We start from the raw sequence: 57671 nt of genomic DNA, 5'->3' as shown, positions 1-57671 counted from the left end.
CACGCCCCCATACTAATCACCCATTTCGGCTCAAGCATTTGCTCATACAGACGTTGTACTACAGGTGCCATTTTCATAAAACACGTCCCTGCCACAATCATCACATCTGCCTGACGAGGAGAAGCACGGATAACTTCCGCCCCAAAACGAGACAAATCATGTACACCAGTCAATGTCGTGGCATATTCCACATAACAGCAACTTGTGCCAAAGTTAAACGGCCACAGTGAATTTTTACGTCCCCAATTGGCAAGACTATGGGCTAAATCTTCAAGCCTTGTCATCACAATATTGCGATTGACTTCTTCTTCATCAAGAATTTCACGCGTTTGGGCAGGGAATTTATTGGCATCTGTGTTAGCACGGGTTAAAGTGTATTTCATGGGAATCTACCTTAGAATGCTTGCTTTAAAACTGGCAGTTTTTGAGTTTTGGGTGTAATATTTAAGGAATTAAATGTCTATTTTGAATGGAAAAATATTATTGAATTATTCTACAATAATGCCCAATTCATCGGCTAATTCTAAAATTTTTGCTTTATCAGTTTTTTGGACAATCGCAAAATTCACATCGTCATCTCCACTAATAAATTCAAGTAAAGTAAAATCGCTTTCTTGTTCTATTTTTTGGCGAATAACATCAGCGGGCATAGCTTCACCATCTGAATCATCAAAAGCCATCTTGCATTCTTCAAAAGTAATTTCAAATTCTTGGTCAAGCCATTCAGAAATATGTTCACTTAGACCTTCATAATCCATCTTCCAATCGTCATTGTAAACATATCCAAATTCACGAAGCAACAAACAAACACCAGCCGATAATTGTAAACGCCGTGAATATTCCCTATCTTCTTCATCTTCATAAGCCTCATCATCATCCTGCCATTCTTCTGCTTCTTCTTTTGTAAGACCGTAAGCTTCCATCAAAAACCGAGAAAAAGACACTCTATCGCCCACCAAACTGTCAAAAAGCTCAAGCAATTCAGAAGGATCATCATAATCAGCTAACAATTCTAAAAATTCGGCAAATTTTTCCTGCATTTTAACACCTTTTTTAAATAGCCCATTTATTCAAACTTAGTTAAGTTTTACTTATGACAATTCTGTAATTAATCAACTTTTGCATGGTAACTCGCCCTGTTTGGCTGATATGGTCAATGTTTACCACATCTTGTTTGTCTTTATTCAAGTACCCTTTACAAGTCTTTTATTTCTGAAAAAACCTTACCAGACGACTGAGCAGGCACTTTGCCTGTTGGGTCAGTTTCTAGCTCATCAATGCCATTAAATTTGGTAATATCCGCCAAATTAAAACCAACAGGTTTTGTACTTAAACGTGGGGTTTTTGGTTTTTTGTCAATTGGCGACCAATTTAATGCACCCAATTTTAACAAATAATACAAACCTACCAACAACTCAAGCACAAACACCACAATGGTCGCAAAACCAAGCCAACCGGCCTCTTTGACCGATACCGCATAGGTATAAAGGTACAAGGCTTCAAGGTCAAAAATCACAAAGAAAATCGCCACCACATAAAACTTGGCAGACAAACGAATACGAGCCGTACCCGCACCGACCACGCCCGACTCAAAATTTTCTTCTTTTTGAAAGCCTTTTGATGTACCACCCAATAAACGTGGCACCAACAGCATAAATAGGCACAGACCAAACCCTGCCAATAAAAAGACAATCGCAGACCAATCAAAACTTAACAGCATTAAGAACTCCTTGCCAAAAGGATTTTGAACTTATTAAAACCTGTATTCATAACCTTACACAACTTAATTTTTTTTGTAAAAGTAGTCCATAAAAGTTTGCTTTTGCATGAAAAGCAGGCGATTTATCGCATTTTTCATTGCAAAAACATTATGAATACAGGTTCTTATTTTTTCATTCAACCGATTGACGCATCTTGACGCTTGGCTACTAGCCATGCAAGAGAAAAATAGAAAGATAATACAAATGCTTTGATAAATCTCACGATAAATCAAATCCTAGACAAAACAACACATCACACATCTAATAACCCGATTTATCCATCATCGTTTTGTTTAATATTCATCTATCGGCTGGTTAATCGCTAAAATCTATCCCAAAAATTTGCATTCATAATCAAATTTGTGTCAAAAAAACCGCCATTCCTAGCGATTTTTGCCACAAACTTAAAAAAAATATTGCAAAACTTATCAATCGATAAAACAAAATGGGCAAAACTTGATTGTTAAACGCTATCAACTGGCGAAACGTGGCAATTATACTCCCTTTAAATAAAAAATGCTAGTAATTCACCCCAAGTTTTAATCCGCAACCACAACCCTAAAATCACAAAAAATTGTAACAAATTACAACAAAATCCAAAAACCCATGCTATTCACATGGGTTTATAAAATTTACAACGGTTGGTATCCGTATTGTCAATTATTGGTCAATCACATCCACCCCTTTTGGTGGTGTAAAGGTAAATTGACTTTTGGCAATGCCAGTATTGCGTTTGACATTGCTAAATTTGATGCTCGTTGTTTGCCCCAAGTTATCATTTAACACCATCATTACAGGGTTGCCGTTGTTAAAGGATAAACTTAGGCTTTTAAAGTTAGCATTACTTGATTTTGGTTGTAACACATAGTAATTTTTGCTCGCATCGGGTTGGGTCACTTTAAAACTGGCAGAAATTTTGGTAGGGTCGCCCGATAGCAATAACGCAGGCGTATCGCCAATTTGATTGCTCACACTTTGGCGAGTGGCTTGTTGTAAATCTTTATCATAAATCCAAAGGGTGCTACCGTTCGCTACCACTAACTGTTCAGCGTTGCCTGTGGTGTGCCAACGAAAGTTATTTGGGCGTTGTACCGCCATTGTTCCACTAAAACTGCGGTTGGCAGATTTTCCACCTTTGGTCATTTGGCTAAAATTGGCAGTCATGCTTTTAACGTTGGTTAATAAACCATTTAAGTTTTTTGATGCCGTTGCTTCGTTTGCAGGTTTAGCTTGGGCAGTGGCAAGCCCCATTGCTAACGGGGTTGACATAGCCAAAATGGCGGTTAATACAGGCGTGGTAAATTGTTTTAACATAATCGTTCCTCTTTCAAAATTTAAAATTTTTTAAAAATAAAATTTAGGGTAAAAATTGATGTGGGCTATTATCGCTAAATTTTTCTTGCAGTTCTAGCCTAGCCGTGCAATGTTTTTTGGATAACTTGTAACTTTTGTAACAAATTCTAAATGAATGGCGTTTTTTATCACCATGTTAAAAATTTTTGGCAGAAAAAAACCCTTTCGTTAAGAAAGGGTTTATCTTTATTTTTTGTATAAATGGTGGATCGTCCGCGACTCGAACGCGGGACCAACGGATTAAAAGTCCGCTGCTCTACCAACTGAGCTAACGATCCAATGAGTGCGTATTATACGGATATTTTTTAAAAAAGCAAGGTTTTTTTAGAAAATTTTGCAATTTTTTATCAAAATTTTTAGGCTTGTGCCATATTTGCAAACACTTCTTTTGCCGTTTCTAACGTCTTATCTAAATCTTCTTGGCTGTGTTCACTACTCATAAACCCGACCTCAAACGCAGACGGAGCAAGATATATGCCACGTTCTAGCATACCATGAAAAAAGGTAGCAAATTTTTTATCATCACATTGGCTGACTTCATCAAAGTTTTTTGGCAAGTCATTGTCGGTAAAATACAAACCAAACATACCGCCTAAATGGGTGGTTTTAAAAGCAATCCCTGCTTCTTTTGCCAATTTTTCCAAATTATCAGTCAAGTACACGACTTTTTCGCTCAATTTGTCGTAAAAACCGTCTTGGGTTAATAATTCAAACATAGCAATCCCTGCTCGCATTGCCAAAGGATTGCCTGATAATGTGCCTGCTTGATACACGCCCCCAAGCGGTGCGATGTGTTCCATGATTTCACGTTTACCACCAAATGCCCCAACTGGCAAGCCTGCACCGATGATTTTACCAAAAGTCGTTAAATCTGGGGTAATGCCAAAATGGGCTTGAGCACCGCCTAGTCCAACCCGAAAACCTGTCATTACTTCGTCAAAAATCAGCACCGCTTCATTGTCTGTACAAAGTTGGCGTAAGGTGTTGTGAAAATCTTGGCTTGGAATGACCATGTTCATGTTGCCTGCGACTGGTTCAACGATGACACAGGCAATTTCATTACCAAATTTTGCAAAACAGTCTATTAAAGCTTGTTTGTCATTATAGGGTAAGGTAAGGGTATGTTTGGCAAAGTCGGCTGGTACGCCCTTTGATGTCGGTTCTCCGATGTCAAGCATACCAGAGCCTGCTTTTACCAACAAGCTATCAGAATGTCCGTGGTAACAGCCTTCAAATTTGACAATTTTATCACGCCCAGTATAGCCACGAGCCAAACGAATGGCAGACATGGTGGCTTCTGTGCCTGAACTGGTCATGCGTATTAATTCAATACTTGGGATTAATTCACAAATTTTGTCGGCAATGGTAGTTTCAAATGGCGTGGGTGCACCAAAAGATAGACCATCATCACAGGCTTTTTTCACCGCTTCAATGATATGTGGGTGGCTATGACCCAAAATCATCGGTCCCCATGAGCCAACATAGTCAATATAGGCATTATTTTCGGTGTCGTATATTTTTGAGCCTTTGGCACGGCTGATAAATACAGGCGTTCCACCCACACCTGCAAAGGCACGCACAGGCGAATTAACACCCCCTGCGATGTGGATTTTGGCTTTGTTGAATAAAATTTGGTTGGCGTTGCTCATGGTTATTCCTATTTTTGATTTTAAAAAAATGTTAAAAAATTGCCAATCATTATAACAATTTTTCGCCTTTAAAAAAACCGCTAAAACAAAAACCAATTTATCCCACTATTATCATGAAATAAATTGGTTTGTTAAAAAAGTTAAAATAACGATTTATTTTTTTGTTTTTTTGGCAATTTTTTTGCTTTCAATGGTATGAGCCAGTACAATATTTGGTTCGTCCGCTACTTCTAAATCTTCTCGTTCGCCTTGTTCATACAAAGCACCTGCACGTCCGACAATAAGCGGGTCTGGTGCACGTACATTTTTCTTCTCTTTTTGGGCGTAGGGCAGTTTGTTTAGTACATAACGCATCGCCCCAAGTCTGGCACGTTTTTTATCGTCAGATTTGATAACAATCCAAGGGCTTTCGGCGGTATCGGTGTTGTAGAACATGGCTTCTTTTGCCAACGTGTAATCGTCCCATTTATTCAAAGATGCTTTGTCAATCGGTGATAATTTCCATTGTTTTAATGGGTGGGCTTCACGTTGGGCAAATCGGCGACGTTGTTCGTCACGGCTAACGGAAAACCAAAATTTAATCAAATGAATACCTGAACTAATTAAATGTTTTTCAAACTCAGGAACTTGACGCATAAAGTCTTCGTACTGCTCATCAGTACAAAAGCCCATCACACGCTCTACACCTGCACGGTTATACCATGAACGGTCAAACAGCACGATTTCACCATTGGTTGGTAGATGCTTGACATAACGCTGGAAATACCACTGTCCTTGCTCTTGTTCGGTTGGTTTTTCTAGGGCAATCACTCTAGCACCACGTGGGTTTAGATGCTCCATAAAGCGTTTGATGGTACCGCCTTTACCAGCAGCATCACGCCCTTCAAACAAAATCACGACTTTTTGTCCTGTTTCTTTCACCCATTTTTGTAATTTGAGCAATTCAACTTGGAGTTCGTATTTTTGGGCTTCATAATTTTTACGGCTTAGGCGGTTCTTATAAGGATACGCCCCGTCTCGCCAGCCTTCGGCAAGTTCGTCATCTTTTTTCACACCCGTTTTGACACGGTTAGCAATCGCTTGCTCGGCAAATATATCTTTTAAGGCGGATAGTTCATCACTTGTGGCATCGTGAAGTAAGGCTTCAAGGTGTTCGTTGCCTTTTTGCACATTACCTTTTTTTAGGTCGGCAAGCAACGTGTCATCGATGGCGGATTTGGTTTTGGTGGCTTTTCGTACTTTACGGTCTTCTTGTTTGAGTGCTAGCAAGGCTTCTGGGTCGGTTTCGTACGGCTCGGTGACTTTTTGGACTTTATTAATCGATTTTTGAGTAGTTGGTTTTTTTGGGGTGGTTGTCATAAATTACTCCGAATAATTAACAGGAACAAAACAAATTTAGCGTGTAAAAAGCCTTTTTCAACGCCACTTTGAAACAAAAAATTAACAAAATTTTATGTTTTTAGCATAGAGTATTTTTGTCAAATTTACAATGAATTTTTCATAAAAATCGGTTAAAAATATGGACAAACAGGGCAATTTTTCACCATGATTTTTGTCAAAAAATATGCTATCATAAAGAGATTTTTATTTTTTTATAAAAATAGTCAATTTCACTTTTTACAAACCAGGTAGTATTATGAACGCCCAAGATTTAATCGATTTATTACAACCACATTTTCCAAATGGTCTAATCCAATCTGCCAACAACGGTAACAAATTTGACGTGCGTGTGGTGGACGACAGCTTTGACGGCAAACGCCCTGTACAACGCCAACAAGCCGTACTTGCCCTTGTCAATGACAAATTTGCCAGTGGTGAAATCCACGCCTTAAATATTCAAGCCCTAACTCACGCCCAATGGAATGAGTTACAAACCAAACCATAATTTTGTTAAAATATTTAAAACTTTATGAAGGAAATATGATGGATAAATTTGTCATTAAAGGCGGTACAAAAGTTTGTGGCGAAGTACGAATTTCTGGGGCAAAAAATGCCGCCTTACCGTTATTGGCAGGTATGATTTTGGCAGAAACGCCAATTACCTTGACCAACGTGCCAACTTTGCAAGATGTGAAAACCCTTATAGAACTCATCGCTGGCATGGGTATTACCATTGACAAAAATGGCGATACAGTCACATGCGACACCAGTACCATTAACAATTATTACGCACCTTATGAACTGGTTAAAACCATGCGGGCATCTATTTTGGTATTAGCGCCGTTATTGGCACGTTTTGGACAAGCGGAAGTGTCTTTACCAGGGGGTTGTGCGATTGGCTCACGTCCTGTGGATCAACATTTAAAAGCCTTAGAAGCCATGGGGGCAGAAATCGTGGTGGAGAATGGCTATGTTAAAGCCAAAACGCCACACGGCGGACGCTTAAAGGGCTGTCATTTTACGTTTGATATGGTAACGGTCGGTGGTACAGAAAACACCATTATGGCGGCGGTTTTGGCAGACGGTGTAACCCATTTGGAAAACTGTGCCAGAGAGCCTGAAGTGGTGGATTTAGCCAATATGCTGGTGAAAATGGGGGCAAAAATTGAAGGCATTGGCACGGCTTATATGACCATTACAGGGGTGGAAAAATTAAACGGCTGTGAATATTCGGTTGTGCCTGACCGCATTGAGACAGGTTCGTATTTGGCATTGGCGATGATGACAGGCGGACGTGTCAAAGCCACACATACCGATGCAAGTATCATGCAAGTGGTGTTAAACAAATTTAGCGAAATGGGTGCCCAAGTCAGCGTTGGCGATGATTGGATTGAAGTGGCAATGAACCAACGCCCAATTGCTGTGGACATACGCACCCTGCCCCACCCTGCTTTTCCAACCGATATGCAAGCCCAACTGATGACGGTATGTGCGATTGCGGACGGTACAAGTACCATTATTGAAAATATTTTTGAAAATCGCTATATGCACGTGCCAGAACTCAACCGTTTGGGGGCGAACATCAGCGTGGACGGTCATACCGCTGTGGTTAAAGGTATAGAAAAATTGAAATCTGCCCCTGTGATGGCGACTGATTTACGTGCATCTATGTCGCTAGTGATGGCGGCTGTGGCAGCAGAAGGCGAAACCACGATTGAGCGTATTTATCACATTGACCGTGGCTATGAAAAGGTGGAAGAAAAACTGCGTGGACTTGGTGTGCAAATTGAAAGAGTGAAGGGTTAATGACAAAACCTTTTTTAAAATGGGCAGGCGGTAAAAGTAAACTTGTACCTTTTATTGAACAAAATTTGCCAAAAAAGCGTTATTGTTTGGTTGAGCCTTTTGTTGGCTCAGCCAGTGTCGCCTTGCAATTAGATTTTGATGAATATATATTAAATGATACCAATCAAGATTTAATCAACTTATACCAAACCTTATCCGAGCAAAAACAAGGTTTTATTGATTATGCACAGTCATTTTTTACCACAGATAATAATCAAGAAACTCGTTTTTATGAGTTAAGAGATGAATTTAATGATAGCAATGATATAGTCAAAAAATCAGCATTATTTATTTATCTTAATCGCCACGCCTTTAATGGCTTGTGTCGTTATAACCGTAAAGGTGGTTTTAATGTGCCATTTGGGCGTTATAAATCACCCTATTATCCAAAGGCAGAATTGCAAAGTTTTGTCAATAAATCGCCGAGAATGCAGTTTTTTTGTGGTGATTTTGCACAGATTTTTAGCAAAGTTAGCCAAGATGATGTGATTTATTGCGATCCGCCGTATATGCCTTTGAATAAAACGTCATCATTTACCAGTTATGCGAAAGATGGTTTTAATTTTGATGACCAAATACGATTGGCAACTTTGGCAAAAGATTTTATTCATCAATCACAAGGGGTTTTGATTTCTAACCACGATACCGAGCAAACACGGCTTTTATATCAAGGGGCGGTGATAAAAACGGTACAAGTACAAAGAAATATTTCTGCCAAAGGCAGTAGTCGGCAAAAAGTCGGTGAAATTTTGGCGATTTATAAGGAAATATGATGATAACAGGCGGTGTTGGTGGTGCAAATACCAAAACTGGTCTTGATTTTGAAGTCAGAACCGATTTAAAACAGTTATTTGAACAAATTGACGGCTATCATCTAAAGCCATCACAAAATCGTACAGGCTATGAAGTTTGGTTTCATGACGAACGATTGGTTCAAAAATCCTGTTTATCAAGATACGCTTGATTATATTCATTCGGTAAACTGTCATTATTTGTTTAATGAAATTCCGCTAAAATGGCTTGGTTTACCACATGAACCTATCTCGTCCAAAAATCTTTAATCAACTATAAGATATAGAAAAATGACTGAAGAAACTTACAACGGCTTAACCCTAGCCCTATCCAAAGGGCGAATTTTAAAAGAAACCATGCCAATGCTTGCCAAAGCAGATATTGAGCTACTTGAAGACGTAGAACAATCTCGCAAACTCATCTTCTCCACCACCAACCCAAACGTGCGAGTGTTAATTCTGCGAGCATCTGATGTGCCAACTTATGTTGAGCATGGGGCGGCAGATTTTGGTGTGGCGGGCAAAGACGTGTTACTAGAACACGGCTCGCAAAATCTGTACGAACTGCTTGACCTAAAAATCGCCCAATGTCGGCTGATGACAGCAGGCGTGGTCGGCAAAACCTTACCAAATCGGCGACTGCGTATCGCCACCAAATACGTTAATGTCGCTCGCAATTATTTTGCCAATCGTGGCGAACAGGTGGACATCATCAAACTTTACGGCTCAATGGAACTCGCCCCACTTGTCGGTTTGGGCGACTTCATCGTGGACGTGGTGGACACAGGCAACACCTTGCGAGCCAATGGACTTGAACCATTAGACGAAATTTGCCAAGTGTCATCTCGCTTGATTGTCAATCAAGTCAGCTACAAGCGTAAATTTGAACTGCTTGAACCAATTTTAACCAGTTTTAAACAAAGTATTGAATCTTGATTTTGTATATATTAAATCCTGATAAAAATGCTTGACAAATCCAAAATTTCTACTAAAATCTTACCATTCACAAAAAATTTATCTCCTTTTGTGAATGGTGATTCCAAACATTTATTTTGTCATAAAAGCGTGATGATAAAATAATTCCTGAGCGACGACCCCGCCCAAACCAGTGATTTAGCCAAAATTTTGACAAGCTAAGTTGCTGATTTTCCATTTGTTTTTAAAAAGCTAAATTGTTACACAATTTAGTTTGGGGTTATTTATGATACAAAAATTTATCCTAATCCGTGGGCATCAAGGCTCTGGCAAATCCACGTTTGCCAAACAAAAAATACGCGAATTTGCCCACGATTATCCAAACGCTACCATTATTCACCTTGAAAATGACCTGCTTTTAACCGATGAAAATGGCGTATATCGTTGGTCTGGCGATGCAGTCGATAAGGCTCAACGCAAGAATTTGGCATGGTTTAAAGAAGTTTTAAAACACGGACAAAAGTTCCCTAGCGAAGATATTTTGATTGTTAATTCCAATACCAATCAAAAATCGTCAAGCTGTATTCATCTCATCAACATGGCAAAAAAGCACGGATTTAGTGTTGAGATTTATCGTCTGCACAATTTTTTTGAGAATACGCACAACGTCAAAAGGATCGACGTATTATCTGCTTATGTTAATTTGAATAATAACAAATTGCGAGAAGAAATTCATGTTCCTGCCGTGCGTCCCATTGATGATGAGACTAAAATTTTAATTGAAAAAATGCAAAAATTTAGTCAAGGACAATTACCCTTTAATGAATTAAATCATACTTATGTGACTGATGATTATTTAAATTTCGCCTGCAAAAATTTTATCAAAAAACAAAGTAAAAAATATCCACAATTATGGGTATTAAAATACGCCCGTCATGTGTTTTATGACAATACATTTGACAATGCACTGCTTGAAATGCGTGGGCTGATTATCGATGAGCATAACAATATCATTGTACGCCCATTTAAAAAAGTATTTAATTATTCTGAACGTATTGCCAAAAACAGTCCTTATCCGATAGCTGTCTTGGACGAGAGATTGGTCGATGCAGTGGTCAAAGTCAATGGATTTTTGGGGGTGTGTACTTATGTGGATTTGGGTAATTCGCACCCAAGTTTTGATAGCGATTTTAACAAACAAGTATTGTATTCTACCACAGGTTCATTAGACAGCGATTTTGCCAAAATGACCGAAGAGCATTGTCAAAAATACGAGCCGTTATTTAAGGCTTATCCAAATTTCACGTTTTTATTTGAAATCACTGATGAAAAAGATGTTCATATTATCAATGAAAATTTTGGGGAAACATTAATCGGTATGGTCAATGTCAAAACAGGTGATATGGCAAGTGAATTTGAGTTAAATACCCTTGCCAAACAATACAATATTAAACGCCCAGAAATGATTTTAAATATTCCTTTTGGGGAATTAAAAGCCTTATTAAAAACCGTGAAACATGAAGGTTTTATGGTATTTGATAGCGAAACCAAGCAACTTTTATTTAAGCTAAAATCACCGTTTTATTTAATTTCTAAATTCTTTGGGCGTAGTCAAGCAGATAATTTGGGTAATAAATTAAATAAAAGAAATGTTGATGAAGAGTATTATCCGCTGGTGGATTATATTAAAGTAAATAAAGATGAATTTAATCAATTAGATGAGTTACAAAAGATTGAATTTGTACAGAAATTTTTAGAGAATATATAAAATGAGTAAAACATTTTTCACATCAGATTTACATTTTAGCCATAAAAATATCGCCAAATTTTGTCCGCATACGCGCCCAAAAAGTACGGATAAAAATGATACTTCTATTTTAGACAAGTATATGATTGACTTATGGAATGATACCGTTGGCGTGGATGATGACGTCTATAATTTGGGCGATTTAAGCTTTAGCCATGATTTAAAACAGATTTTTCAGACGTTAAGCCAATTAAACGGTCGCCATCATTTAATTTTTGGCAATCATGATGATGTTATCCAAAATAACTTGACGAAATTTTTAACCACCAAAAAACATGACGGTAATCCGATATTATCATCAGCCCAAAGTTATTTAAAGTTAAAGTTAAAAAATAGCCATGATGAAAATAAAACCTTGATTTTATTTCATTATCCGATTGCTGAATGGGACGGCTGTCATAAGGGTTATTATCATCTGCACGGGCATATTCATGATAGAATATCGGACATTGGCGGTAAAATATTAAATGTTGGCTTTGATTTACATGGTAAATTTTTAACGCTTGATGAGATTGACGCGTATCTTAACGATTTGCCAAAATTATCGCATTTTAGTGACGAGACGATTTTTAATGAACTACAAATACCGCAAATTCTCTCAGATAATTGCACTTTTGAAATGGCAAAAGATGATAAGGAACGTTTGGAATTAATTAAAAATATACACTATTTAATCCAACAAAACTTACAAAAAAAATAAATTTAACCCATGCTTAACGACTTTTTACTTGGACTGATTAATCTTATCACATCGGCTTTGACCGCCATTACAGGCGTGGGCGGTGGCATGATTTTAATCGGTTTCATGCCATTTTTTTTGCCCAGTATCGCCATTATTCCTGTGCATGGCATCACGCAACTTGCCAGTAACGCAAGCCGTGCGTGGTTTAGGCGACGGGATATTATTTGGCAACCGTTTAAACAGTTTGTCATTGGTTCAATACTTGGCATGGTGCTGTTTGGGGTGCTGATTCGTTTTGTAAAACTGGATTTAATTCCACTTTTTATCGGCATTTACATTTTGCTGTTGCAATGGTCGGCGATTTTTAACCGCCTAATTCGCCGATTTGAAAGTTTCTTTTTGGTGGGGTTTTTGCAGACAGGTTTGGGCGTGTTTGTCGGTACACCCGGTCCACTCAACATCGCCGTGCTAAACAAACATTATACCGACACGCATCAGGTCGTTACCACGGGAGCGTTGATGATGACGGTGGTGCATGGGGCGAAAATTTTGGTATATGTGACGCTCGGCTTTGCATTTTTGGATTATTGGCGGTTACTGATTTTTATGGTAGTGATGGCGACTGTTGGGTCATGGATTGGCACAAAATTGCGTCATCAATTTTCGGCGAATTGGCTAAAAAAAATTTTGCCGTATTTGCTGATCTTGCTTGCGTTAAAGTTGATTGTTGCCATAATGATCGAGCAAGGATTTTTTGCCTAAAATCAGCCCACTTTTTTTGTCAAGAACCATAAAAAACAGTATAATAAAACCAAACCTTTTTTTATTATTTGTTCATTCAGGAAAATCATTATGAGTCACAAAACCGATGCCCAAATCGCAAGTGAAGCCACACTTCTACCCATTGTTGACCTTGCCAAAAAAATCAATCTAAGCACCGAAGACTACGAGCCGTACGGACACACCAAAGCCAAAATCAACCCAAAATCGCTAGAAAAATTACCCAATAAAAACGGCAAAATCATCTTGGTAACCGCCATTAACCCAACCCCAGCTGGCGAAGGCAAAACCACGGTAACGATTGGGCTTGCTGATGCGTTAAATTTGGTCAATAAACAAAAAAATCTTGGTAAAAATACAATGGTGGCCCTGCGTGAGCCGTCGCTTGGTCCTGTATTTGGTATTAAAGGCGGTGCGGCGGGCGGTGGTTACTCGCAAGTTTTGCCAATGGAAGACATTAATCTGCATTTTACAGGCGATTTTCACGCCATTGGCTCAGCGAATAACCTACTTTCTGCCATGATTGACAATCATATTTTTCAAGGCAATGAACTAAATATTGACCCAAATCGTGTGCTATGGCGTCGTGTCGTGGACATGAACGACCGTCAATTACGTCACATTGAAAGCGGAATTTCGGTGGGTAAATCTGGCAAACAGACAGACGGCGTGCCACGTCTTGACGGCTTTGACATCACGGTGGCGAGCGAAGTCATGGCGTGTTTTTGCTTGGCGAGTGATTTAAATGATTTAAAAAACCGACTTGGCAATATTTTGGTGGCTTATACCTTTGATAATAAAGCGATTTTTGCCAAAGATTTACACGCTCATGGTGCGATGACTGCCCTACTAAAAGATGCGTTAAAACCAAACCTAGTGCAGACCATCGCCCACACGCCCGCCCTAGTGCATGGCGGTCCATTCGCCAACATCGCACACGGCTGTAACTCAGTCATCGCCACCAAAATGGCAACGCATTTGGCGGATTTTGTGGTTACAGAGGCAGGCTTTGGGGCGGATCTAGGAGCGGAAAAATTCTGCGACATCAAATGCCGTATGAACGATTTAACGCCGTCTGCGTGCGTAATCGTAGCGACCGTGCGAGCCTTAAAATACAACGGCGGTGTGGCAAAAGATGACTTAAAAACTGAAAACGTGCAAGCGGTAAAAGACGGCTTACCAAACCTACTAAAACACATTGACAATATGCAAAACGTATTTGGCTTGTCTGTGGTTGTGGCGGTCAATCGTTTTGTGTCAGACAGTGAAGCTGAATTAAATACTGTCATTCGTGCTTGTGAAGAAAAAGCAGCAAGCGTTGCCCTGTGTGAAGTGTGGGAGCATGGCGGTAAAGGTGGTCTTGATTTAGCCGAAAAAGTTTTGCAAGCGGTTGAAAAACCTAACAATTTTAGCTTTGCTTATAATAAAAATTTATCCGTTATTAAAAAAATTGAAACCCTCGCCGAACGCATTTATGGGGCGATTGGTGTGGACTTATCAGACACCGCAAAGACAAGCTTGACAAGCCTACAAGCCATTGAAAACATTGACATTAACAGCTTGCCAATTTGTATGGCAAAAACCCAATATTCATTTTCAGACAATGCCAAACTGCTTGGCGTACCGAGTGATTTTCGCTTGACAGTGCGAGATATTAGCTTGTCAAATGGGGCGGGATTTTTGGTGGTAATTTGCGGTCGCATTATGAAAATGCCCGGCTTGCCAAAAGTGCCGTCTGCTGAAAAAATTGACGTGGATGAAAATGGCAATATTGTTGGCTTATTTTAATTTTTAGTTAAATGATTAATAAAGCATGGATTAATGATTAACCCATGCTTTTATCAAATCACCCCAAACTGCTGTAACACCTTAAAAATTCCATCATCTACTGCATTTTCACAGACATAATCCGCCACCGCCTTTAAATCTGCATGAGCATTGCCCATCGCTATGCCAAATCCTACCGTTTCAAGCATTTCTATATCATTTAAGCCATCGCCAAACGCCCACGCATTCGCCATCTCTAGTCCCAAGTTATCTAGCACCGCCTTGATGCCACGAGCTTTTGAGCCATTGGTGTCTAAAATATCCACCCCAGACACATGCCAACGAATGGTCTTTAAATGTTTTGGCAAAATTTGCATCAAGTTTTCGTCTTGATTATCATCATAAAACGCCAAAATTTGGTAAACTTTTTCGCTATTTTCCGAGGTATCGTCAAAATTTGCATCAACTGTATAAGGAATATGCAGGGCGTTTAGGGCATTTTCTAACGCATCGGTTTCCGATAACGCCACAATCCTATCTGCCGTCATATAGGCACAGGCGATATTGTTTTGGTACAAATGTTCACGAATAAATCGCATATCTGCCCTATCAATCGGAAAATCTACCAACGGCTTACCACGATACTGCACATATTGCCCGTTGATACTGACAACCACGTCAATGCCAATCTCATCCATCAACTGCAAAATCACAGGCGGAAAAATCCCAATCCCCCGCCCTGTCGCTATCGCAATCAGTACCCCACGCTGTTTTAACGCCAAAAAAACTTGGCGAATGCTATCTGGGACACGGTCTTGTTGCTTGAGATATAGGGTATCGTCAATGTCAAAAAAAATAATTTTGGGGAAATTTGCTTGCATTTTTATCCCTGTTGTTTAATCAGATTAATTTTTTGTTAAATTTTTTAAAATAAATTATTTTCAAAAACTTTTGCCAATTATAGTACCATATTTTGCTAAAAATTTTTACCAAAACAACATAAAAGCAACGTTAACAAAATGCTTAACAAAAAATTTGGCAAAATCAACCAAAAGTGCGTAAAATAACCTATCTTTTTAGCAAAACTTTTTTATTAAAAATCCTTTTATCCAAAAAAATAAGCCGATTATTATGCCAACTTTAGTAAATAACCTTAGCCATTCTGAACTGATGGCCGCCATTGACCTTGGTTCAAACAGCTTTCACCTTGCGATTGCACGCCTTGACCATCATGAAGTGCGAAAACTTGCGTCCATGTCAGAAAAGGTGCAACTTGCCAATGGCTTGGATGAAAACAATGTATTGAGCGAAGAAGCGATTGAGCGTGGTGTGGCGTGTTTGAGCCGTTTTGTCGGTCGCTTGGATGCGGTGTCGCCAGAACGACTACGGGTGGTTGCCACCAATACCTTGCGTCAAGCCAAAAATGCCGATGAATTTATTCGCCGTGCCAATGCCGTGTTGCCAAAGCCGATTGAAATCATCGCAGGGCGTGAAGAAGCCCGTTTGATTTATCTAGGCGTGTCGCACACCAACGCCAGTACCGACAAACGTTTAGTGATTGATATCGGCGGTGGTTCAACCGAATTTATTATTGGCAAAGGTTTTGACCCGATTTTGACCGAAAGTTTGCAAATGGGCTGTGTCTCGTTTAGTAAACGTTTTTTTGTTAATGGCGAAATTAACGAAAAAAACTTTGAAAAAGCCATTGCCCAAGCTCGCAAAGAATTATTAGTAATTAGCCGTCAATACCAAAAAACAGGCTGGGACAGCGTGACAGGCTCAAGCGGTACGATAAAAGCAGTCAAGCAAATTTTGGTCAATTTAGGCATGGACGATAACGACCAAATCACCTTTAAAGGTGTAAAATATTTACAAAAACAGTTAATTAAAATTAAACATATTGATAACATTGATTTTGCCGAAATCAAAGACACTCGTAAGGCGGTACTGCCTGCAGGTGTGGCAGTATTATTGGCTAGTATGAGCGTGCTTGGCATTGACACCATGGCATACTCGGATGGTGCTTTACGTGAGGGTGTCATGTATGATATGCTTGGGCGTTTTGCCAGTGAAGACGTGCGTGATAGAAGCGTGCAAGCCTTGATGAATCGCTATTCGGTGGATGCCAAACAAGCCAAACGAGTGGTAAAAACTGCCAAACAATTATTTGACCAAGTGCAAGATACGCTTGGATTAGATGAAGAAGATGCCGATTTGTTACGCCGTGGGGCGTATTTGCATGAGATTGGCTTGGCGGTGTCACACAGCGGTTATCACCGTCATAGTGCGTACTTATTAGCAAATTCGGACATTGACGGCTTTTCACAAACCGATAAATCTCGCCTTGCCCAAATGGTGATGCACCACCGCCGAAAGCTCAAAAGCGAAGGCTATCAACTGATTTCTCAAGCAGGTGGCGAAAAATTGGTTTATTTAACCTTATTATTGCGTTTAGCAGTGCTAATACATCATAGCCGTAGCAAACAAGAAATTTTACCCTTAACCTTAACGTTAAGCGACAAAAACCATTGGCAAATCGGAATTAACCCAAAACTAAGTCAAGATTTTGACCAAACTTTGGATAATAGTCAACTTTTGTTGTCTGATTTACAAGAAGAAAGCCAACTTTGGCAAAAATGGGGAATGTCGTTGGATATTCAATCACAACCACATTCATAATCATTTATCAACATATTTTATCAAAACATTGATTAAACAAGGAAGAAACCCATGTCTGTCTGGGAAAAAGTACAATTAGCACGCCACCCAAAACGCCCATTATTTTTAGATTATGCAAATACACTGTTTAGTGAATTTGACATATTGCAGGGCGATAGAGCCTATGCCGATGACAAGGCGATTTTGGGCGGTTTGGCAAAATTCAACGACAAACCTGTCATGCTTATCGGGCAACACCGTGGACGTAGCACACGTGAACGCATTGAGCATAATTTTGGTATGGCAAATCCTGAAGGTTACCGCAAAGTCATTCGCCTTGTCAAAATGGCACAACGCTTTGATTTGCCTGTGTTTACCTTTATTGATACACAAGGGGCATACCCTGGGGTCGGTGCAGAAGAACGTGGACAAGCCCAAGCGATTGCCGAAAGTATTGCCACGTTTTCGGCGTTAAGTGTGCCTGTGATTGCAACCGTAATTGGTGAAGGCGGTTCAGGCGGTGCGTTGGCAATTGCGGTGGCTGACCGTGTCAATATGCTTGAAAACAGCATTTATTCGGTGATTTCGCCTGAAGGTTGTGCATCAATTTTGTGGAAAACCGCCGAAAAAGCCCCACAAGCTAGCGAAGCTTTAAAACTATCTGCGGATAATTTACACACGTTGGGATTGATTGATTGCGTGATTAGCGAAGGCGAAGGGGCGAATGTGAATAGCGATGTGGTAATGAATAATTTACGCTTAACGTTGCAAAATCAATTAGAAACCTTATCTGCGTTACCAAAAGACATACGATTACAACAACGTTATGATAAATTGATGAGTTTTAATTCTACGTTAAGTTTGTAAATATTCAACAAAATCAAAAAGACCATCCACTGATGTTGTTTTTTTACCTTTGCGTTGTTAAAAGTAATAAAAAAAGGATTGATTATTTTAATTTACAATATTCAGTAAATTTTATCGTTTTTTTGTAAAAAACACTCAACAATTTGGGCATTTTATGGTTTAATGTACAAGTTTTTTATGACACCATTTTTTAAATTTATGCAAAATATGCAAAACTGCCCAATTTGTCAACAAGTGCCCGTTTTTGTAAAACAGGTCATTCAGACGATTGTGCCAATTTTATAAACCGTCAAATGTTGATTATTTGACGGTTTTTGTGCATTTAGCGTTTTTATTATTTTTTTCCAATATTGGAGTTTATCATGACGGTAGTATTAAACACCCCTGACTATGTCAAACATCAAGGCGTGATTGACTTTGTGCAAAAAATCGCCGAGCTTGCCAAACCAGACCGCATTGAATGGTGCGATGGCTCAGAAGATGAAGACCAACGTTTGCTAAACTTAATGGTTAAGCAAGGGACTATGGTCAAATTAAACGATGACAAATGCAAAAATTCATTTTTGGCGTGTTCTGACCCATCTGATGTGGCTCGTGTAGAAGGACGTACTTTTATTTGTAGCGAAAAACAAATTGACGCAGGTGCAACCAATAACTGGGCTGACCCTAAAGAGATGAGTGCGACTTTGGACAAGCTGTTTGACGGCTGTATGAAAGGACGTACCATGTACGTTGTGCCGTTTAGCATGGGGCCTTTGGGTAGTCATATCGCTCATATTGGCGTTGAAATTTCTGACTCGCCTTATGTGGTGGTCAATATGAAACGCATGGCTCGTATGGGGCGTGCGGTATTTGATGTATTGGGTGAAAATGGTGGTTTTGTGCCTTGTGTGCATAGCGTTGGCAAGCCGTTGCAAGACGGCGAAAAAGATGTGAAATGGCCTTGCAATGATGAAAAATATATTGTGCATTATCCAGAGACTCGTGAAATTTGGTCATACGGTTCAGGCTATGGCGGTAATGCCCTACTTGGCAAAAAATGTTTAGCCTTGCGTATTGCATCTGTTATGGGTCGTGAAGAAGGCTGGCTTGCCGAACATATGTTAATTCTTGGCGTTACCAATCCACAAGGCGAAAAACACTACGTTGCGGCCGCCTTTCCATCCGCCTGTGGTAAGACCAACTTTGCCATGTTAATTCCACCAAAAGGCTATGAAGGTTGGAAAGTAGAAACCGTTGGCGATGATATTGCTTGGATTAAACCTAGCACAGACGGACGTTTTTATGCGATTAACCCTGAAGCAGGCTTTTTTGGCGTAGCTCCCGGTACATCTAATGCCACCAACCCAGTATGTTTAGATACCTTACACAAAGATGTAATTTATACCAACGTTGCCTTCACCGATGACGGCGATGTGTGGTGGGAAGGCAAAAGCAAAGAAGCTCCAGCCCATTTAACTGATTGGCAAGGCAATGACTGGACACCCGAAGACGGTAAAAATGGCAAAAAATCTGCTCACGCCAATGCTCGCTTTACCGTATCAGCAAGCAACTGTCCAATTATTGACAAAGACTGGGAAAATCCAAATGGTGTGCCAATTTCTGCCTTTATCTTTGGTGGTCGCCGTGCGGATACTGTGCCATTGGTGGTTGAGAGTTTTGACTGGGTGGACGGTGTGTATAAAGCCGCTACCATGGGGTCAGAAGTTACCGCTGCCGCCGAAGGACAACAAGGTGTTGTTCGCCGTGACCCATTTGCCATGTTACCATTTGCAGGCTACAACATGGGCGACTACTTCCAGCATTGGTTAGATATGGGCGAAAAGGTTGGCAAAGTCGCTGAACAACACGGCAATACATTACCAAAAATCTTTAACGTAAACTGGTTTAGACGTGATGCTGACGGCAAATTTGCATGGGACGGCTATGGTCAAAATATGCGTGTGCTTGAGTGGATTTTAAAACGAGCCATAGGCGATGCCAACGCCGTAGAAACGCCAATCGGCTATATGCCAACGTATGATGATTTAAATTGGGACGGCTTAGCCTTTAGTCAAGAACAGTTTAACACCGTTACCAGTCTGGACAAAGAAAAATGGCAAGCTGAACTTGCCAGCCACGATGAACTATTTGACAAAATCGGTAGCCGTTTGCCAGAAGCATTAAAACAAGCTCGCCAAAAAACGGGTGAACGTGTAGAAAAAATGTAATATTTTTTCATTCAATATTTTAACAATTAAAAAGCCTAAATTTAAGATTTGGGCTTTTGTGATTTATTGAATTTACTATCTATCAAAAATTCATCAAGGCTAAACCAATGAAACAACAAGGCAAAATTATCCGTTGGCAAGACGACAAAGGTTTTGGCTTTATCCAAACCCAAAATCAGCAAGAAATTTTTTAAACCAGTTTTCGCCAAATTTTTTATGCCACCGTTGGGATTAACCTTATTTTATTGATTGTGCTACTGATGAAATTGTAATGTTTTATGAGAAAAAAACGCAAAGTCCTAAAAATCGGCTATGATAATTACCATAATTTTTCATAAAAACAAGGAACATGATGAGCGAAATTAATCCAAAATTAGACCCAAACTGGCAAAATGATGCCCTAGACCCAAGCCTTAATTTTGCGATGCAAACGCTTGCCGTGCGTGGCGGTTATCATCGCACGGACGAAGGCGAGCATAGTGAAGCGATTTTTGCCACCAGTAGCTATGTCTATCAAAACGCACAGGACGCCGCCGACCATTTTAATGGCAACAAAAAAGGCAATGTGTACAGCCGTCATACCAACCCCACCGTGCGTGCCTTTGAAAGACGGCTTGCACTGCTTGAACAAGGCGAACGCTGTGTGGCGACCGCAAGCGGTATGGGGGCGATTTTGACGATGTGCTTGGCATATCTCAAAGCAGGCGACCATATGCTGTGTGCCAAGCAATTGTTTGGTTCATCGGTGGCGTTGTTTGACACTTACTTTCGTGCGTTTGGCGTGGAAGTCAGCTATGTGGACTGTTTTGACAATACCGCTTGGGCAAATGCGATGACGGACAACACCAAAGTGTGCTACCTAGAAACGCCGTCTAATCCTTTGGCACAAATTGCCGACATCACAGCGATTGCCAAAATCGCCCACAACAAAGGGGCGTTATTGATTGTGGACAACTGTTTTGCCACCCCTGCACTGCAAAAACCCTTGACACTTGGGGCAGATATTGTCATTCATTCAGCTTCCAAATACATTGACGGTCAAGGGCGTGTGCTGGGCGGGGCATTGGTTGGCTCTGACCTCCTTATGGAAAAAGCCTTTGGCGTGGTGCGAACAGGGGGGATTAGCTTGTCGCCCTTTAATGCGTGGGTGCTGTTAAAGGGGCTTGAAACCTTGTCTTTAAGAATGAAAGCCCATTGTGAGAATGCCAATCAAGTTGCCGAGTTTTTGCAAAATCACCCAAAAGTTAAAAAAGTACATTTTTCAGGGCTAAAAGACCACGCAAGCCACGAACTTGCCAAACGCCAGCACAGTCATTTGCCAATGGCAGGCGGAGCATTTGGGGCGATTATTGGCTTTGAAGTTGCCGACCAAAATAGTGCGTGGCATATTATTGACAATACCAAAATGATTAGTATTACCAATAATTTAGGCGATGCCAAAACCACCATCACCCACCCTGCGACCACCACGCATTTTAGAATGACCGCCGAGCAACGAGCAGATGCAGGCGTGAATGACGGACTTATCCGCTTGTCGGTGGGGCTTGAACATGTGGACGATATCATCAAGGATTTAAAGCGTGGTTTAGATAGTTTATAAATCATATTACCAAGCATCATGGGCGGATAATGCTAAATTCGCTCGTTTTGCTTTATTTGTATTTAAATTATCGGTCAGCCATTGCACACCAAAATTTTTGGAACGAACTGCCAAGCCAACAGCACGGGTTTTTGGTTCAACCAAGCCCGTAATTTGTAAAGGCAAGTTAGGCTGATAGCTCATTGCGATTTTATGCAAATCATGATATTTATTAAATTCACTATGTAGCCCAATTTTCCAGCTTTGGTTAATTTGATGCTCTATTTGGCTTGTTGCATACCATGTCAAATCTTGAATTTTATCCTGATTATCCAGTTTTCCTAATAAATCATACTCGTTCTGTCCATTAGGTCTATCAATGTCATACCTAAAATCATACATTGTGGTTGGGGCTTTTTTCCAGTACATTTTGCCAAAAATATCATAAACATTGACCGCCATTTTGGTATTTTTGCCAAGCTCACCTTCGATACCAATATCAAAAGAATAGCCATAACCATCAGGTTTGTTTGGATACCAGTCTAAGCCTGCTTCTTTTAATGCAGGTTTGTCATAAAAATAATCTATCGCTAAATTGGTTTTGTGAATTTGGTCGGTTAGTTTATTAACAACAAGCGGATTTGCAATGGTTTGCACATCACCTTCTACACGACCGTTCACCACTTTCTGCCCTTGCCACAGATTGGCATTGGTGCTAATTTGCCAATTTGGTTGTACTTGCCATTGTTTACCAAAATGTACACCTATCCTTTGATTATGGTTGGCATGAATTTTCACAGGGTGGTTTTCACCATTTGGCAATTTTTGTTTATTTTTATATTGATGATAGAGTTTGGCAGTTTTTCCATCAAATTTTAGCAAATAATCATACCGCCAGTTTGCCCCATAGTGCCAACTTTGTTGTTTTGGTTGGATATTCACCACCACACGCCCATGAGCAAAGGCGGTATTACCACTATCTAGCGGTTTTTCCCAATCATCAGTAAAGCTAATAATAGACTGTGTCGGGCTGTAGAGCGATGCGTCCACTGTCAGATGAATATCATTTTTTGTCGTTGCATTGGCAAATGGTGTGATAGCAATTATCGATACTATCAATAATTTTTGATAAAACTTTGTCATCAATTTTTCCTAAAAATCAACAAAAAAGACAGCCGAAACTGTCTTTTTGTTGAGAATTTACAACATTATAGAGCAATGGTGGTATTGTCGCTAAATTTTGCGGTAACTTTACCATTATTATCCAACAAATCACCATAATCTTTACCATTAACAGTAATATCTGCGATTTTGTTGCCAGTTTTAACCAATTCACCGCCTTCATTAACATGAATGGTCAAACTTGCCCCACTTTGTTGGCTAAAGGTAAAGGTTTGTTTAATGGTATCGTAATCATTATTTAATGTTGTGCTACCAACCACATTTAGCGTTTTACCATTGACAGTTGCTGTTAAGTTTTTCAAGTTAATATCGGTACGAGATGTGCGGTCCAGATTAGCTTGGAAATTCAGCGGAATGGTAACCGCATTTGAGGCATTGTTGGTTTTTGCAACACTACCTTTTATGCTAAGCAAGGCTGTCGCTGGTAGGTATTTACCCGCTTTTTCTTCCACATAAGTATCTGAATAATACCCATCATCATCTAGTTTAACAGTCAAGGCATCTTTTACAGCACTGTCTTTAGCAACTAGATTTAAAGTCAAATCCAAATCTGTTTTTGGTTCAGTTCTGGTTAATTTACCTGTTAGCTTAAGTGAGTATGGAATTATTTTAGCGACTTTTTTACCTTGAATTGTGTTTTCAATATCTAAGGCAGATATTTCCATATTATTCACAGCGATGGTATCTTTTTTGGTAGTCAAAGTTACATTGCTAAAGGTAGCCACTGCTTGTTGTAAACGCAAACCTTTTTCTTGCTCATCGGTTAAATCAAAATCTTTATCAACTGCAACATTTTTATTAAAGTTGGCTGTTAGTTTGGCTTGAGCTTTTAATTTGAATTCATCAGCATCACTACCAACAATAACTTCATCAAAGCCATAAGTACCTGTATAGGATCTACTTGCTGTTGTATTAGCTAGTTTAGCAGTTAAGTTTTTATAAACAATGTTAAATATATCTGAACCAACAACCTTGGTAGACCATTCATTTATTTGATGGTTCCATTCGTAAGTTACTTTATCTTTTTTAACGCTGATTGTACCTGTTAAGGTTAAGTTACCTTGATTATCCAATCTGGCTGAAAAATCATTACTTGGTTCAAGTGAGGCATGATCCAAATCACTATAAATATTATCTCTAAATACCGAACCATCTGGTTTTTTACTAATTTCTTTGACTTTTTGAGCAGTCAAAGAAGTTGCACCATTTTCTTGCATCCATTTTTGTAAAGTAGATGGAATATTCAAGACCATGTCAACACGTTGACCTTGTGTGTGGTTTAGAATATCGCTGGCATTTTCATAGACATTTGATACCGCTTTGCTGTCTGTAACAAAGGTTTTTGCTGTATTAATCAAGTCTTTGGCTTTTGCCAAGTCACTAGCTGATGTATTTGGGGTTGTTGGCGTTACTGGGGTTGTTGGTTGTACAGGTGGGCTAGGTTGTGTTACACCACTATTATTTGAATTTGAACCACCACCAGAGCCACCACAAGCGGTTAATCCTAGAGCGAACGTACAAGCGATTGCTAATTTATTTAAAGATAAGTTTTTCATGATAAATACCTAAGGTTTTCAAAAGATATTAATAACTAACTGATGTAAGATCATAACATCACAAATTACAAACCACTTAACTTGCTTAATAATAAATTAACATTTATTAACAATAAAGTCAATGAAAACCTTACAAAAATTAAGCATTTTTTTCATCATTGAAAATTTTATCTAAATCATTTAGAATAGCCCAAATCTTGCTAAAAATTTACCCAATATTTTATAAAGGAAAACTTATGAACCTACAAGCCCTTATGCAACAAGCCCAAATGATGCAAAAACAAGTGGAAACCAACGTAGAAAATGCCAAAAAACGCCTTGCTGAAAAAGAAGTCCACGCCGAAGCTGGCAATGGCTTGGTAAAAGTAACCATGAGTGGCAAACACGTTGTCAAACGCATTAGCATTGACCCAAGTTTGCTCCAAGATGAGCCTGATATGATTGAAGATTTAATCGCTGCCGCCATTAATGATGCGGTACGTCAAGCCGATGAACTGCACGAAAAAGAAATCGCAGGGGCGACGAGTGGCATGGGCTTGCCACCAGGTATGCAGGGTCTATTTGGTTGATTTAAATAAATCCAGTTTATGAAGTTTAACGCATAAAATTGATTAACTTGATTTTACAAATTAATCATTGACTAAAAAACCGACCAAATTGCCAAAAAAAATGACTGATAAAATTTGCTTTATCAGTCATTTTTATTGATAATAAGGGTTTAAATTTTTTTTGGATTTATTGTGCTTACCCCAAAATTTGACAACCTTGTAAAACAGCTTAAAGTCTTGCCAAGTGTCGGACAAAAAACCGCCCAACGTATGGCATTGCACCTACTCACGCATAAACGCCCGCAAGGCGTGCAACTCGCCGAAGCCTTGCTGATTGCTATGAACGAAATCAAACAATGCGAGCAATGTCGGGGCTTGTCTGATGATGATATTTGTCCGATTTGTAGCAATCCACAACGAGACGAGCGTCAGTTGTGTATCGTGGAAACGGCATCAGATATGATGGCGATTGAACAAACTGCCAGCTTTCAAGGGCAATATTTTGTACTCGGCGGTACGTTATCACCGATAGAAGGTATCGGAGCAGAGCAACTTGGCATTGACCAATTAATCAAACGTTTACAACATCAAGCGGAACAAAATCATCCGATAAACGAAATAATTCTAGCAACAAGCACCACGATTGAAGGGCAAACCACAGCTTATTTTGTCAGTGAAGCGGTAAAACCCTATGTCAAAAAAATCTCTCGGTTAGCACAAGGCGTACCCATGGGCGGAGAGCTTGAATATTTAGACAGCATGACGCTTGGACAAGCCTTGCAAAATCGTGCGATTTTATAATTTTTACCAAAATATTAACCATAATTAATTTTAAAAACACACAAATTAAGGAAAATAAAATTATGCTACAACAACGTCCCCTTTCCCATGAACAATTACAAAGCCTAAAAGATTTACCCACCATTTGGGTAAGAACCGATGAACAGTTAGAACGGCTCATGGACGAGCTTGATACTTTGGACATTATTGCCCTTGACACCGAATTTATTAAGCGAGATACGTTTTTTCCACGCCTTGCGTTGTTGCAGATTAACACAGGTAAGGCAATTTATTTACTAGATGCTCCCAAGTTGGATTTGTATGATTTTTGGCAAGTGATTGCCGATGTGCCGACCATGGTGCTTCATGCTTGTGGTGAAGATTTGGGGATTTATTATTTACTATCAGAATTGCCTGCGTTATCCAACGTATTTGACACGCAAATTGGTTTGGGGTTTTTAGCAGGTGAATTAAGTTTGGGTTATCAAAAAGCCTTACTTGACACGCTTGATATCCATGTGGATAAAGGTGAAAGCCAATCCGACTGGCTACAACGCCCGTTAACCTTTGAACAAGAACGATACGCTAGCGATGATGTGCGTTATTTGCTTGCATTATATTCTGAATTAAAACAACAGCTTAGCGAAAAAAATCTGTGGCAATATGCCAAACAGGACTGTCAAGATTATACCGCCGAACTGTACAATTTAACCCAAATTGATGACAACCAACTATATCTTAGTGTGGCAGATTTTCGCTATAGCCGTGAGCAGTTAGCAATGTTACAAGCCTTATGCGAATGGCGGGAGCAATTGGCACGCTCTATTAACCGCCCACGCACCTACATTTTGCGTCCGCAAGCTCTGCAAGAACTGGTAGAAAAACCGCCGATTGGCATGAAACAACTTGGCTACACCAGTATCAAACCACAAGTTATCCGTATGTACGGCAATGAAATCTTAAATATTATCAATCAAGTACGAAAAAATGACAGCGAAACTTATCCGCCGTGCGTGGCAATGCCTTACCGCAAACTGCCCAATGAGATGCAACAAACCCTGCAAAATTTGATTAATCAACACGCCAACACACTTAATTTGCCAGAAAATGTGCTTATCCGCAAAAAATGGCTCAGCGACCTATACGCCCATGCCATTGACAGCGAGCGAGCCTTACCACTGCCATTATTAAGTTGGCGAAAAAATTGGGTGATTGATACTTTATTGCCAAAATTGCGACAAATGACTGAAAATCAGGCATTTAATCATCCTATGGAAGGTGAAAATTTTGTGAATACCGCCGATTAAATTAAGTTTTTCTCATAATTTTAACAAAATATTTTTCAAAGTATTGATAAGAAAGTTGGCTTAATAACAAAGTGATGAGCAACGTTAAAATAAGTTTTAACCAAAAATTTAAGCCATCGTTAATCTGATTTATCAACAAAATAACAATTGGGTGAATTAAGTAAACCCCATAACTGATTTCACCCAAAGTGAATAATGGACGGTGTAAAATTTTGGGCAATTGATAAGTTAATTTAAAAAAACCCAACACCAATAACGCCGATGATAAGGTAAAAATTAAGCGTGGCGTGCCTGTTACAAGGCTGATAATTGGCAAATTTGCTGATATTGGATAACACATGAATAGCAAAAATCCAATGCCAATCAATGTTAAACTAATAAAATTGGTTAAATTTTTCGTTAAAAAATATTTTGCAATAAGCATCCCAAGCACAAATAAAAAACCTTGATTCAAAGGATGAATGTAGTTTTGCCAATTTTCTGCCAGTGGCACATGAATGTTTGATACAAAAAATGCAAAATAAATATAAATCCCAAGTAAAATCAATGTGCTAAGCCATAAAATTATCGTTTGTTTGCTTAAATTTTGCCACAACAACACTGGAAAAAAACTGTAAAACACCAACTCATTACCGATTGACCAACCGCCTGTGACGATATAATTATCATAATCTAGCCATGCAAACAGCCCTGTCATATTGAGCCAATAACTTATCAAATCCTTGTCCGAACCCAAGCCAATCGGCTTGCCAAAATACACGAACGTGGTAAGCAACATCAACAGCGGAAACAGTCTAGCCACCCGTTTTTTAAAAAAATCAACAATAACCGATAATTGGCGAAAGTTTTGTTGATAATAAATACAATATAACGTTAGCCCACTTAATAAATAAAAAATAGAAACACCATAAAAACCTAAGCGTTGCAACAAATGAGTAGGCGTCAGTACTTGCCCATTGAAAATAAAAACATGATAAAAAACAATGCTTAATGCACATAACCCACGCAGATAATCCAAACTTACTAAGCGTTTTTGTTGTTGTTGCATTAAATTTCCTATTATTTTCTTTAGTGATTGACTATAGTTGGGGTTGTATTTTTACCGTATAGCCAGCGGTTAAGCCACAGCGATTTATCTTCTAAAACAATAAACAGCCCTATTAGAACACTTAACACAATACCAGATACCCAATAATAGTTGATAATTTGATTAGCAAATCTTTGTTTGAGCAGTAAGATTGGTAAAACGTGCCATAAATAAATCGGTAGCGATACTCGACCAATCTGAGCCAAGATACGTCTCAAGCGATTTTGTTGGTAACAAATTGGTAATGTGGCAATATTTTCCGCCCACCTTAAACAAACAATAATCAAGATATCATTAAAAATAATTTTAAAAAATCCGCTTGTAAATATGAAATTTTTAACGGTAGCAACATATAACCCTAAACCACTGAATAATAGTAACCCAACCGTCAATGGGTAAAAATAACGCTCCAATCGCACAATTTGAACATAAATAGCAAAATTTTGCCGATTTGCCCATAAAAATCCCAACAAAAAGTAGCTAAAAAAGTAATAAAACCGCTTATCGCCTACCGCTTGGTACAACCAATGCGATGATAATCCCCATTGTGATACGCTTTCAAAAAACCAAGTACAGCCCCCTGCTATCGCAAATATCAGCCAAAAAATTGTGTAATATCGCCGATTTAGCCATGTATTTATCACTTTGGTATAAACCACAAACAGCAAAATCGCAGGCACATACCACAGATGATAGTAGGGGTAGAGCGAAAAAATATTGGTTAAAATCGCATGGAGGGGTTGTTGGTAATTTGTTAATCCATAATACACAATCATTGCCAAAAAAAACGGTCGTAATAGCCGTTGATAGTATTTTGTTAAAATTGCTTTAGCGGATTGTTGTAACAATTTAGGCTTGACAAAATATCCCGTCAATCCCAAAAATAACGGCATATGAAACAGATAAATCAGATACCGCCATACATTATCAACGAGCGAACCCAGCAACACATGACCGACCACGACCAATAGTATCAGCAAGCCCTTTATGCTATCAAATGCTTGATTTCTCATGATTTTTCTTTGTTAACACCACTATAGAATATGCCAACACCTATCTCGCCCCAAACCCTGTGAGCATCGTTTGCACCGTTTTTATGACGATTAACAAATCTAACGCCAATGAGACATTTTTAATATAAAAAAAGTCATACTGGATTTTGAGTGCGGTCTCGTCTTCATTACCTGCATAACCTTGGGTAACTTGAGCCCACCCAGAAATACCAGGTTTGACAATATGCCGATAGTTATAAAACGGAATTTTTTGTTCAAATTGTTTAACAAAACTTAACTGTTCTGGACGTGGTCCAATCAAGCTCATCTCACCTTTTAACACATTGATAAACTGCGGTAGCTCATCAATGCGAGTTTTACGGATAAATTTACCAACTTTAGTCACCCTTGCATCGTTTTGTTGAGCCAGTTTTGCCCCATGTTTTTCCGCATCCGTGGTCATACTGCGAAATTTGTAAATTTTAAACAGTTTGCCACCCTTCCCCACCCGTTCCTGCACAAAAATCGCCTTACCCGAACTTTCCAAACGAATAGCAATCGCTGTTAACAAACAAATCGGCACAACCAACGGACTAACTAAAACTACTGCGAAGTTATCCAATAACTGTTTGATAATTAAATAGTTTTGTGAAGGCAATAATGAACCCAAATCATTTTCGTACAAATGTTGAATAGGCGAACGCCCTGTTAAACTTTCATACATCTGTTGTTGATTATAGACAGGCACACCTTGTAAGGTTTGTTCGGTCAAAAACCGTTGCCATTCATCGTTGAGTTCAGGGCTTGCCAAATCTGCCACAATGCCGTCAATGCGTTTGGCAGTTGCGGTGTCTAACTGTGGGTTTTCTAGGCGTAACCATTTGATATTAATTGTATTTTCAAAGTTTTGACAACGCCCAAGCGGAATGTATGCCATAAATGGCTCAGAAATTTTTTGTTCCAACAAATACGACACCAAAAAAAATAACAAGCCAAATACCGATGCAAACGCCAAATAATAAAGCGAATACGGTAAGCGAAAAATCAGCAACACCGAACCAAGCAACATCACCACCACCAGTAAAGTCGGTAACACATGGCTAAACGAGCGTTGCCCCGGAAACTGTGACAGACGGTTTAACGCAAAGGTGGTCAGTAGCACGCCCACGCTCGCCAACACAAGGCTATTAAACTGGGTGTCTAACAAATCCCAACGCAACATCCGCCCTGTCCACCGCCACATGGCAGGCAAAATCGCAATCACGAGCCAACCAACCAATAACCGCACCCACAGATACCGCCATATGCCCCAAAAATTAGGTTTTATCATGTTAATATTTTATCATAAATTTAAAAAATTATTAGATTAAATTAATTATCAAAAATTTCGGATTTGACGTTTAACCCTGTTTTTTCAGGATTTTGTTCACGCCATTTTACAAAATTGCGATACAGATTACCGAACACTTGTGGATTATTTTTGGCTAATTTTGCCAAATCACTATCCACATTGTCACAAAAACTGACATCTTGCACCATGATGCACGATGCTTGAATATATTTCATCGCTTCGTCAGGTTTATTCTCAAAAGCCAGTAATTGTGCATAAGCCAACAGGTTGAACTGCGACGTATCATTGGTTAGCACATCAGCAAAAATTTCCTTTTTCTCGGCTAAATGATTGGCATTGAGCGGAACTTGCATAGCCAACAAACGTTGATTATACGCACTAAAACCAAACAAAGGTTTACGATGATAGTCAATTTGGCTATCGGTAAATTGATGATTTTTATGCGTAATAAAACGGTTATAATTTAGATAATCTAACTGCAAATATTGATAAGCATAAAAAACACCTGCCAATGCCAATATAAAACTTAACATACCGCTAAAACGTAAAAAAAATAAATTATTGATTTTTAAAGGTTTTTTTACCAAATCTAAATGACGTGGTTCAATCAACGGTACAAACATGGCAAATATCACCAAATAACGAAAATACCATAGCGGATATTCCACACTCGCATATAGCAAACTTGCTAACACGAACGCTAACGCAATCGCACTTTGTGCCGAATGGCGAAAATGCACGGCTCGGAGCAACACCCACCCTATTGGCACACAGCACAGCAGACCAACCACGCCCATTTCTGCCGAAATCATGGTAATAAAATTATGCGAATGGTCGGCGATTTCAGGCCAGCTAAAAAACTGAGCATAGTCCACGCTGGCTTTCATATAGTTATTCCACCCCACACCGATAAGTGGATTATCGCCAAACATCATCATCGCTCGCTCATTGAGTGCAGGTCGGTTGCCCTGCCCGCCTGCCATACGGCTAACCGCCCCCAGTCCACCTGCATTGAGCAGATAACTGGCAAGCCAACTCGCCCCGAGATAATACAAGTCAAAAAATAACCAACCAATCACCGTCAAACCAAATTTTGTCCGCCACCGCATCGGTTGGGCAAAAAAATACACCGCAATCACACCAATCATCATCAGCATGCCTGCACGACTTTGGGTAAACGCCAACCCTGCACAAAATACCGCAAACAATACTACCAATAATGCACGGTATGCCAATAGATATTTTGTTAACTTTTGTTGAATAGCTTGATTTGTAAATGTTTGATGTAACAGATAAATCACCGCACACAACCCCAACACAAAGCCGTAACCTGTGTGGTTCGCCTGTCCAAAATTACCGTCCAAACGTGTCGGTAACGCATTATTGCGTACGATTACCCAACTTTGCCAAAAAATCGTATAATCATAAATCTGCATCACTTGGATGATAAAAGTTATCATTGCCATGACAATGGCAAAGCCAAATAATATCTTTAATAACAAGGCTTTATCGGTAAATTGGTAAGCAACACTACTGGCAAATGCCACCAAACTCAAACAAATAATCGGAAAAATCAACGCATCGGGGTGGGCAATCGGCAAAAAAGCCAACTGAGCAAATAAAACCACAATAAACCCAAGCCACGTCCACACCGATAAATGTACACCACGCCAACGGTTTAACGTGAATAATGCCACCGCCACGCCAAACGCTACCGCAATAAACGAAAAACTATTTACCCAAAAATCCCGACCCAAAGGTGAATGATAAGGCAACAAATAACCCAAAATCGCCACACCGACAGCGATGGCAAAGAAAATAGACGGCTCACGGTAGCTTGGCATACACAATATCCAAAAAATAACTGGCAATAAAAATGCTAAACGGAATAGTTTAGCATTTTTTTAGGAGATTGGGGGATTTTTTATTTCCAAGGGCGTAAATCAACAATTTTGACAACTTCGCCTGTTTTCCTATCTATCAAAACCGTCATATCTTCTACATTTGCTTTTAATGGTAAAAACCCATCTGCTTTTGGATACTTAGTGATTATCGCCTGCACCTTATTTTTTTCATTATAATGATTTAACTCAGATAATGGTTTTGTCCGTTTTTTGATGGCATCTGTTGCATTTAATAATGGAACATATCTTTCAGGACGCTGTGCTAAAGAGATACCTGCAAGAGATTCTTCTAACATATTATCATTAAGTTCTTTAACATCCCTGGCGAATGCAGTCGCAACAAACTTTGGTCGTAGCCAACCTACTTTTTGATATTCAGGTTGTGCCTTACTAATATTTTTAGTATATAACTCATTAGCACGTATCAGCTCAAATCTATCCACATTATAAACCAACCAAACAGGTCTACCTTGCGTTAGGCTATACATAGCATAGCATAACGCAATGATTTGGCAAATGGAAATAATGGTCAAATCCATTTTCAATGTTTTTTTATGCTCTTTATATACCAATAAACTTAATAATGGCCCCACAATAATATCAATCGTAATCATCATTAAAAAAATATGCGTCACACCGACTGCTTTATTTAGTGGCATCGGATACCAAATATTAAACATCCATAATATACAAATTATCGCAACTACAATACAGAGAGTCAGATGCAACAAAAAATAACGCACACGTTTAGATTTTATGGAACTGTATACCATCATATACCTCGCTTAAAACAAATCAATATACAATAACAAAAAAGACTAGCTTTCGCTAGTCTTTTTGCAAAACTTATCGTTTTGATTGCTACATATTAACGGCAGTTAGATGGAGCAAAACGTTGGTTTAGTGTACCTACACTACCCACACGACCAGTTGCACCGGCTGCATTACATTCCCACTCGATAGCACCTTGTGCTGGAGTATAGCTGTTAGCACCACCAGATGAATCAGGAAGCGCCACACCAGCGACTTTTGGAGCTAAAATCAAAGTTGCACCATTTTCAACAGCTGCACCGTAAGTTATAGTGATTGCACCGTTTGTATTGTCAATAGTAAGAGCAGTTACAATTGGTGTAGTAGTTGCAGTCCAACCAGTGTCGTATTTTTGTGCGTTAGAGTGGTTCTCAGCAACAGTAGTCTTAGCACCAGAAGCTAGTGAGATACCTTCAGAAACTTTAGCACGCTTGGTGTAGTCTTGGTATGCTGGTAAAGCGATAGCAGCCAAGATACCGATAATCGCGATAACAATCATTAATTCAATAAGGGTGAAACCTTTTTGTGCGTTCATAATGAACTCCTATTTTTATTAAAGGGTTGGATAAACTTATGATAGAGTTAGGTGTATAAGATTATCCAAAGGATTTAAGTTAATGGTTTGGTTAGCTGTTAACCTTACCTTCTTGTAATTAATATTGCAGATGTTGTGCCAACTTTTTTAAAATAGTTTACTTTTTATCGTTGCACTACGAATTTTTGGCAAAAAACCGTGTTAAAGGGTAGTTTTTAAAAAAATCAGCCACTATTTTTAATAAACTAAAAATAAACGGTCATAAATTCCAGATAAATATTTTAGTAAACGTTGCCTTGTTAGCCATATTGTGTCATTGTCTGACAATTTTTGTCATTTTTAGACAATCTAAATTATTTCTATATCCAATAAAAAGACATTTATTGCCAATTCTTGGATACTTACTTTATTATAGTGACAATTTTTGTCTTATTTTTTCATGTTACATAAAAAAACCGCTAAAATCTGTATAATGGCGGTTTTAGCAGGATAGTAAAATTTAATCTTTCCAGTCATTGCCACATTTTTTATCAGTAGCAGTAACATTTCGGCATTTGATGCCTTGTGCTGTTAATGTTAGACTACCGTCACCTGCCATTTGTCCAGTTACCATTGGGGTTGCAGTTAGTGTCCAGTCTGATGTTAAAGGTATGGGAGAAACTGTTATGCTATATAACGGTGTACCTTGTCTTGGGAAATTACCCAATGGTAGTGTATTTTGATTAATATTTTGGTAACTACCTTGTGATAATTTTTTAGACTCTATTTGAGTGGCAATATTTTGTAACTCAGCCATCATATCTGCACGTTTGGTTCTGATAACATAGCGTTGATAGCTAGGTAGAGCAATTGCTACTATCACACCAAGTATAGCAATAACTATCATTAATTCAATTAGCGTAAAGCCTTTTTGTTTCATTACCATGTTGAAACCCCCGTTACATTACAGTCTGTCATGTTTGCCGTAATACTGGCTGACGCAGTTTTTGATTGGCATTTTAACCCTTGACTATTTAGAATAAACGTTGAGATTTCGTTAGGGTTCCAACGGTTTCCAACAGGTTGTGCAATCATCACCCAAGTTGATGACGCAGTTGTCAAGTCATTGCCTGTTGGTACAAGCGTCGTGCCTGTACCGTTAGTTAAAGTGATTCGGTAACGTGGGTTAACTGCTGGTACATTAATAATTGTATTACCAGTATCACTATAAGCGTAGGTAACTGTACCGTCATTTGCCACTTGCTTTGGCTTAAAACCACGATAAGTTAATGCTGTAGCTCGCCATGCTTCTAGCTCGTTTTGGAGTTGTTGCATTTTCGCTTGTACTTCAGCTTCGGCATTTCTAATAACAAATGAACGATATGATGGAATGGCAATCGCCGCTAATATCGCAATAATCGTTACTATAATCATTAGCTCTAGTAAGGTAAAACCTTTTTGCTGTATCATAATAAGTTTTCCTTAGTCTTTAGCATTATTTATTTCGTACCAGTTAACTGGTTGTAATGTAAAGCGTTCGTTAAAGATAAACTCACCAATAGAGCCATCACCACCAGTTGTAGTAACACCATCAGTACCTAGTCTCTGACCATCTTGACCAACTAAACCACTATTTGGATACCCTTGACCATAATCAACACGATCGTTTACACGGTCTTGAATAGTACGTGTGCCAACTAAAAGACGGGTATTAGATTTACTACTGCTCAATGGTCCAAGTGTAAGCTCTTGAATACCTTGCCCTGCCCGAGCAAAGCCACCTGTGCCTGATTTTGAGCTGACATCTTTACAAATACCATACGGCAAGCAATATAGCTGACGTTCTGAACCACCTGCGATAGATGCAGCACAGCTTGAACCTGAACCGTATTTCATATCTGGGTTATAGGTCGTGGTATATAAAAAGCTGTTGATAACTTCTGATTTACCCACACCTTTGGTATATTTCACATTGTTGTAACCATCAAAACGAACTAGAGGGTAATACCAACCTTTTTTGGCTTTTACTGCTGTAATACCTGTATTTTTCTGAACTTCTGTATAGCCTCCTGTTGGCACATTCCCCATTTCGGTCGGGATATTTGCAAAATCTGTATCGGTTAAATCTTTGATTTTTTGTACATTTTCATCTTTTGTACCGCCACCAGCAATGGTTACTTTTTCTTTTCTTGTGGTAAAATCTGTAGCATAGAATAAGCTATTTGCTTTGGTAACGTCTGTATCCATGATACCAATGACACGGTCAGCATATTTGTTATCGCTACGCATTTTTGATAACGGTGAGCTTCTATCACCTGAAATAGCATTAACCAATGCAAAGAGCCGTCCATTATTAAACGTATTATCACCACGATAGATACTCACGACTGGGCGTTCATAGAAGCGATGGGCATATTTTGCTTCTGATTCGCTAAAGGCAGGTTGCAAAATTCGTGTTACACGTTGATTCTTAAAGCTTGTTGTCGCTGTGCCTACACCTTTTGCATCATAAGTTTTATCACCTGCATTGGTAAAGTCTGCACGGAATATTTGCCCACCTAAATCTGCAAAATAAAGATGATCCATAAAGCCATCATTGTTACGGTCAAGGATAGTTACCCCTGCAACAACACTATTTTTCATGGTTGGAACAGAAGTATTGGCTGTACCGCCTGCACTACCCGATGCTGACCAAATCAACGCTCCTGTATGAGCATTGACGATATAAACAGCATTACCTTTAACATCGCCTGCATTTTGGGCAACAAAGTCTTCACTTTCATACTTCATATCATACCCACCACCAAATACAAGTACGTCTGTGCCTTTATCGGTGTTGCTAGTTTTGATTTTAGCACGCACAGGTTTTGCCCAAATTTGCCCCATACGCTGGAAGTCAGCATTTGGCGTACCGTCTGACTTTTTGTCTGATAAATAAAACATCAATTCTGGCGTCGTTTTATTAGTGAGTTTTAGCCCATATAGCCCTTCGCCACCCATACGCATACCGCCGTAAGCGAATACGCCTTTATCTTTAGCAGTTTCTACAGTAACTTTATTATTATCAATGTCAAATTTATAGTCGGCGTGTACCATCCAAGGTGCATCAATACCAAAATAAGGTACACCTATCGCTTTACCTGTACCTTGAGTGCCTTTTAGAGCCTCATCTTGATTTTGTAGTATTGACTTTGGAATAAAAGCAAACTGCTCTTTACCCCCATCATTGCTGGTTGCATTATCAGCGTTGACAAGGTGCAATGCACCGTCCATTGAGCCAAATAGCACATAATCATCACGAGTACCTGTAACTTGACCATAGTCATCCAGTGTTGCTGCGTAAGAGACTGACACAGGATTTGAATGAACCGCACCGCCCAAAATTTTGACTTCATTCGTTGGTTTTGTCAGTGTAATAGAACCGTCCAAGATTTTACCTGTATTTGGCAAGTTATCAAAACCTAAAAAGTGTAGCAGTTTTTTTGCACGTTCTTCAGTATAAGTTGTGGTATCTCTAAATCTGTTAGTATTGCTAATGACATTGTTATCCAAAGTAACTTTTCCACTCGCATTTACACCGAATTTACGTATTACGGGTGTTCTACCATCCGCACCAAAATCTTCAATATAAAGTGTACGTCCTGATCCCAATCCTGCATTTGGTGCGGTTAGTCGTGCATACATACCGCCTGAAGAAATATTTGCATTACCTGACGAGGGTACTGGTGATGGACTCCACAAATCTGCTGCGGCTGTATTAAGAGAACCTGCTTCGTCATTAAATAGCTTGTTGTTATTTTGACCGTATAGCGTCCCTTGATCTAAGGCATATTTTTTTACGTTACCCGCCCAAACTGCTGGGTTCTCAGCAACTTTTGCCTCAACCATTGGTAAATAAGCAATCGCTTGTTGACTATCCACGCGATATGGGTCATCAGGTACAGTAATTGTACCTGACGGTGATGAAGGCAGTTCTTGATTAAGCGACGAGATAAAATTAACCACACTATCCGCTAGAGCTTTAGGCTCGCCTGTGGCAGTAAATCCACCTTTACCAAAATCAGCATCTAATGAACCCAATAAGCACAGGTTCTTGGCATCTTGGCTTCGTACAGAATTACAGTCAGGAATAGTTTTGGCTTCAGTTTTACCATCACCGCTATCAATAGTTACCGTTTTATTGGTAAATCCGTCAAAAACCTTACCAAATCCAACAGTTGCTGTTTTTAACCCTTCTTTACCAAACTGGTTTTTGGTTCTCAATACTTGAGAAAAATTCCCAATCCAATCCCAAGCAGCCTGAGTAGGAGATTCTGTATTTGCGTTAGTTAGCTGAGGTCTACCATTGTTTTTTGGCATACGGTTCATACCAAGTGCAGCACCCATAACAACAGGGGCACTGTTATCGCCTGAAGCATTGGGTGCACCATCTGTTAAAAAGTAGATACCGTAGCCTTCACACTGAGCATCAGGATTTAGCGGTGTTTTATAGACATTGCCATTTTTTGTTGAAGCATCAGATTCTGGAAAACCCGTCAATCCATATCCACCACCCGCACGTATTACAGCATTAGTCTGTGTTGTTCCTCCTAACATATAAGAAGCGACTTCAGGATAAGCATGGGCAATTGGCGTACCACCATTTGGTCTTAAACCTAATACATAATTAATCAAACGCTTGCGATGCTCTAAGGTTAGCCGCTCAGCTGGTACCTGCATATTACCTGCATATTTAAAGGGATTACGAATAACATTTGGTAGAGGTGTGGGAAAGCTGCCCATGGCGATACGATGATTCTCCGACAATGCGGTACCGTCTGCCAGTAGTCCAACAAGGCCTAATTTTAAATTGGTAATACGGTCGGTTGCACCACCTGTAATTTTAATATTCTTTGTATTATTACCTTCAAGATTCGTTCTACCATCTTTTGTATTAGGGCAAACTTCAACGTTCATAGAAATGGTACTATCAAGTGTGCCATCAGCACGCGTAATCGGAATATTGACTGTATATTTGGACGCATTCAATACTGTATCTGCTGTCACTTGCCCTGCAAATCTTCCATTTCTCCAGTTATAAAGACACTTTAATCCATTATTCCAAACACCTCTATTTGGCTGATTTCTAGTACGCCCCCATCTGTCTTTATAGGTGCTGTCTGGCAGGTCAATTTCAAGCATAGAACCTGAAATATCAAGCATCATTGCGATAGTCGCTGAGCCACCTTGTGCTGGTTTATAGATTTCAAGGTCACCGATTTCTTTTTTATTGACATCTGCGATGGTTACACTCGTACCAGTCATCGCCATGGCTACGACTAAATATTTTAAAGAAGTGGATAAGATTTTTTGATTTATTTTAGATTTCATTTAATCACCATTAATTATATTGAAAAACACTAAAGGATATTATAAAGTACACAATAAACGGTTAGAACTAGCACTACCAAACTTAATACAGGTGGTTGAATGAGATTTATTTTCAATCACTGCTTGTTCATACAGTGCTTTGTGAGGGGTTTGTGCTTGTTTGAGACAATCAGTCAGCAATTGGTTATTATTGCCACTTACTGACTTATTTTTTTCAATCATCGTACTTTCATAACAGCTATGTGCCCCATCTTTAGGTGTGTTATAGGCAGGTAGCGATGAGGTTGAATAGATATCAAAACGTGTTTTTTGACTACTACTGTTAGTAGAGTCTTTACCAATCACTGCATCTTTAAAAGGATCATCATTCTCAACCGCGGGGGTTGTTGTAATATTCATCTGTGTCATTACAGTTTGACGAGCATTAGTATAGTCATTTGCAGTTTCATAGTCACAGTAACCATTCGCATTTAGCTGTGTGCCACCACCTGCTTTTTTAACAACTGCTTGACGTGCTGAGTAGTTATTGCGTCGTGGGTTATAGCAATAAACAAACTCATCCCCTTTATTTTCTCTACTATATAAAAAATGCCCAAATGCACCAATCGGACTGACTACCAGTAATTTATATTGAGGTGAATTTGGCAAGCTATTTGCCATTTTCTCTAGGCTTTGATTCGCACTATCGGATGACTGCAAAAGTGTAGTATTAATTTGATCGCTGGTAGCCAGTTTTAGGTCAGTGTTACTTTGTTTAACTGCCATCGCTCCTGCTATCATTACTAAAATTAAAAATAATAAAACGACAATCAGTGTTGCACCTTGCTGTGTTTGGCGATATAACACAGTAGGGCGTTGTGGTTGCTGTGTTAAACAAATCTGTGAAGTAGATAATTTCATGTGATTTTTCTCATTATTTTAACGACTTATGGCGTTGCACTTGTCGTTGCAAAGTGAATAACACGTGCATTACGCAATAATACATTCGCTTCATATTTATTGCGTACCGTATTTGTTGGTACAGTTGCTTTTAGCGTATTACTGGTACCCAAAATATCAAATGTTTTTAGCTCAGTATTTTCAAGAATTGGCGTAACACCATGAATTAGTAAAGCTATTTTAACAGCAGTGATAGCAGGCTTATCCGTCGTTGTAATCGCCTTGTACTGTGTTGGTGTCAAATAGCTTCTACCAAGTTTACCGTCACCGTCGGTATCTTTGGTTTCTTCAGTTACCAACAAAATTTTAAATTGGTCAACGCCTAACATCAGCTCAGAACCACCACCATTCCCAAATGATAATGCACCTGCACCGCTTTTAATACCTGATGGCTGATCTGTACCTGACAAGCGACCTGCATCACAAGCCAAAATTGTAGAATTTGCACGGATAAAATAACGCTCGATTACCATATCGCCATTTGCAATATCGGAGCCTTCACAGTCTGACCATATTTTTCCTGAGATATTGCGGTATTGAATCGTTAGTTGGTCACTACCAACATTTGTATTAGAAAAACCATCACCTGATTTAGTAAACCATTCTGGCTTATCCTCTGTTGCACCAATATTTTCCTTGGTCAAAACAATACCACCGCCGACTGTTTTGTCAGTAATAGAAGTTTCTTCGTTACCAAGGTTAGCTTGACGAATATTCTTTTCTAGGGCTTGAATGCCAAAAATACTAGTATCTTGTATACTACTCCCACTTTTTTGGGTAGTGGATGTCCTAACGTTCGCAATATAAATCTGAACAGCTGCTGCTGAGATTAATAAACCTAACACCAATGAAATCATCAGCTCAATTAAAGTAAAGCCTCGCTGATAAGTTTTGTCAACTAACATTAGTATGCCTCCATGATAAAGCAAGTCGCACCTGCATTATAAACACCAGCGTTGTCCGCACAGTTTACTCTACCTGTCGCAGGTTTATCGTTTGTCAGCTGTGGGTCAGTTTTCCCCCAGCTTGCAATCATACATTGGCGAGTTTGTGTACTTGTTGTTTCTGGACAATCTATCACACGGATTTGCATTTCATTTGCCGTTGCAAATTCACGCAAATTTACCCCATCATTATTTGCCATTTGCTCAGATGTGCAAGCAGAAGCTATTTGACAAGAAATTTTGGCTTTATTAGAATTAACGCCTGCTACGAAAGCATCTTTTTCAGCATCGATGCTATAAGCTCTTATCGCATCTGCACCACCACGCATCACAGACATGGCACGGGTTCGCATCAGACTTTCATCAGTAGCTTTGACCGCATTGATTTGCATGGCTGAGAAACCCAACATTGCCACTGCTAATAGTAGCAAGGCAATCAACACTTCAATTAAACCGATGCCTTGTTGACTATATTTTGCTGTCATGAGCAACCCCCTATCGTTTTTGATGCTGAAATATTAGCATTATCTGCCACGGTGATATCTAACTGGTCACTTGCTCTGTTATTATGACAAACCCTAAAAATTACGGACCTTGCTGTTTTTGTAGGGGTAAACGTAACTGTCATTGCACTAGCACTAGTGGTTGTTACATTAATTTTTGGATTATAATTTTGTACAACATCAATTGCATTTTTTCGTGTTGATGTCGTAGTAATAGTTTTTGCTGTATTATTCACAGTTACAGTGATAGGAACACGATAAATCATGGCATCAGTACGGGCTTGACGCAAGGTATTCTCTAACAAATTTGTCGCTTCTTTTTGGCGCATACTTGCTATTTGTTCATTCATAGACGGAGCGGCGAGTGATGCAATAACCCCCATAATCGCAATGGTTATCATCAGCTCTATTAGCGTAAAACCCGACTGATTGACAGAATGTCTCATGAAAATTCTCTCAAAATTCAAAAAATAATTAGTTATGATGCAAAAAACATACCGTATTATCAAATACTGATAAAAATGTTAATATTTTTTGCTAAGCCATCATAATATACAACAATTTTAACAAAAATAACCTACTTTGTTAATGGATATGCGATAAATGGTAAAGAAAGCGTTATTATTAAAATAATAAAATTTTGTGGTTAAATTCGCCCATGCAAAACCGCTCGAGCATGGATACGGTAAGGATTGATATTGGGGTTTTTGAGTCTTGGTTTAATTTGGTTAAATAAACCATTAAGCACCGCTTGTAGCGTCGCTCCTGTGGTTACTACATCATCAAAGAAAATCAAGTTTTTTACCTTTGGAATTGTGTCAAAATAAAAGGCATTTTTCACATTATCAAGGCGTTGTTCACGGCTTAGCCCTTGTTGGTGCAGGCGTTCTTCACGACCGATTTGCATAAAAATCGGCATTTGCCAATGAAAACTTAAATATAAAGTTAGCATAAATAACGGATTAAACCCACGCTCAACCAAGCGTTTGGTAGTAGTTGGCACGATGACAATCGCACTATTTTTTGGATGGCAACCTTTCGGTAGCTGTAATTGACGAATAGCGTGGATAAGTATCATTAGCTGACGTAGTTCATGATGATTTTTAAACTGAGTCATCGCATGATTGAGTGGATAATCGTAATAACCGCTTGCAATACCTTGAATGGTGGGTTGATTGCTAAAATCAGTGGTTAAATTGAACGTGGACTGTTGCCATGCAATCGCTTGATGGCAATCGTTGCACAAAAATGCGAGACGGTTAAACCAATGTGGATTAATTCCATCTTGAACGTCATCTATGGGCAAATGTTGACAAGAATTTAATGAGCAAAATTGACATTTGTTGATAACTTTACCATGTAATAATAACGCCCCTGCAAAAGGTAGTTGCCACCACGTTTTTGGCAAAAGCATTGCTTTATAAGCCTGAAAAATCGTTAAACATTAAGCCCACGCCGATATTGGTACTTTCATGATTATAATCTTGAATGTTTTCGCCATAACCATGAAATAGTTGTATATAGGCTTTCATACCGCCACGCAAGGGACGTGCATAGTCAATCTGAATAGCTCCTTTGCCTTTTAAAGGATTAAAGCGGACAAAACCGCCAACGGTGTCTTTGTTGGCAAGCGGATATTGCCAGCGGATATCGCTATAGCCCATATAATCGCCAATATCTTCGTTGTCTCTATCATCAGCTTCTTTCAAACTGGGAAAAATAAACCATGCTCGTGGCACAACGGTTAATTTGCCCCACTCCATACCGCCCATGAGATACGCCCGATTCCACGAACGTGACAATGGGTCGGATTGTCCATTTGACTGATGCACCAATCCTGCCCCAATCATGCGTAAATCACCACCAAACGGCAAATCCGCCTTAGCAGGTTGGGTGATAAAAATTTCTGGTTGATAATCAGACACACGGAACGGACGTGACTGACTCTCATTATACACCTGCCAATACGATTGTTGGGTATAACCAAACCACACATCCGCATTGGTGTGAAAGACGTCTTGTAACATTTTGGTTTTTACCGAAATTTGCATTTTACTTTCAACATGTTGCAAATCTGGATAATCGGCAGGCAGTTCATGGGTTGGGGTATGGGGGGTTTCGTTCGGGTCTTTGTGAGCAAAAACAGGTAAAAAATAGGTCTGATAATGCGGACGCAAAGTAAATAAACCCGCAGGGTCGTTGCGGTCAAGGTCAAACATTTGACTTAATGGGCTGTAGCTTGCCACATCGTCATTGCTGACGCCAACCGCTTGTAAAATTTCACGTTCTTTTTGGTCGGCATTTTGCAAATGAAAATTGGCTTTTTTCTCAGTTTTTTCAATAGCTTGAATGTCAGCCGTTGGTGTTGTGGCGGTCGTTTCAGCTACTTTATTATTCATCACATTTGCTTTATTGGTGTCATTTACCCCACTTTTAATGGATTGCAACACGGTTTCTTTATTCAATTCAACTTGTTCACCGTTAACCAACACAGGGGCAACTTTGCCCGCTTGGATACTGTTGCTCACGGTTTTGCTCAAGTCCAACGGTACTTTTTGGGTCAGCGTCACATCACCTGCCACAAGTTTATCATAACACGCCAAACGCAACACGTTATCGCCAATTTGCGAACATTGGGAAAATTTGTCAATTTGGGTTTGGACTTGAACGACAGGTTCTCCGGTTTTTTTCAGCGTTTGCGATTTTTGCACCGCGGATTGTGTAGAGGTGCTTAACATCATTAAAGATAAACTTGATAATGTCAATAATGGAATGCGAATAGAAGAAACAGAATGTGCCATGATGATGCCTTGACTTACAGAAGCGAAAAATAACACAGTATCTTGACACAATCGCTAGAAAACTGCAATGTTTTTTCGCCAAACAAACAAAATAAACGATGACTTGTTAAAAAAGCTTAACAGACTAGACAAGAATTCACCTATAACGCTCACCATCATACTCAATCCAACCATGCTGATGACGACTAGTAGGATCTTGGTGTGTCCAATGTAGCACCCCCCCTTTTTCATTATAAATGTATTCACCATAAATTTTGATTGGCGTATTGGGCTGAATGTTTTTCACTTTTGGGGCAAGGTCAATGTTATGGGCAACGAGTACGCTCATTTTTGGATAATTGTCAATTTTTATCAAAAACCGCTGATGCCGACTCCCTTTATTATCGTCGGGCAATACTTTTGCTACCGTTGCACACGCCAATACTTGCACTTTACGATTTTCATTTTTGGCTTGGTAGGCTTGATAAATTGCTTGGTTGTTACAAATCGTTTTTGCAGTACCTTGCTTAAGTTTGTATGTATTTTGGCTAGAGTTTTATGCAGAAATTTTTGGATTACTTAGGCTATTTTAAGTGGTATTTTCAGCAACATTAGCAGATTGGACAGGGTTTTGAGCGTGCTGATTGTCATCAAAACACGCCGTTAAGCTCAACACACCAAACAAAGATAACACAAAAATCGGTTTCATGATATAACTCATTGATATATTGATAAAGGTTTAAAATAATTACAAACGATTTAACACGCTTTCAAAATCCGCCCGCTTGGTTTCACCATTTTGGCGTGCTACCAATTTGCCATTTTGAAAATATAACAACACAGGTGGACCAAACACTTGCAATTTTTCATACACTGCCTTGCTATCTGGCGTATTTTCGGTCACGTCCAATTTTACCACTTGCCAATTTGCCAAATTACTGGGTGGATTGGCAAACAAGGTTTTTTCCATAATCCGACATTCAATGCACCATTCAGCAGTTACATCCACCAATACATTGGGGTATTGTGCCAATAATGGCTCAAGCTCAGTAAGTTTATGAATTTTTATCGCCGAATGATTTTGAACAACCTGTGTGCTAACGGCTTTATTTGTCAAAGGTTTTAACGGTTGCCAACTGTCTTGACTGCCTAACGCCACACCTATCATCAAAATCGCCGTCCAAATCGTCAATACAAGGGCAACCGCCTTACTTAGCAACTGACCACGTCCCTGCCAATGATACGCCCACATCGCTACCACAGCGAACCAAACCGCCCATAAAGCAAGCATCAAACTGCTCACAAAAATCCGCTCAATCATCAGCAAAGCAACCGCAAACATCATCAAGGCAAAACCTGATTTTACCCAGTTCATCCACTCGCCTGCCTTTGGCATAAAGTTACCTTGCGTTGCACCCAGCAACATGAGCGGAGTAGATAAACCCAAACCCAACATAAATAAAGCAAAAAAACCAATCACAGGATTGCCAATGGTTGCCACCCCTGCCAATGCCCCTGCCAGCGGTGCAGACACACAAGGTGACACCACTAACGCCGAGAAAAATCCTGTGATAAAACTACCTGTTACACTCCCCAAACGCTTTTCGCCAACTTGGGTTAAACCTTGCAATTTCATACTAAGTTTAGCAGGCAAACGAATGGGCAACAAATCCAACATATATAAGCCAAGCAACACAAAGAGTAATGCAAAACTTAACAAAACTGTTGGATTTTGTAATAAGCTCATCACCCCAAGCGACTGACCAAACACCGCAATTAACGCCCCTAGCATACCGTAGCTAGTCGCCACCCCAAGCCCATAGCCACCTGTTAATAATAAGCCTTTTTTGGCGGACGGATTATGCTGACGAGCAACAATATTGGCAACAATCGGCAACATGGGTAACACACAGGGTGTAAACGCCAAGCCAAGCCCTGCCAAAAACAACAGCACCAACGCCAAGCCAGTATGCTCTGCCAACCCAAAAATATCTTGATTTTCGTTATGGGTTAAATCCAAATTAACCGTATTTTGTTCGCTGGTGTTTTGTGCTAAACTATTTTCGGATAGGTTATCTTGAGAAATTGGCGTTGCCAGACCGCTTGAAGCAACGCTTGCGGTTAAAGCGGTGCTTGATGCAGTGGTTGATGCAAGATGAGTACCGCTTGCAACTATTTGATTTTTATCCAGTTTATCTGTTTTTTCAGATGTTTGCAATTTTTTAGTTTCAGTCACCGAACTGGCAGGTGCAACCGATTGTTTTTGTTGTTCTGATTTTGTTGTATCTTTTTGATTGGTTTGCGTTTTTTCTGCGGTCGCCGATAAATTTTGAATGGTAAAATTTACTTTTTCAGGTGGATAGCATAGACCTGCTTTGGCACAGCCCTGCCATTTTAATGTGGCTTGGGTTTTATCAATGTTCACATCGCTCATTAACGTAGCGGTAGCAGTCACGGTCTGTTCAAACACAGGCACACGCCCAAAATCTGGATCATCTATCAGTTTTGGCTCAATGTTAAAACTGAACGGCGTTGCGGTGATGCCTTTTGGTAACTCAAGTTTAAGTTTATCTTGGTAGGCATAATAGCCGTCCTGTACTTCAACCCGAACGCTGATGACATTGCCTTTTTGGGTAGGAAACACTTGAAAGGCTTGATGAGCAGGTAAAATTTCGCTCGTTGTTGTGGCATTACCGAATAAATCGCCAAGACTTGCAGAATGGGCGATTGGCTGGGTTAAATGGCTTGCTAATAATACACCAACTAAGACAGATTTTTTAAAATTTTTTGCTAAAAAAGTCATACAATTACTCAATTATTTTTTAATCAATAGCCTTTAGTCGGTGATTGGGTGAAAATCTTACAGAAAATCGTTAAAGCTTAGCAAAAATATCCGCATTGCCGTCTTCACCGCCCTCTTGCCCGTCCGCACCAAGCGAAAACAAATCATAAGCACGCCCTTCTGTCCCCGGGGCGACATATTGTAATTCATTTTCCCAGCCGTCTTTTGGAAAACCGCCTTTGATATACCCCCCTTCAGGCCAGTTTTTTGCCCCTTGCGGTGGCGTGATTAGGGCGTTTAAACCTTCTTGTGTGCTTGGGTAGCGTCCATTGTCCACTTTAAACATGTCAATGGCATTAGACGTGGCAGAGAGTGCGGTTTCGGTGGTTTTGACACGGGCTTTATCGCTTTGTCCAACGACTTTTGGCACAACCAATCCTGCCATAATCGCCAAAATCACAATAACGACCATGACTTCAATTAAGGTAAAACCTGCTTGTTTTTGATAATTTGACATAATTATTCCATCTTCATTTATTTTAAAAAACGCTATTCTAGCAGAAAATTGTATGTGATTATGGATTTTTGCGAAATAAAATATTTGTTAATTTTATAGAAACATTAGGGATTTAAACGGTTTTTGGCGGTATCATAAACTTCATTATCCGCACGTTTGCCAACCGTAACCAACAAAATATAAATTTCATCGTCATTGACTTGATAAACCAGACGTATGCCTGATTTTAACAATTTAACCTTATAGTAACCGACCAAATCGCCACCCAAACGATTTTTTGGAATGTGCGGATTTTCCACAATTTTGTCTAATTTTTTGCGTAATTGGGCTTTGATTGCCGTTGGTAAACTTGCCAATTCTTCCACAAAATCATCATGAACTTTAATTGTGTAAGTCATGAAAATAACTCATCAAGCGTGGTTTCACGGATTTTATGAGGTTCAGCAAGGCGTTTTTTGGTAATTTCCACCAAATCACTGTCATCATCCGCCACCATAAATTGACGAATTGGCATTTTGCCAGTTTTAGCGACATAATCCAAAAAAATTCGCACCGCTTGGCTTGGGCTAATGCCTAATTCTTCAAACACCAAAAAGGCTTGTTGTTTGGTAACATCATCAATGCGTACATTTAAATTTGCCATCGTTTGCTCTTTTTTACTTTTACCAAAAGTAAATTGTAAAACACTTGTAAAACAAATGCAACCACTACTCCACCACTTGATGTACATCATAACTAAGCTGTGCCACAGGCTCAAGCTGGGACGTAAATTGATAAAAACGAATATCATAACTGCCCGTTTGCCAAGTGTCATAAGGCTGATAACTCACCCAATTGGTATTTGAATCTGGCGAAATCAGCTTTTTTTCAAACAACAGCACTTCCCCTGTACTACGATTTGTCCACTTGATAAACACATTTGTCCCCAAAGGTACTTTGCCAAAGGTATTGAGATGTGCGTAGAGTTTTTGGCGTTTTTGCAAGGTATTGGTATTCATGGAGTTTTCTGGAAAATTAGGCGTTGTAGAGAGCAACACCTGCCCTGTTAATGGTTGATTGTCGTTTTGTTTGTACAATTCTTCTATGGCTCGGTTGGCAAATTGGCGTTTATCGCCTATCAACTCGGCATCTTTTTGGGTCATAAAGCGAGACACATACGCCGATAGCTGACTGTCTGGAATGGCATTTAACACCGCTTTGGCGGATTGTTCATTAAAATTTTGGGTTGAAAAATTGGTTTTGTTTTGCTGATTTTGGGCAATGGTTTGTTCAATCACCACTGCTTGACTGGCGACTGGAGCAGTTTTCGGCTGGGTTGGCGTGGCGAGTTCATTAATAGACTGTGGGGTTTTGGCTTTTAGGTTGTTTAAATCCTGCATATAAGATTTTGTGGTCAAAATAAAGCTCAATAACGCCCCTAGACCAAATACCACAAGCGTATAAATTGCAAAAAACAGTTTATTTTTCATCTTTTTTCCAACGTTAAAAAAACGACCTAATGATACCATTAAGCCGCTTTATTAGGTAGTAAAATTTTGATTATTTACAGCTTAAAGTTACGCCATTGAGTACAAAAGATTTACCAAAATTAATACCACCTGCAATAGAACCTGCACCTGTTGTACTACAAGTCAATGCTTGTGTAGCACCACCATTGAATTTAGCGATGCTAAATGTACAGCTTTCACCTTTTTTGCCGTAGACGTTATTGCCATCAATGGTACAAGCTTTAGTAGTTGCTATATCAACAGGCTTGACTACTTCTTTGGTTAAAGTACATTTTGCGACTTTACAGCTTGCGTCATCTCCACACGCATCAAATGCGACTTTGGTTGGGCAACTATATTCGTTTTTATTGGTTAAAACCTTTTTAAAACTTTGGGTATAAGTTGATGAACTATCCGAGCTACCACCACCGCAAGCGGTTAAAACGAACGTACTGGCTAAAACTAAACCACTGAATACCTTTTTCATGGCATTTTCCTTATCTTAAAATAGTCAGAATTTAGCAACAATCATGGCTGAAAGTTACCGTTTTTTTTAGCAAATTTGATAAAATATTTTTGAAAAGTTTACCAATTTGTTGTTATTCTTACATGTTAATACAAAGCAGAAAAAAAAGATGTTAAATTTTGTATATTTTTTGTAAATTTATTGCTATATTATTACTTTGTAAAATGTATAAAAAAACGGCTCAATTGAACCGTTTTTAAAAGGGATATCACAGATAAAATGCTTATTTGACACAGGCCACATGGTAAGTCTTGCCATTTTTTATTAAATTGATAACACTACTCTCATATTTTTTGGTTGCGTAGTAACTGACAGTAGGTCTTTCTTGAAGGCTGACATAGCTTTGACATTTTAAGCTAAACGCATATCCACCATTAACATCAGGTAGTTTAACCTTACATTCTTGTGGAACAAGTTGCGAAATACGGTCGTTTTTACCATTTTTACCTGCATGAATGATTTTTAACGTATGGTCAATTTGACAACTTGGCAGATTAACCAGTCTCGCCTGATAAGCACCCACATCAAATGAGTCAAAACTACCTGAACTATCCGAACTACCACCACCGCAAGCGGTTAATGTCAATGTGGTTGCTAGGGTTAAAATGGCTGTGTTAAATAAGTTTTTCATGGTTTATCCTTGTTTAAAAACTTACCCAATCTTGATAGCTTAGGTAAATTTAACAATATTATTCACATCTTAAAAATTTTGCACCTGTTTTGCTTGGCAGTTGCTCTGCTTCTAAGCCTTCACCATTGATATCTGACTTAAATATGGTTTTGCCTTGTGCATCACATTCTAGAATCTTTGGCTTACCATTGTCAAAGTCTGGAACGCTAAACTGGCAACTTTCGCCTTTTTTGCCCCAAAAGGTGTTACCTTGTGTTTCGCAGTTTGGTAGCGTTAATGCAGGTGGTGTTCCTTTTACAAGCGTACATTTGGCAACGCCACAAGTGTTGTCATCGGTACAACTATCAAGTGCATGTTGAGAATAGCACTTATACACATTGTTATTTGCCAAGGTTTTTTCTACACCAAAAGCAATTTCTTTTTGTGGTTTGTTAGTTTGATGATTTGTACCAGAACTGCTTGAACTACCGCCTCCACAAGCGGTTAATGCCAAAGTTGTTGCCAAAATTACAGTGGAAAGAATTTTTTTCATGTTAATTTGCCTTAATGAATACAATTTAATTGAGCTAAATTATAGCACAAGTCTGCTACAAAAAAATAGTGATTTATCCTGCCAAATCATTCATATTGACTATCGGCAACATCACCGCCATGACAATGGTCATCACAATCACCCCCATTAGCACCAACATCAACGGCTCAAGTAGCGATAACAAAGTACTTATCATATTGGTTGCTTCGTTTTGTTGCATATCGGCAGTGCGAGCCAGCATATTATCCAGTTCGCCTGAGTTTTCGCCACTTTTTATCATTTGTACCATCATGGGGGGAAAATAGTTGCTTTTTTCCAGTTGGCTAGACAGGCTCGCCCCTTCAATCACTTTTTCACAGGCTTTGTCAATGTTTTCTTTGATATGCACGTTTGACATTACCGCACCGCCTATTTTTAAGGCATCCACCAACGGCACGCCAGAGCGTACCAAGATTGACAAGGTACTGGCAAAACGAGAAGCGTTCAAGTTGCGAGACAGTTTGCCAAAAATTGGCAAGCGTAATACCAACGCATCAAAAGTCGCACGTCCTGCGGTCGTTTTGATAAATTTTATCAACAAAATCAAACCACCAGACACAACTGCTAACACAAGCCACCACCATTGGGTTAAAAGATTGGACAAGGTCAAAACAACTTGGGTAATGGTTGGCAAGGCTTGCTCGGATTGTTCAAACACTTTCACAATTTTTGGCACAACTACGGTCATCAACCCCACCACGACTGCAATCGCCATTATCAGCAAAATAATCGGATAAACCAATGCCCCTTGTATCTTTTTTTGCATGGCAAAACGGTTTTCGGTATAGTCTGCCAGTTGGTTTAAAATCAAGTCTAAATGCCCAGACCGCTCGCCTGCTGAAATGGTTGCGGTGTAAATCTGCGGAAAATTGCCCGCTTCGTCCAACGCTTTTGACAGGCTATAGCCCTCCAACACTTTGGAACGTACTGCCAAATTTAACGCTTTGATATGCGGTTTTTCGCTTTGTTTGGCAACTGCATTTAACGCCTGTTCAATCGGAATCGCCGATGCCAAAAGTACCGATAATTGCCGAGTAATTAATGCTAAATCGTAGGCACTGATGCTTTTTTGTCCAAAACGGCGTTTGCCCGCATTTTGTTTTTGGATAGGGGTAACTTCCACAGGCAATAGCGATTTTTCTCGTAATTGCTGACGGATTTGGCGAGCGGAATCGGCTTCTAAAATCCCTTTTTCGGTTTTACCTTGTGCGTCTATCGCAACGTATTGATAAGCAGGCATAGTTATTCTCATCGTTAAAAATTGCTTTATTGTAAACAGATAGCACGCTAAAATAAAGCCCCATTTTTACAAAAAATGTCACGGAAAAATTTATGCCACAAAAACATTTAAGAAAACAACTGCGTAAACAACGGCTAAACTTAACAAAACGAGAGCGTAACTATCATGCTTTGCAAGCCTATCGCCAGTTAAGCAAATTAAACAAATACAAACACGGCACAAAAGTTGGTTTATTTTTGGACGCATTTGGCGAACTGCCAACCCAACCGATTGCAGATTGGGCAAAAAGACATGGTTTTGAGCTGTATTTGCCAGTGGTTATTCATGCGGATAAAGTACTAAAATTTATTAAAATTTCTCAATATACTTTAAAAAATAACCGCTTAATCACCCATAAACTTGGCATGCAACAACCTGCTTACGGCAACATGATAAGCGCCAAACAGTTGGATTTGCTATTTATGCCCTTGGTTGCCCTTGACAAAAAAGGCAATCGTATGGGTATGGGTGGCGGTTTTTATGATAAAACCTTGGCAAAATGCAAAAATAAACCTGTTAAAATCGGTTGGGCGTACAATTTTCAGTTGGTGGAACGCCTTGACGTGAATACATGGGATATTGGCTTAGATATGGCAATTTTGCCAAGCCAAAAGTTACGCTTTCGGCGATATTTAAACCCATAAAATTTTTTAGCAATCCCTTGAGAAAATTCGCAAAATACCGTAATATTGCCACAATTTTAACCCAAAAAGACGATAATTATGAGCACTATTTTAGCCAAAATGCGACAGTTAATTAACCAATTAAAAGCCCACAACCACGCCTATTATGTGCTAGACAACCCCACGATTAGCGACAATGAATATGACCAATTACGCCAGCAACTGATTAATTTAGAACAACAAAATCCCACATTTATCCAAGCCGACAGCCCCATTAACCAAGTGGGTGATAAGCCACTACCGTTTTTTAGCCAAGTTCATCACCAAATTCCGATGTTATCGCTTGGCAATATTTTCAATCTGGAAGATTTGCAAAACTTTTTTCGGCGTGTCAATGAGCGTTTATCCGAGCAATATAAAAATCCTGATTATGAAGTTGAGCTAAAATTAGACGGCTTGGCGGTGTCACTGATTTATCAACACGGCGTACTCACCCAAGCCGTGACTCGTGGTGACGGACAGACGGGCGAAGATATTACCCAAAATGTCAAAACCATTCGCAACTTACCATTAGTACTGGACGATACTTCCATTGAACGATTAGAAATCCGTGGCGAAGTGCTAATGCCAAAAGCAGGTTTTGCCAAGCTTAACCAACAAGCCGAACAAAATGGCGAAAAAACGTTTGCCAACCCACGCAATGCCGCCGCAGGCAGTCTGCGACAGCTTGACCCCAATATTGCCAAAAATCGCCCCCTTGCATTTTACGCCTATTCGGTGGTGCAAGGCTTACCGAATGAAATTAGTACACAATTTGATGCGTTAATGTGGCTTAATCATCTTGGTTTTACTTTAAGTGATATTAAACTGGTGAATACCGCAAACGAATTGCAAGATTATTATTTATCCGTGATTGACAAACGCCCCAATTTACCGTTTGAAATTGACGGTATTGTGGTGAAAGTCAATGATTTAGATTTACAACGACAATTGGGCTTTTTAAGCCGAGAGCCACGTTGGGCGACGGCGTATAAATTCCCTGCTGAAACAGTGATGACCCGTCTTAATGCGATAGAATGGCAAGTTGGGCGTACAGGACAGCTAACCCCTGTTGGCAAACTTGAGCCTGTGAATGTGGGCGGGGTTACCGTGAGTAATGTAACTTTGCATAATATTGGCGAGATTGAACGCCTTGATATTCGTGTCGGTGATATGGTGAGTGTACATCGTGCAGGTGATGTCATTCCCAAAGTGACAAGAGTATGGACAGACGAACGCCCAAATAAAACCGAACCTGTTACCTTACCAAACAATTGCCCAGTCTGTAACTCACCTGTGATTTTGCCTGACGGTGAGGCATTGGCACGTTGCACAGGCGGACTGTACTGCCCTGCTCAACAGCAAGAAGCGTTGATTCACTTTGTCAGTCGCAAGGCAATGGATATTGATGGTTTGGGCGAACGTTGGCTGATTATTTTTCATGAATTAGGTTTAATTCATAATGTAGCAGATATTTATGATTTACACAAACAGCGTGATGAGTTAGTCAAAATTGAAAAACTGGGTGAAAAGTCGGTTGAAAATATGCTAACTGCCATTGAAAACAGCAAGCAGACGACTTTGCCAAAATTTATTTACGCACTTGGCATTCGTGGCGTGGGCGAAAGTACGGCGTTAAATTTGGCAAAACAATTTGGTGATTTAGACAATTTAATGCGTGCCAATTTAGATGAACTACAAAAAACGCCTGATGTCGGTGAGATTACCGCCGATGCGATTGTTGAGTTTTTTAAAGCTAAGCATAATTTAGCAGTGATTGAACGTCTTATTAAAGCAGGTATCACATGGCAAAAACTGAGTAACGAAACGCTCGGCAATCAACCGCTTGATGGACAAAGCTGGGTAATTACTGGCACGCTGACCAGCATGGGGCGTGATGAAGCCAAAGCCAAACTCCAAGCGTTGGGAGCAAAAGTGTCAGGCTCGGTGTCGGCAAAAACCACCACACTGTTGGCAGGGGAAAAGGCAGGTAGTAAACTGGCAAAAGCTGAAAGTTTGGGGATAAACATTGTTAATGAAGCTGAATTTTTGGTGATGTTAAATGGATAATCTAAGTCTAGGCTTTGGTTAGGTATAACAATAAATTTTATAAAAAACTAAAAAATCTATGGTTAGCCGGCGTAATCGCACCGTAAACTTTTTCCAAACAATAACTGTTCAAGGTAATTTGTAATTTGCAAAGCCCACATTTTACTACGTTGAACTAATAGTTTTTTTATTCTCATTGTCACGAATTAAATTTAATCCCTCTAGTAGAAAATGCTTTTAAAAAATGCAAAATATTTAGGGCGATTGCTACTCGTTATGATAAGTTACTCTTATGTTATCAGATTATAGTAGCTGATATGTTAAATTTGTGAATATTCAACAGACCCTACACCTCTTTCTTAGTCATCATTACAGTTAAAACATTGATAATCATCATTAAACATTTCACAAATTACATAGTGTTCCCCAATAGCGTCATATTCTTTTTCAAGATATGGATTCTTAGCGGTTATTTCATCATCGTAACTTAAGAATGTATATTGTTCACGTTCTTTTTTTAAAGTAGTCTTTACATTGGCTTTAGCCCAATTTTCTAAGTATTGACAGCTAGGCTTATTAAAATAATTAGCTTTCACTAAAAACGTCTTATAACCTGGGTGATTTGGAAATATTTTTTCAAGATACTCAGCACGGTCAATGGTTGGCTCTTTACCACAACTGTCTAAAAGTATTAACAGGCTAATATTAAATACTAATTTCCACATTTTCTATCCTTAATTTTACCAGTACTGGCACGCAATTATGGTGAAACTGTAATGCCCACCAGATTTTGACTGATGTGTTAAATTTGTGAATGTTCAACAGACCCTACACCTCTTTCTTAATTTGGCAACAAATTTTGGGGCGTTTTGTCTAAAATATCTAATACATTTTGGTAGGTCAATCCTTTAGCAAATTTTCCGAATTTCTTATAAAGCGTGAAACCAATTTTTATCGCAGTTACTTTGTTAATGGCTAAAATTGTTGTGAATTGTCAGGGTGTCCTAATAAGATTTTGGCTGATGTGCTGGGTTATAAGGATCAAAGTTTTCATGATAATACATCGGTTTTTTACAAAACCGTTTGTAAGTTGGGGTCACTACTGTTCTGTCAGAATAGACTTCTATTTTGAAGGAGCAAGAGGGTTTTTGGTTGGGGTAAGCAGGTTTATCTACAAATATATTACCAAATAAATACTTACCATCAATAGAAAGAATGTCAATTTCAAACTTTCTATTGTTTTTTTTCCAATATTCTTTATCATATCTTATTACAGCTTTTTTGTTTTTTCTTAATTTGTATTTAATACGCATACTACGTATTTCTTTACTAGTAAAGCCCGGATCTTCATCACTTGATATCTCTATCTTTTTGTACAATATATCATAATTAATATTGTTGTAAATATAAAAATTAGTATCATAAAAAAAAGATGATACCAAGAAATATAATTTAAATATCAATACACAAAATATAATTTTTTTATATTTTATCAATAATAAAATCAATTTTTTTTTCATTTTTTAATCCTATCTGGGTTATCTGTATTATAGCACCAATGTATATGTTTTGAATTCGGCATTTTAACAACGGCTGTCTTATCTAAAATATTCAATACATCTTGATAAGTTAATTTTTCGGCAAATTTTCCGAATTTTTCATAAAGTTGAAACCCAATTTTAATAGCTGTAACATCATCGGGTGTGTCAGCTCCTTTTGTTGCTTTATTGAATACTTGTTGAGAGGTTGAACCAAACAATAAGACTTGTTCTCCAAAACCCACACTAAGCCCAACATAGCCATAATGAATGTTTGACCAAATATCATAAAAATAGTCGTAATCTCTATATTTGTGGTAATGGCTTTTTAGCACTTCACCTTCTTGCTTTTTTTCATCATATCTTCTATGTACAGTAATACCACTATTTCTATTGAATCTATCATCATTATAAAGTTTTGGCTTATGATCCCAATCCTTATTCGTGTCAACCATATCATACCATAGCTTGAATGCCAACACGTAATTTCTTTGGGTTTCTGGATTACGAATAGGTTGCCCGAATTCAAAAGGATCTTTTATTTTGTTAATTCTCTCATTTGATTTATCAAACTCTTTTTGTAATTCTGCTCCTATCTCTCCAGTATTATGATAACGAATTCTCTGAGCCACCAAACTCTTAACATTCCTCTTAATCTCATCAACAATATACTCAGCAACTTTTATCGCCCCATCAATTTTATGTGGACAATCTTTTCTAGATATAGCCTGATCTTTCACATTATCAGGGTTTGTGCTATTCAAGCCTTTGGTTACTTCCCAATAATTACGTATTACCTTGGCTTCATGACGATAAATCCAATTAATACTTTTATGCTCAGCAATTGTTATAACCCCCTTATTTGTTTGCTGATGAATACTAATGAAAGCCCTACCACTTCTATCATTTAGCGTTCCAAGTAATTTGACTGCATGCTTGGCTTTAGCTTTATCAAATAATAAAAACTCGCTAGTATCAACCGCCAACCAGCCTTTTTCATTTTGCTTAGGGTTTGGTTT

Annotated in this window: 55 protein-coding genes, 1 tRNA gene and 1 pseudogene (1 of these 57 running past the window's edge); 18 read left to right on the top strand and 39 right to left on the bottom strand. The window is 39.1% G+C overall.

Annotation, left to right across the window (positions count from 1 at the left end):
- The 7 genes and pseudogenes from A3G3_RS0108135 to ppk2 all read right to left on the bottom strand — a co-directional run.
- Positions 1-383: the 5' portion of a NuoB/complex I 20 kDa subunit family protein gene (locus A3G3_RS0108135; RefSeq protein ID WP_019520041.1), read on the bottom strand. It extends 280 nt beyond the left edge of the window; the window shows 383 of its 663 coding nt (coding positions 1-383); the start codon lies at positions 381-383; its stop codon lies off the left edge, out of view.
- 105 nt (positions 384-488) lie between these two features.
- Positions 489-1040 carry a hypothetical protein gene (locus tag A3G3_RS0108130; RefSeq protein WP_019520040.1) on the bottom strand — a complete coding sequence of 184 codons (552 nt, stop codon included), beginning with the start codon at positions 1038-1040 and terminating at the stop codon, positions 489-491.
- A gap of 40 nt (positions 1041-1080) precedes the next feature.
- A pseudogene (gene ndhC, locus A3G3_RS0108125) lies at positions 1081-1717 on the bottom strand (NADH-quinone oxidoreductase subunit A).
- Between the two features lie 703 nt (positions 1718-2420).
- On the bottom strand, positions 2421-3074 hold the full coding sequence (gene lolA / locus A3G3_RS0108120; protein ID WP_019520038.1) for an outer membrane lipoprotein chaperone LolA: 654 nt from the start codon (positions 3072-3074) through the stop codon (positions 2421-2423).
- A gap of 241 nt (positions 3075-3315) precedes the next feature.
- Positions 3316-3391: transfer RNA gene (locus A3G3_RS0108115), tRNA-Lys, on the bottom strand.
- Positions 3392-3469: 78 nt separating this feature from the next.
- Positions 3470-4762 carry a glutamate-1-semialdehyde 2,1-aminomutase gene (hemL, locus tag A3G3_RS0108110; RefSeq protein WP_019520037.1) on the bottom strand — a complete coding sequence of 431 codons (1293 nt, stop codon included), beginning with the start codon at positions 4760-4762 and terminating at the stop codon, positions 3470-3472.
- A 153-nt stretch (positions 4763-4915) separates the two neighbouring features.
- Entirely contained in the window at positions 4916-6121 is a 1206-nt protein-coding gene (gene ppk2 / locus A3G3_RS0108105; RefSeq protein WP_019520036.1) for a polyphosphate kinase 2, read from the bottom strand.
- Between the two features lie 277 nt (positions 6122-6398).
- Here ppk2 and A3G3_RS0108100 point away from each other — a divergent pair, with 277 nt between their 5' ends.
- The 9 genes from A3G3_RS0108100 to A3G3_RS0108060 all read left to right on the top strand — a co-directional run bounded on the left by A3G3_RS0108100 (position 6399) and on the right by A3G3_RS0108060 (position 14750).
- Positions 6399-6647, top strand: a complete 249-nt coding sequence (locus A3G3_RS0108100) for a BolA family protein (protein WP_019520035.1) — start codon at positions 6399-6401, stop codon at positions 6645-6647.
- Positions 6648-6685: 38 nt separating this feature from the next.
- Complete coding sequence (murA, locus tag A3G3_RS0108095) at positions 6686-7948, top strand: UDP-N-acetylglucosamine 1-carboxyvinyltransferase (RefSeq protein ID WP_019520034.1); 1263 nt, start codon at positions 6686-6688, stop codon at positions 7946-7948.
- On the top strand, positions 7948-8760 hold the full coding sequence (locus A3G3_RS0108090; RefSeq protein WP_019520033.1) for a DNA adenine methylase: 813 nt from the start codon (positions 7948-7950) through the stop codon (positions 8758-8760). Before murA ends, A3G3_RS0108090 begins: the two co-directional genes overlap by 1 nt.
- A complete protein-coding gene (locus tag A3G3_RS0108085) occupies positions 8760-8951 on the top strand; it encodes a hypothetical protein (protein ID WP_019520032.1) in 192 nt (63 codons plus the stop codon). The genes A3G3_RS0108090 and A3G3_RS0108085 overlap by 1 nt, the downstream gene beginning before the upstream one ends.
- A 118-nt stretch (positions 8952-9069) precedes the next feature.
- Entirely contained in the window at positions 9070-9714 is a 645-nt protein-coding gene (hisG, locus tag A3G3_RS0108080; RefSeq protein ID WP_019520031.1) for an ATP phosphoribosyltransferase, read from the top strand.
- A 265-nt stretch (positions 9715-9979) separates the two neighbouring features.
- The gene (locus tag A3G3_RS0108075) at positions 9980-11461 is read left to right on the top strand and encodes an RNA ligase (protein ID WP_019520030.1); all 1482 of its coding nucleotides are present in this window, start codon (positions 9980-9982) and stop codon (positions 11459-11461) included.
- 1 nt (position 11462) lies between these two features.
- The gene (locus tag A3G3_RS0108070; RefSeq protein ID WP_019520029.1) at positions 11463-12200 is read left to right on the top strand and encodes a hypothetical protein; all 738 of its coding nucleotides are present in this window, start codon (positions 11463-11465) and stop codon (positions 12198-12200) included.
- A 9-nt stretch (positions 12201-12209) separates the two neighbouring features.
- The gene (locus A3G3_RS0108065; RefSeq protein ID WP_019520028.1) at positions 12210-12944 is read left to right on the top strand and encodes a sulfite exporter TauE/SafE family protein; all 735 of its coding nucleotides are present in this window, start codon (positions 12210-12212) and stop codon (positions 12942-12944) included.
- 90 nt (positions 12945-13034) lie between these two features.
- Entirely contained in the window at positions 13035-14750 is a 1716-nt protein-coding gene (locus tag A3G3_RS0108060) for a formate--tetrahydrofolate ligase (protein WP_019520027.1), read from the top strand.
- 53 nt (positions 14751-14803) lie between these two features.
- On the opposite strand, the gene A3G3_RS0108055 is transcribed toward A3G3_RS0108060, so the two are convergent.
- On the bottom strand, positions 14804-15610 hold the full coding sequence (locus tag A3G3_RS0108055; protein ID WP_019520026.1) for a Cof-type HAD-IIB family hydrolase: 807 nt from the start codon (positions 15608-15610) through the stop codon (positions 14804-14806).
- Positions 15611-15860: 250 nt separating this feature from the next.
- Here A3G3_RS0108055 and ppx point away from each other — a divergent pair, with 250 nt between their 5' ends.
- The 3 genes from ppx to A3G3_RS0108040 all read left to right on the top strand — a co-directional run bounded on the left by ppx (position 15861) and on the right by A3G3_RS0108040 (position 20464).
- The gene (gene ppx / locus A3G3_RS0108050) at positions 15861-17408 is read left to right on the top strand and encodes an exopolyphosphatase (RefSeq protein WP_019520025.1); all 1548 of its coding nucleotides are present in this window, start codon (positions 15861-15863) and stop codon (positions 17406-17408) included.
- A gap of 51 nt (positions 17409-17459) precedes the next feature.
- Positions 17460-18254 carry an acetyl-CoA carboxylase carboxyltransferase subunit alpha gene (locus A3G3_RS0108045; protein ID WP_019520024.1) on the top strand — a complete coding sequence of 265 codons (795 nt, stop codon included), beginning with the start codon at positions 17460-17462 and terminating at the stop codon, positions 18252-18254.
- Positions 18255-18616: 362 nt separating this feature from the next.
- Positions 18617-20464, top strand: coding sequence for a phosphoenolpyruvate carboxykinase (GTP) (locus A3G3_RS0108040; protein ID WP_019520023.1), 1848 nt, complete (start codon positions 18617-18619; stop codon positions 20462-20464).
- Positions 20465-20505: 41 nt separating this feature from the next.
- Here A3G3_RS0108040 and A3G3_RS14520 read toward each other — a convergent pair whose 3' ends face one another.
- On the bottom strand, positions 20506-20673 hold the full coding sequence (locus A3G3_RS14520) for a hypothetical protein (RefSeq protein ID WP_156802134.1): 168 nt from the start codon (positions 20671-20673) through the stop codon (positions 20506-20508).
- Positions 20674-20816: 143 nt separating this feature from the next.
- On the opposite strand from A3G3_RS14520, the gene A3G3_RS0108030 reads away from it, so the two are divergent.
- Entirely contained in the window at positions 20817-22064 is a 1248-nt protein-coding gene (locus A3G3_RS0108030) for an O-succinylhomoserine sulfhydrylase (protein WP_019520022.1), read from the top strand.
- Between the two features lie 6 nt (positions 22065-22070).
- Here A3G3_RS0108030 and A3G3_RS0108025 read toward each other — a convergent pair whose 3' ends face one another.
- Both A3G3_RS0108025 and A3G3_RS0108020 read right to left on the bottom strand, forming a co-directional pair.
- Complete coding sequence (locus tag A3G3_RS0108025) at positions 22071-23186, bottom strand: DUF5723 family protein (RefSeq protein ID WP_019520021.1); 1116 nt, start codon at positions 23184-23186, stop codon at positions 22071-22073.
- A 65-nt stretch (positions 23187-23251) separates the two neighbouring features.
- Positions 23252-24781, bottom strand: coding sequence for a hypothetical protein (locus tag A3G3_RS0108020; RefSeq protein ID WP_019520020.1), 1530 nt, complete (start codon positions 24779-24781; stop codon positions 23252-23254).
- 215 nt (positions 24782-24996) lie between these two features.
- Here A3G3_RS0108020 and A3G3_RS0108015 point away from each other — a divergent pair, with 215 nt between their 5' ends.
- The 3 genes from A3G3_RS0108015 (at position 24997) to A3G3_RS0108005 (ending at position 27416) form a co-directional block, all read left to right on the top strand.
- The gene (locus A3G3_RS0108015; protein ID WP_267283249.1) at positions 24997-25350 is read left to right on the top strand and encodes a YbaB/EbfC family nucleoid-associated protein; all 354 of its coding nucleotides are present in this window, start codon (positions 24997-24999) and stop codon (positions 25348-25350) included.
- Positions 25351-25521: 171 nt separating this feature from the next.
- Positions 25522-26130 carry a recombination mediator RecR gene (recR, locus tag A3G3_RS0108010; protein WP_019520018.1) on the top strand — a complete coding sequence of 203 codons (609 nt, stop codon included), beginning with the start codon at positions 25522-25524 and terminating at the stop codon, positions 26128-26130.
- 62 nt (positions 26131-26192) lie between these two features.
- A complete protein-coding gene (locus A3G3_RS0108005) occupies positions 26193-27416 on the top strand; it encodes a ribonuclease D (protein ID WP_019520017.1) in 1224 nt (407 codons plus the stop codon).
- Position 27417: 1 nt separating this feature from the next.
- On the opposite strand, the gene A3G3_RS0108000 is transcribed toward A3G3_RS0108005, so the two are convergent.
- The 25 genes from A3G3_RS0108000 to gspF form a co-directional block, all read right to left on the bottom strand.
- The gene (locus A3G3_RS0108000; RefSeq protein WP_019520016.1) at positions 27418-28464 is read right to left on the bottom strand and encodes an acyltransferase family protein; all 1047 of its coding nucleotides are present in this window, start codon (positions 28462-28464) and stop codon (positions 27418-27420) included.
- 20 nt (positions 28465-28484) lie between these two features.
- On the bottom strand, positions 28485-29516 hold the full coding sequence (locus A3G3_RS0107995) for an acyltransferase family protein (protein WP_019520015.1): 1032 nt from the start codon (positions 29514-29516) through the stop codon (positions 28485-28487).
- Positions 29517-29556: 40 nt separating this feature from the next.
- Complete coding sequence (locus A3G3_RS0107990; RefSeq protein ID WP_083908858.1) at positions 29557-30825, bottom strand: exopolysaccharide biosynthesis polyprenyl glycosylphosphotransferase; 1269 nt, start codon at positions 30823-30825, stop codon at positions 29557-29559.
- 41 nt (positions 30826-30866) lie between these two features.
- Positions 30867-32690 carry an O-antigen ligase family protein gene (locus A3G3_RS0107985; protein ID WP_019520013.1) on the bottom strand — a complete coding sequence of 608 codons (1824 nt, stop codon included), beginning with the start codon at positions 32688-32690 and terminating at the stop codon, positions 30867-30869.
- Between the two features lie 80 nt (positions 32691-32770).
- On the bottom strand, positions 32771-33523 hold the full coding sequence (gene tfpZ / locus A3G3_RS0107980) for a TfpX/TfpZ family type IV pilin accessory protein (RefSeq protein WP_040631580.1): 753 nt from the start codon (positions 33521-33523) through the stop codon (positions 32771-32773).
- A gap of 95 nt (positions 33524-33618) precedes the next feature.
- Positions 33619-34095 carry a pilin gene (locus tag A3G3_RS0107975; protein ID WP_019520011.1) on the bottom strand — a complete coding sequence of 159 codons (477 nt, stop codon included), beginning with the start codon at positions 34093-34095 and terminating at the stop codon, positions 33619-33621.
- Positions 34096-34594: 499 nt separating this feature from the next.
- A complete protein-coding gene (locus A3G3_RS0107970) occupies positions 34595-35014 on the bottom strand; it encodes a type IV pilin protein (protein ID WP_040631577.1) in 420 nt (139 codons plus the stop codon).
- Positions 35014-35544, bottom strand: a complete 531-nt coding sequence (locus tag A3G3_RS0107965) for a type IV pilin protein (protein WP_019520009.1) — start codon at positions 35542-35544, stop codon at positions 35014-35016. Before A3G3_RS0107965 ends, A3G3_RS0107970 begins: the two co-directional genes overlap by 1 nt.
- A 12-nt stretch (positions 35545-35556) precedes the next feature.
- Positions 35557-39444 carry a pilus assembly protein gene (locus tag A3G3_RS0107960; protein WP_019520008.1) on the bottom strand — a complete coding sequence of 1296 codons (3888 nt, stop codon included), beginning with the start codon at positions 39442-39444 and terminating at the stop codon, positions 35557-35559.
- Between the two features lie 39 nt (positions 39445-39483).
- Positions 39484-40344 (bottom strand): hypothetical protein, encoded by an 861-nt coding sequence (locus tag A3G3_RS0107955; protein ID WP_019520007.1) that lies wholly within the window; start codon positions 40342-40344, stop codon positions 39484-39486.
- 26 nt (positions 40345-40370) lie between these two features.
- Complete coding sequence (locus tag A3G3_RS0107950; RefSeq protein WP_019520006.1) at positions 40371-41288, bottom strand: prepilin-type N-terminal cleavage/methylation domain-containing protein; 918 nt, start codon at positions 41286-41288, stop codon at positions 40371-40373.
- Positions 41288-41812, bottom strand: coding sequence for a prepilin-type N-terminal cleavage/methylation domain-containing protein (locus A3G3_RS0107945; RefSeq protein WP_019520005.1), 525 nt, complete (start codon positions 41810-41812; stop codon positions 41288-41290). Before A3G3_RS0107945 ends, A3G3_RS0107950 begins: the two co-directional genes overlap by 1 nt.
- Complete coding sequence (locus A3G3_RS13460) at positions 41809-42276, bottom strand: GspH/FimT family pseudopilin (RefSeq protein WP_019520004.1); 468 nt, start codon at positions 42274-42276, stop codon at positions 41809-41811. The genes A3G3_RS0107945 and A3G3_RS13460 overlap by 4 nt, the downstream gene beginning before the upstream one ends.
- 200 nt (positions 42277-42476) lie before the next feature.
- Positions 42477-43244 carry a ComF family protein gene (locus tag A3G3_RS0107935; protein WP_019520003.1) on the bottom strand — a complete coding sequence of 256 codons (768 nt, stop codon included), beginning with the start codon at positions 43242-43244 and terminating at the stop codon, positions 42477-42479.
- A gap of 4 nt (positions 43245-43248) precedes the next feature.
- Entirely contained in the window at positions 43249-44631 is a 1383-nt protein-coding gene (locus A3G3_RS0107930; RefSeq protein ID WP_019520002.1) for a phospholipase A, read from the bottom strand.
- A gap of 136 nt (positions 44632-44767) precedes the next feature.
- Positions 44768-45118 carry a DUF3465 domain-containing protein gene (locus tag A3G3_RS13455; RefSeq protein ID WP_083908857.1) on the bottom strand — a complete coding sequence of 117 codons (351 nt, stop codon included), beginning with the start codon at positions 45116-45118 and terminating at the stop codon, positions 44768-44770.
- A gap of 240 nt (positions 45119-45358) precedes the next feature.
- Positions 45359-47413, bottom strand: a complete 2055-nt coding sequence (locus A3G3_RS0107915; protein WP_019519999.1) for a cytochrome c biogenesis protein CcdA — start codon at positions 47411-47413, stop codon at positions 45359-45361.
- Positions 47414-47483: 70 nt separating this feature from the next.
- On the bottom strand, positions 47484-47909 hold the full coding sequence (gene gspG / locus A3G3_RS0107910; protein ID WP_019519998.1) for a type II secretion system major pseudopilin GspG: 426 nt from the start codon (positions 47907-47909) through the stop codon (positions 47484-47486).
- A 104-nt stretch (positions 47910-48013) separates the two neighbouring features.
- Positions 48014-48307: a type II toxin-antitoxin system RelE family toxin gene (locus A3G3_RS0107905; protein ID WP_019519997.1), complete on the bottom strand. Its 294-nt coding sequence runs from the start codon at positions 48305-48307 to the stop codon at positions 48014-48016.
- A complete protein-coding gene (locus tag A3G3_RS0107900) occupies positions 48304-48552 on the bottom strand; it encodes a type II toxin-antitoxin system RelB/DinJ family antitoxin (protein ID WP_026212928.1) in 249 nt (82 codons plus the stop codon). Before A3G3_RS0107900 ends, A3G3_RS0107905 begins: the two co-directional genes overlap by 4 nt.
- A 64-nt stretch (positions 48553-48616) precedes the next feature.
- On the bottom strand, positions 48617-49378 hold the full coding sequence (locus tag A3G3_RS0107895; RefSeq protein WP_019519995.1) for a hypothetical protein: 762 nt from the start codon (positions 49376-49378) through the stop codon (positions 48617-48619).
- Positions 49379-49448: 70 nt separating this feature from the next.
- Positions 49449-49883, bottom strand: coding sequence for a hypothetical protein (locus A3G3_RS0107890; RefSeq protein WP_019519994.1), 435 nt, complete (start codon positions 49881-49883; stop codon positions 49449-49451).
- Positions 49884-50145: 262 nt separating this feature from the next.
- A complete protein-coding gene (locus A3G3_RS0107885; protein ID WP_019519993.1) occupies positions 50146-50553 on the bottom strand; it encodes a hypothetical protein in 408 nt (135 codons plus the stop codon).
- 58 nt (positions 50554-50611) lie between these two features.
- Complete coding sequence (locus tag A3G3_RS13450) at positions 50612-51085, bottom strand: hypothetical protein (protein WP_019519992.1); 474 nt, start codon at positions 51083-51085, stop codon at positions 50612-50614.
- A 73-nt stretch (positions 51086-51158) separates the two neighbouring features.
- Positions 51159-52364 carry a type II secretion system inner membrane protein GspF gene (gene gspF, locus A3G3_RS0107875; protein ID WP_019519991.1) on the bottom strand — a complete coding sequence of 402 codons (1206 nt, stop codon included), beginning with the start codon at positions 52362-52364 and terminating at the stop codon, positions 51159-51161.
- A gap of 92 nt (positions 52365-52456) precedes the next feature.
- Between gspF and A3G3_RS0107870 the strand changes: the two genes are divergently transcribed.
- Both A3G3_RS0107870 and ligA read left to right on the top strand, forming a co-directional pair.
- Complete coding sequence (locus tag A3G3_RS0107870; protein ID WP_019519990.1) at positions 52457-53047, top strand: 5-formyltetrahydrofolate cyclo-ligase; 591 nt, start codon at positions 52457-52459, stop codon at positions 53045-53047.
- A gap of 78 nt (positions 53048-53125) precedes the next feature.
- Positions 53126-55135 carry an NAD-dependent DNA ligase LigA gene (gene ligA, locus A3G3_RS0107865; RefSeq protein WP_019519989.1) on the top strand — a complete coding sequence of 670 codons (2010 nt, stop codon included), beginning with the start codon at positions 53126-53128 and terminating at the stop codon, positions 55133-55135.
- A gap of 338 nt (positions 55136-55473) precedes the next feature.
- On the opposite strand, the gene A3G3_RS0107860 is transcribed toward ligA, so the two are convergent.
- The 3 genes from A3G3_RS0107860 to A3G3_RS13445 all read right to left on the bottom strand — a co-directional run.
- On the bottom strand, positions 55474-55839 hold the full coding sequence (locus tag A3G3_RS0107860; protein ID WP_019519988.1) for a hypothetical protein: 366 nt from the start codon (positions 55837-55839) through the stop codon (positions 55474-55476).
- A gap of 279 nt (positions 55840-56118) precedes the next feature.
- Entirely contained in the window at positions 56119-56634 is a 516-nt protein-coding gene (locus A3G3_RS0107855) for a hypothetical protein (RefSeq protein ID WP_019519987.1), read from the bottom strand.
- A partial coding sequence (locus A3G3_RS13445) for a polymorphic toxin type 44 domain-containing protein (RefSeq protein ID WP_019519986.1) occupies positions 56631-57671 on the bottom strand: 1041 nt, incomplete at its 5' end. The genes A3G3_RS13445 and A3G3_RS0107855, both read right to left, overlap by 4 nt.

Origin of the sequence: Moraxella boevrei DSM 14165, from assembly GCF_000379845.1 — a bacterium.
In the GTDB taxonomy this organism is placed as follows: Bacteria; Pseudomonadota; Gammaproteobacteria; order Pseudomonadales; family Moraxellaceae; genus Faucicola; species Faucicola boevrei.
This window is presented reverse-complemented; position numbering and strand designations above follow the sequence as displayed.

Excerpts from the sequence above, each read along its gene's own strand:
- A3G3_RS0108020 (WP_019520020.1), bottom strand. The coding sequence starts at position 24,781 with ATGAAAAACTTATCTTTAAATAAATTAGCAATCGCTTGTACGTTCGCT.
- gspF (WP_019519991.1), bottom strand. The coding sequence starts at position 52,364 with ATGCCTGCTTATCAATACGTTGCGATAGACGCACAAGGTAAAACCGAA.
- murA (WP_019520034.1), top strand. The coding sequence starts at position 6,686 with ATGGATAAATTTGTCATTAAAGGCGGTACAAAAGTTTGTGGCGAAGTA.
- A3G3_RS0107935 (WP_019520003.1), bottom strand. The coding sequence starts at position 43,244 with ATGCTTTTGCCAAAAACGTGGTGGCAACTACCTTTTGCAGGGGCGTTA.
- A3G3_RS0107960 (WP_019520008.1), bottom strand. The coding sequence starts at position 39,444 with ATGAAATCTAAAATAAATCAAAAAATCTTATCCACTTCTTTAAAATAT.
- A3G3_RS0108100 (WP_019520035.1), top strand. The coding sequence starts at position 6,399 with ATGAACGCCCAAGATTTAATCGATTTATTACAACCACATTTTCCAAAT.
- hemL (WP_019520037.1), bottom strand. The coding sequence starts at position 4,762 with ATGAGCAACGCCAACCAAATTTTATTCAACAAAGCCAAAATCCACATC.
- A3G3_RS13460 (WP_019520004.1), bottom strand. The coding sequence starts at position 42,276 with ATGAGACATTCTGTCAATCAGTCGGGTTTTACGCTAATAGAGCTGATG.
- A3G3_RS0108090 (WP_019520033.1), top strand. The coding sequence starts at position 7,948 with ATGACAAAACCTTTTTTAAAATGGGCAGGCGGTAAAAGTAAACTTGTA.
- A3G3_RS0107885 (WP_019519993.1), bottom strand. The coding sequence starts at position 50,553 with ATGAAAAACTTATTTAACACAGCCATTTTAACCCTAGCAACCACATTG.
- A3G3_RS0108055 (WP_019520026.1), bottom strand. The coding sequence starts at position 15,610 with ATGCAAGCAAATTTCCCCAAAATTATTTTTTTTGACATTGACGATACC.
- A3G3_RS0108005 (WP_019520017.1), top strand. The coding sequence starts at position 26,193 with ATGCTACAACAACGTCCCCTTTCCCATGAACAATTACAAAGCCTAAAA.
- A3G3_RS0107975 (WP_019520011.1), bottom strand. The coding sequence starts at position 34,095 with ATGAACGCACAAAAAGGTTTCACCCTTATTGAATTAATGATTGTTATC.
- A3G3_RS0107915 (WP_019519999.1), bottom strand. The coding sequence starts at position 47,413 with ATGACTTTTTTAGCAAAAAATTTTAAAAAATCTGTCTTAGTTGGTGTA.
- A3G3_RS0107955 (WP_019520007.1), bottom strand. The coding sequence starts at position 40,344 with ATGAAATTATCTACTTCACAGATTTGTTTAACACAGCAACCACAACGC.
- A3G3_RS0107990 (WP_083908858.1), bottom strand. The coding sequence starts at position 30,825 with ATGATAAAACCTAATTTTTGGGGCATATGGCGGTATCTGTGGGTGCGG.
- gspG (WP_019519998.1), bottom strand. The coding sequence starts at position 47,909 with ATGTCAAATTATCAAAAACAAGCAGGTTTTACCTTAATTGAAGTCATG.
- A3G3_RS0108000 (WP_019520016.1), bottom strand. The coding sequence starts at position 28,464 with ATGCAACAACAACAAAAACGCTTAGTAAGTTTGGATTATCTGCGTGGG.
- A3G3_RS13450 (WP_019519992.1), bottom strand. The coding sequence starts at position 51,085 with ATGAAAAAAATTCTTTCCACTGTAATTTTGGCAACAACTTTGGCATTA.
- A3G3_RS0107855 (WP_019519987.1), bottom strand. The coding sequence starts at position 56,634 with ATGAAAAAAAAATTGATTTTATTATTGATAAAATATAAAAAAATTATA.
- A3G3_RS0107930 (WP_019520002.1), bottom strand. The coding sequence starts at position 44,631 with ATGGCACATTCTGTTTCTTCTATTCGCATTCCATTATTGACATTATCA.
- A3G3_RS0108070 (WP_019520029.1), top strand. The coding sequence starts at position 11,463 with ATGAGTAAAACATTTTTCACATCAGATTTACATTTTAGCCATAAAAAT.
- A3G3_RS0108075 (WP_019520030.1), top strand. The coding sequence starts at position 9,980 with ATGATACAAAAATTTATCCTAATCCGTGGGCATCAAGGCTCTGGCAAA.
- tfpZ (WP_040631580.1), bottom strand. The coding sequence starts at position 33,523 with ATGGTATACAGTTCCATAAAATCTAAACGTGTGCGTTATTTTTTGTTG.
- ppk2 (WP_019520036.1), bottom strand. The coding sequence starts at position 6,121 with ATGACAACCACCCCAAAAAAACCAACTACTCAAAAATCGATTAATAAA.
- A3G3_RS0107985 (WP_019520013.1), bottom strand. The coding sequence starts at position 32,690 with ATGCCAAGCTACCGTGAGCCGTCTATTTTCTTTGCCATCGCTGTCGGT.
- A3G3_RS0107870 (WP_019519990.1), top strand. The coding sequence starts at position 52,457 with ATGCCACAAAAACATTTAAGAAAACAACTGCGTAAACAACGGCTAAAC.
- A3G3_RS0108030 (WP_019520022.1), top strand. The coding sequence starts at position 20,817 with ATGAGCGAAATTAATCCAAAATTAGACCCAAACTGGCAAAATGATGCC.
- A3G3_RS0108045 (WP_019520024.1), top strand. The coding sequence starts at position 17,460 with ATGTCTGTCTGGGAAAAAGTACAATTAGCACGCCACCCAAAACGCCCA.
- hisG (WP_019520031.1), top strand. The coding sequence starts at position 9,070 with ATGACTGAAGAAACTTACAACGGCTTAACCCTAGCCCTATCCAAAGGG.
- A3G3_RS0107950 (WP_019520006.1), bottom strand. The coding sequence starts at position 41,288 with ATGTTAGTTGACAAAACTTATCAGCGAGGCTTTACTTTAATTGAGCTG.
- A3G3_RS0108130 (WP_019520040.1), bottom strand. The coding sequence starts at position 1,040 with ATGCAGGAAAAATTTGCCGAATTTTTAGAATTGTTAGCTGATTATGAT.
- A3G3_RS0108040 (WP_019520023.1), top strand. The coding sequence starts at position 18,617 with ATGACGGTAGTATTAAACACCCCTGACTATGTCAAACATCAAGGCGTG.
- A3G3_RS0108065 (WP_019520028.1), top strand. The coding sequence starts at position 12,210 with ATGCTTAACGACTTTTTACTTGGACTGATTAATCTTATCACATCGGCT.
- A3G3_RS0107995 (WP_019520015.1), bottom strand. The coding sequence starts at position 29,516 with ATGAGAAATCAAGCATTTGATAGCATAAAGGGCTTGCTGATACTATTG.
- ligA (WP_019519989.1), top strand. The coding sequence starts at position 53,126 with ATGAGCACTATTTTAGCCAAAATGCGACAGTTAATTAACCAATTAAAA.
- A3G3_RS0107965 (WP_019520009.1), bottom strand. The coding sequence starts at position 35,544 with ATGATACAGCAAAAAGGTTTTACCTTACTAGAGCTAATGATTATAGTA.
- A3G3_RS0107970 (WP_040631577.1), bottom strand. The coding sequence starts at position 35,014 with ATGAAACAAAAAGGCTTTACGCTAATTGAATTAATGATAGTTATTGCT.
- ppx (WP_019520025.1), top strand. The coding sequence starts at position 15,861 with ATGCCAACTTTAGTAAATAACCTTAGCCATTCTGAACTGATGGCCGCC.
- A3G3_RS0107945 (WP_019520005.1), bottom strand. The coding sequence starts at position 41,812 with ATGACAGCAAAATATAGTCAACAAGGCATCGGTTTAATTGAAGTGTTG.
- A3G3_RS0108060 (WP_019520027.1), top strand. The coding sequence starts at position 13,035 with ATGAGTCACAAAACCGATGCCCAAATCGCAAGTGAAGCCACACTTCTA.
- A3G3_RS0107895 (WP_019519995.1), bottom strand. The coding sequence starts at position 49,378 with ATGAAAAATAAACTGTTTTTTGCAATTTATACGCTTGTGGTATTTGGT.
- A3G3_RS0108025 (WP_019520021.1), bottom strand. The coding sequence starts at position 23,186 with ATGACAAAGTTTTATCAAAAATTATTGATAGTATCGATAATTGCTATC.
- lolA (WP_019520038.1), bottom strand. The coding sequence starts at position 3,074 with ATGTTAAAACAATTTACCACGCCTGTATTAACCGCCATTTTGGCTATG.
- A3G3_RS0107900 (WP_026212928.1), bottom strand. The coding sequence starts at position 48,552 with ATGGCAAATTTAAATGTACGCATTGATGATGTTACCAAACAACAAGCC.
- A3G3_RS0107890 (WP_019519994.1), bottom strand. The coding sequence starts at position 49,883 with ATGAAAAAGGTATTCAGTGGTTTAGTTTTAGCCAGTACGTTCGTTTTA.
- A3G3_RS0107860 (WP_019519988.1), bottom strand. The coding sequence starts at position 55,839 with ATGTGGAAATTAGTATTTAATATTAGCCTGTTAATACTTTTAGACAGT.
- A3G3_RS0107905 (WP_019519997.1), bottom strand. The coding sequence starts at position 48,307 with ATGACTTACACAATTAAAGTTCATGATGATTTTGTGGAAGAATTGGCA.
- A3G3_RS0108085 (WP_019520032.1), top strand. The coding sequence starts at position 8,760 with ATGATAACAGGCGGTGTTGGTGGTGCAAATACCAAAACTGGTCTTGAT.